Raw genomic sequence first — 57,130 nt, 5'->3', positions numbered from 1 at the left:
CGCCATGAGCATCAGCTTCGATAAAGCGCTCGGTATCCACGAACAAGCCCTGGGCTTCCGCGCCCAGCGTGCCGAAGTCCTGGCCAACAACATTGCCAACGCCGACACCCCGAACTACAAGGCTCGGGACCTGGACTTCTCCGCCGTGCTCGCGGCACAGCAGGACAAGACCAAGAACGGCACCTTCGCCTTGAATATGACCAACAGCCGTCATATCGAAGCGCAAGGCCTGGGCAATGGTGACGAGTCGCTGCTGTATCGCACGCCGATGCAGCCATCGATCGACCAGAACACCGTCGACGCCCAGCTGGAGCAATCGGCCTACGCCGAGAACTCGGTGAACTTCCAGGCCAGCTTCACCCTGCTCAACAGTAAATTCAAAGGGCTGATGTCAGCCCTGCGTGGAGAGTAAGCCATGTCCCTGTCCAGTGTTTTCAATATTGCCGGCAGTGGCATGAGCGCGCAGACCACGCGTTTGAACACCGTCGCCAGTAACATCGCCAACGCCGAGACCGTGTCGTCGAGCATTGACCAGACCTACCGCGCCCGTCACCCGGTGTTCGCCACCATGTTCCAGGGCGGCCAGAGCGGCGGCAGCGATTCGCTGTTCCAGGACCAAGGCGCTGCAGGTTCCGGCGTGCAGGTGCTCGGTGTGGTGGAAGACCAGAGCAACCTGGAGGCCCGCTACGAGCCGAATCACCCGGCGGCGAACGAAAAAGGCTACGTCTACTACCCGAACGTCAATGTGGTCGAGGAAATGGCAGACATGATCTCCGCCAGCCGCTCGTTCCAGACCAACGCGGAAATGATGAACACCGCCAAAACCATGATGCAGAAGGTCCTGACCCTGGGTCAGTGATAAGGGGCGCCACTAATGGCCATCGTTGATACGACAAACAACACGGCAGTCCAGGACCTTTTCAACTCCAAGGTCAAGACCGCCACAGATAACAGCAGCGTCGGTGACGCCTCCAAGGCGGCGACGGGCAACCAGTCGCTGGGCAAGGACGCATTCCTGCAACTGCTGGTGACCCAGCTGAAAAACCAGAACCCGCTGTCGCCCCAGGACAACGGCGCGTTCGTGGCCCAGTTGGCGCAGTTCAGCAGCCTGGAAGGCATCAACACCCTGAACGACTCGGTGAATGCGATCTCGAGCAACTTCAGCTCCTCGCAAGCGCTGCAGGCATCGTCGCTGGTCGGGCGCTCGATCATCACCCAGACCGACAAGGCCCTGGTGGACACAAGCAAGAGCATGACCGGTTCGGTCGCGGTGACCTCTGCGGTGGGTAACGTCTCCATCAAGATCACTGACAAAGATGGCAACGTGGTGCGCACCATCGACATGGGCGCCCAGAGCGCGGGTAACTCCGACTTCATCTGGGACGGCAAGAACGACAAAGGTGAAGTGGCCCCCGCAGGTACCTACACCTTCGCGGCCACCACCAAAAATGACAAGGGCGACTCGGTAGCCCTGGCGACCTCGCTGCCCGCGACGGTGACCAGCGTGACGTTGAGCAAGACCGGCGGCGAAATGCTGTTGAACCTTGCAGGTGGCATGGGCAGCGTCAAGCTGTCGCAAATTCAGACTATCGGTACATAGAGCCGGCTAAATACGGCAGAGGGAGAGAAACATGTCTTTTAATATCGGCCTTAGCGGCCTCTATGCGGCCAACAAACAACTGGACGTGACCGGCAACAACATCGCCAACGTCGCGACCACTGGCTTCAAGTCGTCCCGTGCGGAATTCGCGGACATCTACGCCGCCTCCAAACTGGGCACCGGCCAGAACAGCATCGGCAACGGTGTGAACCTGGCGGCTGTGTCGCAGCAGTTCACCCAGGGTGACGTCAACAACAGCGGCGGTATCCTGGACATGGCGATCCAGGGTGGCGGCTTCTTCGTGCAGAAGGGCAGCGACGGCTCGCTGGAATACACCCGCAGCGGTGCGTTCCGTGCCGACAAAGATGGCTACATCACTAACAACACCGGTACTTCGCGCCTGCAAGGCTACGCGGCGGACGCCGATGGCAAAATCGTCAAGGGTGGCCTGGTCGACCTGCAGCTGAACCTGGCGAACCTGCCGCCGAAGGCGTCCACCAAAGTGGACTCCACCAGTAACCTGAATTCTTCGGACCTGCCGATCAATCAGACGGACCACCCGTTCGATCCGACCAAGACCGACAGCTTCAACACCCAGTACTCCACCACGCTCTACGATACCCAGGGCAACGCCCACTCGATGGTGCAGTACATGGTTAAAACCGATGGCAACGTCTGGCAGTCCTACACGCTGATTGACGGCCGTAACCCGGATGGCACGCCGATCAGCGGTACCGGTGCCGTTGCCCCAGTGCCGTCTACGCTGACCTTTGATACCTCTGGCAAGCTCGAAAAAATTGTCGGCGCCAACGTCAAGGACACTACCATGACCATTGACGACTGGAAGCCGGGCGGCCTGGTCGATGGCGTTTGGAAGGACAACGGTGCTGCTGCCAACACCGGCGGTATTGCCGTCAACATGGGTAACATCACCCAGTACAATTCCGCCAGCTACCGCAACCCGCCGGTCACCGATGGCTACGCCACCGGCCAGATCACCGGCCTGAAAATCGACGGCAGCGGTGTACTGTTCGCCACGTTCAGCAACCAGCAGAGCAAGGCTATCGGCCAGATCTCCCTGGCCAGCTTCAACAACGAACAGGGCCTGCAGCCCTCCGGCGGCACCACCTGGAGAGAGACCTTCGCCTCGGGCCAGCCGGGTTATGACAGCCCGCAAGCCGGGACCTTGGGTTCGATCGTGGCCAACTCGCTGGAGAACTCCAACGTCAACCTGACCAACGAGCTGGTGGACCTGATCAAGGCCCAGAGCAACTACCAGGCGAACGCCAAGACCATCTCCACCCAGAGCACCATCATGCAGACGATCATTCAGATGACCTGATGCAAAAGCGCTCGACAAGAAGCCCCTCGTAAGAGGGGCTTTTTTGTGGGCGTAGGAAAATAACCCATGACACTACAGGTTACGCGTTGAATTTCTGGGGAAGGAACACTCCATTTCTGTCTTGCCACTGATGGTCAAGAGCCTTGTCGGCTCACCAATCAGTGGGAGTGCCGAAGATGGGAAGTTCAGGAGTATCCGCCTCGGGGGCGCGGCGTAGCGCCTCTGTGGCTGGGGTTGCGCGAGGTGATTCGCCGCCCGTTAAACCTGTGGATCACACATCGACCGTCAAGTCGTTCCTCCAACAGTTGTTCGACGCCGAGAAAGACGGCAAAACCCAGTCGGTCCAGGACTTGCGCAACAAATTGAGTGAACTGCGTGAGAATTTGGGTGATGAAAAATTCAAGGAGATCCTCAAGAAGCTCATCGAAGAATCCGATAGCAAGTACCTTGAGCTTCTCAAGCGGCTGCTGAAGGAGTGGTTTCCCGATGCGGATGATGTCCCACCACCGAACACGCCACCGCCGGGAGGTGGCGGAGGGGGGGGTAGGGGCGGCGGTAGAGTGGACCCTGCGGGGTTTGGTCCTGCCGAGCAAATGGGTAATCGGCCTTACACAAAAGGGCAGAATTATTTCAACTACAAGCCTGATAACAGTAACCCCGGGCAAAAGCCGGGAACTGGAAAAGAACAGGGCAATATCTGGACGGGTTTCAAGCAAGGGCCTGACGGCAATTGTGTGACGGTTTCCGCAATTAAGGCCGCCATGATGCGGTATGGCAAGGAGCCTACAGATGTATTCAAGGAGGTAAAAGAGGCGGGCGATGGCTATGACGTGACGATGCGCGATGGATACAAGGTTCATTTTTCCAAGGAAGAATTCAAGCTGGCGGCAAAGGAGGCCCGATTCGAGGGCGATGATCCTTCGATGATAACGTCTGCCAACTTCATATTTGCCGCGAGCGCCAAGCGGGCCCAGATGGAAAACAACGACGGTAAGGGCGCGCGCAGTTTCGAGCAAGCCATCCAGACCCTCAACGATGGAGAGTATTCGCGAGAAGGTTTGGACCGCATAGGACTGAAGGGGCTTTACAGGCCGGCGACCGATGCCGACTTGAGAAACAGCAAAGTCGGGACAGTGGAGTACAACGGTCATTCGATGGCGGTGATTAACGGTCGCATTGAGTTGTGGGGGCAGCGGGGCGGCGTGCCTGCATCGGGTATAGCTACCGTGTTGATCTAGTCTCGTACGGGGTTTTTACCGGGCAAAAGAAAGCCCCCGATACACGTTAAGTGTATCGGGGGCTTTTCAGCGTTGGGGGGTTAGCCCCAGGGCGGGCTCAGCTTATTGGCAAGCTTCGCAATCCGGCTCGTCAATCGCGCAGGCCTTTGGCACTGGCGCCGGGCCGGCCGGGGCGGCGAGCACTGAATCATCACCGTGATTACCGCTGGACACAGCGTTCAGCTTGCCGGTGTTGATGGTCGACTTCTCGGTGCTGGTCGCGGCCAGGGCACGGAGGTAGTAAGTGGTTTTCAGGCCACGGTACCAAGCCATGCGGTAGGTCACGTCGAGCTTCTTGCCCGATGCGCCGGCGATGTACAGGTTCAGCGACTGAGCCTGGTCGATCCACTTCTGGCGACGGCTGGCGGCGTCCACGATCCACTTGGTGTCCACTTCGAAGGCAGTCGCGTAGAGCTCTTTGAGTTCTTGCGGGATGCGCTCGATCTGCTGCACCGAACCGTCGTAGTACTTCAGGTCGTTGATCATGACCGAGTCCCACAGGCCGCGGGCCTTGAGGTCGCGAACCAGGTACGGGTTGATCACGGTGAATTCGCCCGACAGGTTCGATTTCACATACAGGTTCTGGTAGGTCGGTTCGATCGACTGCGATACGCCGGTGATGTTGGCGATGGTGGCGGTCGGTGCGATGGCCATGATGTTGGAGTTACGAATGCCTTTCTGCACACGGGCACGTACCGGCGCCCAGTCCAGGGATTCGTTCAGGTCGACATCGATGTACTTCTGGCCACGGGCTTCGATCAGGATCTGTTGCGAGTCCAGCGGCAGGATGCCTTTGGACCACAGCGAACCCTGGAATGTCTCGTAGGCACCGCGCTCGTCGGCCAGGTCGCAGGAGGCCTGGATCGCGTAGTAGCTGACCGCTTCCATGGATTTGTCGGCGAACTCGACCGCAGCATCCGAACCGTAAGGAATGTGCTGCAGGTACAGCGCATCCTGGAAGCCCATGATGCCCAGGCCAACCGGACGGTGCTTGAAGTTGGAGTTCTGCGCCTGTGGCACCGAGTAGTAGTTGATGTCGATCACGTTATCGAGCATGCGTACAGCGGTGTTGACGGTGCGTTCCAGCTTGGCGGTGTCCAGCTTGCCGTTGACGATGTGGTTCGGCAGGTTGATCGAGCCCAGGTTGCAAACGGCGATCTCGTCCTTGTTGGTGTTCAAGGTGATCTCGGTGCACAGGTTCGAGCTGTGGACCACGCCGACGTGCTGCTGCGGGCTGCGCAGGTTGCACGGGTCTTTGAAGGTCAGCCATGGGTGGCCGGTTTCAAACAGCATGGAGAGCATTTTGCGCCACAGGTCTTTGGCCTGGATGGTCTTGAACAGCTTGACCTTGCCTGGGTACTCGGTGAGGGCTTCGTAGTACTCGTAGCGCTCTTCGAAGGCCTTGCCGGTCAGGTCGTGCAGGTCCGGAACTTCGGAGGGCGAGAACAGGGTCCACTTGCCGTCATCGAAGACGCGCTTCATGAACAGGTCAGGGATCCAGTTGGCGGTGTTCATGTCGTGGGTACGACGACGGTCATCACCGGTGTTCTTGCGCAGCTCGATGAACTCTTCAATGTCCATGTGCCAGGTTTCCAGGTAGGCACACACAGCGCCTTTGCGCTTGCCACCCTGGTTCACGGCGACGGCGGTGTCGTTCACCACTTTCAGGAACGGTACAACGCCCTGGGACTTGCCGTTGGTGCCCTTGATGTACGAACCCAGTGCGCGCACCGGGGTCCAGTCGTTGCCCAGGCCGCCGGCGAATTTGGACAACATGGCGTTGTCGTGGATCGCGTGGTAGATGCCCGACAGGTCATCCGGCACGGTGGTCAGGTAGCAGCTGGACAGCTGTGGACGCAGGGTACCGGCGTTGAACAGGGTCGGGGTCGACGACATGTAGTCGAAGGACGACAGCAGGTTGTAGAACTCGATGGCGCGGTCTTCTTTCTGCTTCTCTTCAATCGCCAGGCCCATGGCCACGCGCATGAAGAACACTTGCGGCAGTTCGAAGCGGATACCGTCCTTGTGGATGAAGTAACGGTCGTACAGGGTTTGCAGGCCCAGGTAGGTGAACTGCTGGTCGCGCTCGTGGTTGATCGCCTTGCCGAGTTTTTCCAGGTCGAAGGTGGCCAGGACCGGGTTCAGCAATTCGAATTCGATACCCTTGGCGATGTAGGCCGGCAGGGCCTTGGCGTACAGGTCGGCCATCTCGTGGTGGGTGGCGCTGTCGGCGACTTTCAGGAAGCCCAGGCCTTCGGCACGCAGGGTGTCCATCAGCAGGCGCGCGGTCACGAACGAGTAGTTCGGCTCGCGTTCAACCAGGGTACGGGCGGTCATCACCAGGGCGGTGTTGACGTCGGTCAGGGCCACGCCGTCGTACAGGTTCTTCAGGGTTTCGCGCTGGATCAGGTCACCGTCGACTTCTTCCAGGCCTTCGCAGGCCTCGGTGATGATGGTGTTCAGGCGGCCCAGGTCGAGTGGGGCAAAGCTGCCGTCGGCCAGGGTGATGCGGATCGACGGGTGCGCTTGCACGGCAGCTTCTTCAGCCGGGGAACGTACGGCACGTTCCTTGGCGCGCGAGTCACGGTAGATCACGTAGTCGCGGGCGACTTTCTGCTCGCCGGCACGCATCAGGGCCAGTTCGACCTGGTCCTGGATTTCTTCGATGTGGATGGTGCCGCCCGATGGCATGCGACGCTTGAAGGTCGCGGTGACTTGTTCGGTCAGGCGGGCAACGGTGTCGTGGATGCGCGACGAAGCGGCAGCGGTGCCGCCTTCAACTGCAAGAAACGCTTTGGTGATGGCGACGGTGATTTTGTCATCGGTATAAGGAACGACAGTGCCGTTACGCTTGATCACACGCAATTGGCCGGGCGCGGTGGCGGACAGATCCAGGTTCGAATCAGCGGCCTGCGGCACGGAGCCTTGCGGGTTCTCGCGAGTTGTGTCGGTTTGCATGGGGGGTTGTCTCCACATTCTATATTTATTTGGGCACCATCTCGGTGCCCACCGTTCCGTCCTGAAGCACTTACAACAGGCCTGTGGCCTGGCATAACAACTTCGGGACAGGAGGAAGGGAGCTATTCGCGCCGCTTCCATGCCGAAGTCTTCGGTTCAAGGCGTAAAAGCCTCTGGCCGTATTCCTGTTGGGTGACAGTCGCCCGGTTCAAGCGCTGCAACACCCGTACCGTTTTGCGCTGTTGAAGCGTGAAACGGTTGCCATCCGCGTGCGCGGTGTGGGCTTTCAAAAAATGCTTTGGTTAGACCAAACAGGAGCAAGAAAGGGCTTGAGTTTCTTGTCTGATTTGTGTTGGGTCTTTTCGCTCAAAACCCTACATGTAGGGTTTTTTTAGCGCCGAGCTACAAGATAATGCGTTTTGGGGGGCTTAGCAACGCACTACCTGTGGATAACGCTGTGGGTAAAATGTGTATGAAACGTGGAACAGCCGTGTAGGCCGCAGTACTGCTGGATTCAGCCGTTTGTCACCGAATATTCCAAGATAAAAACAGCCGATTGGATTTTTGAGGGCGCGAACCCTATCACAAAAAAATGCGATCACCGAATGGATTTCCCGGCTTGTGCTTGAGGGTTGGGGCATGGCTACAATCGGGGTTTGTTATGCCCTCAAAACATTACAAATAAGGTATGCCGGGCGCAGATCAAACAGGTGGATCGGGCAATCTCGCTCCCCCCTTTGACGGCACTGGCTGACTAATCCCTTGATAAAAACGAGGATCACGCATGGAGCAGGAAGCCTGGCAGGTATTGATTGTCGAGGACGACGAGCGATTGGCCGAGTTGACCCGTGATTACCTGGAGAGCAATGGCCTGCGGGTTTCGGTCGAGAGTGACGGCGCCCTGGCGGCGGCACGCATCATCGCCGAACAACCCGACCTGGTGATCCTCGACCTGATGTTGCCTGGGGAAGACGGCCTGAGCATCTGCCGCAAGGTCCGCGAGCACTACGATGGCGTGATCCTGATGCTCACCGCGCGTACCGACGACATGGACCAGGTGCTCGGCCTGGACATGGGCGCCGACGACTATGTGTGCAAACCGGTGCGGCCGCGCCTGTTGCTGGCCCGCATCCAGGCCCTGCTGCGGCGCAGCGAACCGGCGGAACCTGCCGCCGTGGAGAACCAGCGCCGCCTGCAGTTCGGCCCGCTGGTGGTCGACAACGCCCTGCGCGAAGCCTGGTTGCACGCGGGGGAAATCGAACTGACCAGCGCCGAATTCGACCTGCTGTGGCTGTTGGTGGCGAATGCCGGGCGCATCCTGTCCCGCGAAGAAATCTTTATCGCCCTGCGCGGTATCGGCTATGACGGCCAGGACCGCTCCATCGACGTGCGCATCTCGCGGATCCGCCCGAAAATCGGCGACGATCCGATCCACCCGCGCCTGATCAAGACCATTCGCAGCAAAGGCTACCTGTTTGTCCCCGAAGCCGCCGCTGATCTGCCGCTGTGAACTCGATCTTCCTGCGCATCTATGGCGGCATGTGTGCGGCGCTGATCCTGGTGGCGTTGCTCGGCGTGCTGGCCTTGCACCTGCTCAACGAGGTGCGCAGCGGCCAATACCGCGAGCGCCTGGCCCATGGCACCTTCGCGCTGATGGGCGACAACCTGCAGCCGATGAGCGCCATCGAGCGTCAGCGCGCCCTGGCGGTGTGGGAGCGCCTGCTCGGTATCCCGCTGCAATTGCGCACCCTCAGCGACGCCCAGTTGGACCTCAGCCAGCGCAATCGCCTGCAACGCGGTCAGGTCCTGGTAGAACAGACCGGCCCCCATGCGGCACGCGTGCTGCGCCTGGTCAGCGAGCGGGAGCAACTGGTGTTGACCGGTGAAGTGCAGCAGATCAGCGAACAACTGGCCCGTGCGACGATTTACCTGCTGGCCGATGAACTGGTGCGCTTCCCGGTGGCCGAACAGCCGCAACGCCTGGCCGCTATAAAAGAAGCCAAGGGCTTTGGCTTCGAGATGCACCTGATGGCCCTCGACCAGGCCGACATGGACGAAGACCAGCGTCGCCGCGTGTCGGAAGGCGATACGGTGATGGCCCTGGGCAAGGGCGGCGATTCGATCCGCGTCTTCGCCGGCATGGTCGGCACGCCCTGGGTGCTGGAAATCGGCCCACTGTTTCAAATGAACCCTTACCCGGCGCAATGGCTGATCCTGATCGCCTTGATCGGCCTGAGCCTGATTGGCCTGATCGTCTATCTATTGGTGCGTCAGCTGGAGCGGCGCCTCAAAGGCCTGGAAGCGGCCGCGACGCGTATCGCCAAGGGCAACCTGGAGGTGCGCGTGCCAGCCCGGGGTGCTGACTCGGTAGGGCGCCTGGCCGCGGCGTTCAATGGCATGGCCGAGCACTTGCAGCAATTGCTCGCCATCCAGCGCGAACTGGTGCGCGCGGTGTCCCACGAGCTGCGCACCCCGGTAGCGCGCCTGCGCTTTGGCCTGGAGATGCTCGGCGACGCGACCACCGCTGACGCCCGGCGCAAATACCTGGAAGGCATGGACAGCGATATCCAGGACCTCGATGGCCTGGTGGATGAGATGCTCACGTATGCGCGCCTGGAGCAGGGCGCGCCGGAGCTGAATTTCCAACGGGTGGATCTCGATGCGCTGCTCGATCAGGTCATCGGCGAATTATCGCCACTGCGCCCTCAAGTCGTGGTGAGTCGGGGCATTTGCCTGTCTTCGGCGCATTGGGATGACGCCTGGGTCGACGCCGAACCGCGCTATCTGCACCGCGCCCTGCAAAACCTGGTGAGCAATGCCATGCGCCACGCCCAGGGCCAGGTCTTGATCAGTTACCAGGTGGGGCAGGTGCGCTGCCGTATCGATGTGGAAGATGATGGCCCCGGTGTGCCGGAGAGTGCCTGGGAGCGCATTTTCACGCCGTTCCTGCGCCTGGATGACAGCCGCACCCGCGCCTCTGGCGGGCATGGGTTGGGGTTGTCGATTGTGCGGCGGATCATTTATTGGCACGGCGGGCGGGCGTTGATCAGCAAGAGCAACAACTTGGGTGGGGCTTGCTTTAGCCTGAGTTGGCCGCGAGACCAGGATAAGCCTTGATAGTGCTATCGCCCAATCAGGCGCCTACCGCCACCAGGCTCAACAGCTGTCCGTCATCCAGCGCAAACTGCCCCGTCAATTCCTTGCCATGGCACCACTCTTCGGACAAATCCGTCAGCAGTCGCAGCCGCAGGTGACCGGCCTCTGACCACTCCACCACCTCGGCATGCTCGAAATAGAAGCGCTTCTGCACGATCGGATAAAGCGCCTTGAACAGGCTCTCCTTGGCCGAAAACGTCAGCGTCACCAGCAAGGCGACCTGTTCGCGAGGGAGGGCGGCCATGCGCTGCAGTTCATCGGCGGTCAGGATTTCCCCGGCCAGGCGTTCCGCGCGCTCCAGGCTCAGGATGTTCTCCAGGTCCATGCCCAGCCCGCGCCATTGCGCCTTGTGCCCGACAATCGCGGCGGCATGCCCGGTGCTGTGGGTGATCGAGCCACTGATATGCGCCGGCCACACCGGTGCGCGGTCGTCGCCAATCGCCGGCACACAATCCAGGTGATCCAGCCGTTGCAGGGCGGCGCGGGCACACAGTCGACCGGCAAGAAACTCGGCCTGGCGCTTAGCCACCGAGCGCTGGATGCTCGGCGGTGGCGGCACGGCGCTGCGCTGGAAATCCCCGTCAGCCAGCAAGGCCGGGTCAAACCGGGTGCTGAGAAATACCGTGCCCGGCAAGGGGGCGGGCAGCGGCCAGTGGGCATCGAGTGGGGTGCAGCAAGCGGGTAGGGGATTCATGGGCGGTATTTTGCCGAGTTGCTGCGCCGCCGGATAGCCCGCAACGGTTCAGGCGAGGTTCAGAGCCTGTTCAGGGGGAGTTCAGGGGCGTTTGCGTAGGCTGGTCTCAACACACCACAGCCCTGCGCGTATGAGGTAACACCATGACTGCGATCAAAAAGCTGATGTTGGCGTTGACCATGCTGAGTGCCACTACCGGGGTCCAGGCCTCCGATGGCGCCTTTGCAGGATTCGGTCGTGAGAAAACCAAGAAAACCAGCACGCTGATCCAGCGTGTGAGTTTCGACGATGCGGGCAGCCAGCCCACGCCCTGGGGCCAGTCCCTGGGCCTTGCGGCCCCGCAGCAGGGCTATCGCGCCGGTTATCAACACCTGACCGGCCAGTACAATGGCATTAAAATGCGCCAGCAAGACTTGCAGGGCCGCTATGATATCCCCCTGTCGGACAGTTGATTTGCTTTGGAGAGCCTTATGAAATTGCTGGTGGTGGAAGATGAGGCGCTGCTGCGTCATCACCTGTTTACCCGCCTGACCGACAGTGGGCATGTGGTCGAGGCCGTGGCCAACGCCGAAGAGGCCCTGTACCAGACCGGCCAATTCAATCATGACCTGGCGATCATCGACCTCGGCCTGCCCGGCATGGGCGGCCTGGACCTGATCCGCCAATTGCGCGCCCAGGCCAAGACCTTCCCGATCCTGATCCTCACCGCGCGCGGCAACTGGCAGGACAAGGTCGAAGGCCTGGCGGCGGGCGCCGACGACTACGTGGTCAAGCCGTTCCAGTTCGAAGAGCTGGAGGCGCGGATGAATGCCTTGTTGCGCCGCTCCAGCGGCTTTACCCAATCGACCATCGTCGCCGGGCCGTTGCTGCTGGACCTCAATCGCAAGCAGGCGTCCCTTGACGAACAGCCGCTGGCACTGACCGCCTACGAATACCGGATCCTCGAATACCTGATGCGCCATCACCAGCAAGTGGTGGCCAAGGACCGTTTGATGGAGCAGCTCTACCCCGATGACGACGAGCGCGATCCAAACGTGATCGAAGTGCTGGTCGGCCGCCTGCGCCGCAAACTCGAAGGCCCGGCGGGGTTCAAGCCGATCGACACCGTGCGCGGCCTGGGCTACCTGTTCAATGAGCGCTGCCGTTGATTCGCTCGCTACGCGTGCGCTTGATGCTGGCGGCCGCCACCCTGGCCGTGCTGTTCATGCTGGGGTTGTTGCCGGCCATGCAGGGGGCGTTCAGCCTGGCGTTGCAGGATTCCATCGAGCAGCGCCTGGCGTCGGATGTCACCACCCTGATTTCGGCGGCACGCGTCGAAAACAACCGGCTGCTGATGCCGGCGCAGTTGCCTGACGAACGTTTCAACCTGACTGACAGCCGCCTGTTGGGCTACATCTATGACCGTGAGGGCCACCTGGTGTGGCGCTCGCGGGCGACCAAAGAAGAAAACATCAACTACAAGCCGCGCTATGACGGACGCGGCAATGAATTTGCGCGGATTCGCGAAGCCAACGGCCAGGAATTCTTCGTCTATGACGTCGAGGTCAAGCTGCTCGGCGGCAAGAGCGCGGCGTTCAGTATCGTCGCCCTGCAGCCGGTGCGCGAATACCAGCTGACCCTCGAAGGCCTGCGCGAAAACCTGTACCTGGGCTTCGGCGCAGCCTTGCTGGTGCTGCTGACGTTGCTATGGCTGGGCCTGACCTGGGGCCTGCAAGCCTTGCGGCGCCTGAGCCAGGAACTCGATCAGATCGAAGGTGGCACCCGCGAAAGCCTCAGCGAAGAACATCCCCGTGAACTGCTGCGCCTGACCGGCTCGCTCAACCGTTTGCTGCACAGCGAGCGCGAGCAACGGGCACGCTATCGCGACTCCCTCGACGACCTGGCCCACAGCCTGAAAACCCCGCTGGCAGTATTGCAGGGCGTAAGCGAGGACATGGCCCAGCGTCCGGAAGACCGCGACCAGGCCTGGGTCCTGCAATCGCAGATCGAGCGCATGAGCCAGCAGATCAGCTACCAGTTGCAGCGCGCGAGCCTGCGCAAAAGCGGTCTGGTACGCCACCAGGTGCGCCTGGAACCGGTGCTGCAAAGCCTGTGCGACACGCTGGACAAGGTCTACCGCGACAAACGCGTGACCGTGTCTTTTGATCTGCCGGAAGAGTGCGACGTACCGATCGAGAAAGGCGCCTTGCTCGAATTGCTCGGTAACCTGCTGGAAAACGCCTACCGGCTGTGCCTGAGCGAAGTGCGCATCAGCCTGGTGGAAAGCCTGGAAGGCACCGAGCTGTGCATTGAAGACGACGGGCCCGGGGTGCCACCGGATCAGCGTGCACGGATCCTGCAACGGGGCGAGCGGCTGGACCGCCAGCATCCGGGGCAGGGCATTGGCCTGGCGGTGGTCAAGGACATCATTGAAAGCTACAGCGCGCGGCTGACCCTGGGTGATTCACCGTTGGGTGGGGCGGCGTTCAAGATTCACTTTCCGGCGGTGTGAGCTTTATCGGCGGTGATGGCTTCATCGCCGGCAACACACCTCTAACTTTCCTGCGCCCGGTACGCCCCCGGCGTCAGCCCCGTCCACTTCTTGAACGCCCGATGAAACGCCGACGGTTCGGAAAATCCCAACTGCTCGGCGATCTCCTGCAATGACAGATCCGCCCGCCCCAGGTGATAGATGGCGATGTCCCGCCGCAGCTCATCCTTGAGAGCCTGGAAGCTGGTGCCTTCCTCTCGCAGATGCCGGCGCAGGGTTTGCGGGCTGATGTGCAGGTGCTGGGCGACGGCTTCCAGGTCCGGCCAGGGCGTGCGGTCGCGGCTCAGCAGGCGCCGCAGTTGGCTACTCAGGCTGTCGCCCTCATCGGGGCGCGACAGCAAATCCGCCGGCGAGCGTTCCAGGAAGTGCTTGAGCGTACGCTCGTCCTGCAGCAGCGGCAGGCTCAGGTAGCGGCTGGGAAATACCAGGCTGCTGCTCGAGGCGCCGAACACCAGGGTGCACGGAAACAGCAGGTCGTATTCAGTGGCATGGGCCGGCATCGGGTAGCTGAACGTGGCCTGGTGCAGCCGAATCCGTTGGCCGATCAGCCAACTGCCCAGGCGATGCCAGATCACCAGCAGGCATTCGCTGAGGAAATGGTCCGGGTCCCACAGTTGCGAGTCGTCGAGGCTCAAGCGGGCCATGTCGCCTTCGCGGGTCAGCTGCCAGCGCGGACCTTGTGGGAATAGGCTATAAAATAATAAGCCGCGTTCCAGCGCTTTCTCCAGGGTGCGGCAGTGGATCAGCGCGTGGCACATCATGGCGAAAGTGCCGCGTTTGCTTGGGCCGTCGGCAAAGCCCAGGTATTCGTCGTCCAGCGCCAGCCAGAGCATTTGCAGCAGTCGGGTAAATTGCTCCGGTGCAATACGGGCGCGAGGTTCGCTCAGTAATTGCGGGGTAATACCGACCTGCAACAACAGGCCCGAATAATCGTAGCCGGCTCGGCGTGCACCGCCGAGGGCCGCCCGGGCGTAATGACTGGCGATGGTACGTTCACGCATGCGAAGGCCTCGTCCATGGAGTGGCCGATGGTAGCCACCCCCTGGGAGAGGGACAAGGCGGATATCCGCCAAATTGTAGGACGGGATTGGGCGAGTGGGCGGAAATCCGCCACCTGTTTGCCTGCGTTAGAAGGGGCCGGAAATCCCCCAGCCCTGATGTCTAAAGGCCTGTAGGATTTTTACCAAAGCTGGCACGCCGTTTGCGATACATACAACAGCGCAGGCCTGGTCCTACAAGCCTCGCAAACAACAAATCCCTCCAGTGCAGGAGGGTTCGCAATTCAAGTGTCGTGGGCAATGGCGGATATTTGCCACACGGGACGATTGAGGAACTTTGCAATGACGACTCGTCAGCCAATCTACAAATCCCTGTATTTCCAGGTGATCGTTGCAATCGTTATCGGTATTTTGCTCGGTCACTTCTACCCACAGACCGGCGTGGCCCTCAAGCCACTGGGTGACGGCTTTATCAAGCTGATCAAAATGGTCATCGCCCCGATCATCTTCTGCACCGTTGTCAGCGGCATCGCTGGCATGCAAAGCATGAAATCGGTCGGCAAAACCGGCGGCTACGCGCTGCTGTACTTCGAAATCGTTTCCACCATCGCCCTGCTGATCGGCCTGATCGTCGTCAACGTTGTGCAACCGGGCGCCGGCATGCACATCGACGTGGCGACCCTGGACGCCTCCAAAGTCGCGGCCTACGTGACTGCCGGTGCAGACCAGAGCGTGGTTGGCTTTATCCTCAATGTGATCCCGAACACTATCGTCGGTGCGTTCGCCAACGGTGACATCCTGCAAGTGCTGATGTTCTCGGTGATCTTCGGTTTCGCCCTGCATCGCCTGGGTGCCTACGGCAAGCCGGTCCTGGACTTCATCGATCGCTTCGCGCACGTGATGTTCAACATCATCAACATGATCATGAAGCTCGCCCCAATCGGTGCCCTCGGCGCCATGGCGTTCACCATCGGTGCCTACGGTGTCGGTTCGCTGGTGCAACTGGGCCAGCTGATGATCTGCTTCTACATCACCTGCATCCTGTTCGTGGTCGTGGTGCTGGGCGCCATCTGCCGCGCGCACGGTTTCAGCGTGCTGAAGCTGGTTCGCTATATCCGTGAAGAACTGCTGATCGTGCTGGGTACTTCCTCCTCCGAATCCGCACTGCCACGCATGCTGATCAAGATGGAGCGCCTGGGCGCGAAGAAGTCCGTAGTAGGCCTGGTGATCCCGACTGGCTACTCGTTCAACCTCGACGGTACTTCGATCTACCTGACCATGGCTGCCGTGTTCATCGCCCAGGCGACTGACACCCACATGGACATCACCCACCAGATCACCCTGCTGCTGGTGCTGCTGCTGTCCTCCAAAGGTGCTGCAGGCGTGACCGGTAGCGGCTTCATCGTACTGGCTGCAACCCTGTCGGCCGTCGGCCACCTGCCGGTTGCCGGCCTGGCGCTGATCCTGGGTATCGACCGCTTCATGTCCGAAGCCCGCGCGCTGACCAACCTGGTCGGTAACGCCGTTGCCACCATCGTCGTGGCCAAGTGGGTCAAGGAACTGGACACCGACAAGCTGCACAGCGAGTTGGCTTCCGGCGGTACTGGCATCTCCGACACCCGTGTGGAAGATGACCTGGGCGTCGCCGAAGGTCCTGCTCCTGCTTCGGTGAAGTAAGCGTTTACCGGTGTGAATTGACACCGACGCTTCGTACAAACGCCCCGACTTGTTCGGGGCGTTTGCGTTTCGGGCGGATCACTTTTTCGATTTTTTGATTTACATTAAGTAAACACTTCATCAGATTGCATTGAAGCCCGTCTTTATCGGACTGCCGTTCACCCGGGTCGGTCTACGCTGATGAAACTCGCGCAGGGTTGCCCGTTCTAAAATCCATTGGCCAGCCGCTTGGCTGCGCTGCACGCTTGCAGGAGTGTTGATGGACAGTGTGGATCTGAATGTCTTGCGCAGCGTGCTCGAATGGCGTCGCGCCGGTCAGCCGGTGGTGTTGTACAGCGTGGTCCAGACCTGGGGCAGTGCACCACGGCCGCCGGGCGCCATGTTGGCGCTGCGTGGCGATGGCGTGGTGATCGGCTCGGTGTCCGGCGGTTGCATCGAGGATGACCTGATTGCGCGCTTGCAGGACGGCCGCCTGGCCGGTGACGGGCCGCCGGTGCAGTTGGTCACCTACGGCGTCACCCGCGATGAAGCGGCGCGTTTCGGCCTGCCTTGTGGCGGCACGCTGCGCCTGACCGAGGAGCGTGTGCAGGATTGGGACTGGGTCGCGCAATTGCTGGCGCGCTGCGAAGCGCATGAAATTGTCGCCCGCGAGTTGGACCTGGCCACTGGCGCCGTGACCCTGAGCAACGCGAGCAAGACCGACATCGTCAGCTTTGATGGCGAGCGCTTGCGGGCCATCTACGGCCCGCGCTGGCGCCTGCTGTTGATCGGTGCCGGGCAGCTGTCACGCTACGTGGCGGAAATGGCGCGCTTGCTGGATTTCGAAGTCCTCATCTGCGACCCGCGCGACGAATTTGTCTACGGCTGGGAAGAGCAGCATGGCCGCTTTGTGCCGGGCATGCCGGATGAGGCTGTGTTGAATATCCAGACCGATGAGCGCACCGCTATCGTCTGCCTGACCCACGACCCGCGGCTGGACGACATGGCCTTGCTGACGGCGTTGAATTCCAGCGCGTTCTACATCGGCGCGCTGGGGTCACGGGTCAACAGCCAGAAGCGCCGGGAAAACCTCGCGGCGCTGGGCTTGTCTGCCGAGGCAATCGCGCGTTTGCACGGGCCGATTGGTTTGCATATCGGCAGCCATACGCCGTCGGAGATCGCGTTGTCGCTGATGGCGGAAATTGTCGCGATCAAGAATGGCGTAGCGCCAATGCAGAAAAAGCCGCTGCCGGTGGTGGCGGAGTGACGATTACCGCGATTGTTTTGGCGGCCGGCCAGGGCCGTCGTTTTCGTGCCGAGGCCGGCGCCGATCAAGACAAGTTGCTCGCCGATTGCGTCGGCCTGGATGGCGTGACGCGGCCGGTGATCGAACAGGTGCTTTTGGCGCTGCCGCCGCGGGTGGTAAAACGCTGGGTGGTGACTTCGCCGGAGCGCCTTGAGGTGATTCGCTTGGCGCAAGCCTACGGCTGCGAAGTGTTGCTGCTGGATTCAGCGGGGATGGGCGACAGCATTGCGGCGTCCGTCGCGGCCAGTGGCACCGCTGAAGGTTGGCTGGTGGTGCTGGGGGATATGCCGTTTGTGCAGTCGTCGAGCATCGAGCGGGTGATCGCTGCGCTGGAGGAGGGCGGTATCAGCGTGCCGCTGCAGGATGGGCAGTATGGGCATCCCGTGGCGTTTGACCGGGCGCTGGCACCGGGCCTGATGGCGCTGACCGGTGACCGAGGGGCCAGGCCGCTGTTTGCACAGGCGACCGTCAGCGAAGTGCCTGTAGATGATCCGGGTGTACTCTGGGACGTCGACCTGCCGCAGAGTTTGAATTTCTCCCCCATCCAACGGTAGGAGCCGGCCAGCCAGCGCCTGCAGGCGAATGTATTCCAGGGATAAAGCTTGGTTTCTTGCGCTCAATAAAAAGCCCCGCCTGATCACTCAGGCGGGGCTTTTTAGTGGCGGTTGGAATTAGACGAGAGGTTTAGGCTCGTGCTCTTCTTCCAGGGCCTTTGGGTGGTGCTCTGCCACTTCTTCGACGGCGCGCGGGGCTTCGTCGACGATCGGGGCAGTGTGTTCAACCACGGCTTCAGCGGCCGGGGCCGGTGCTTCGGCGGCAGCAGCTGCTGCAGCGGCGGCTGCCTCGGCTTCTTTGCGACGACGACGCACTTCACGTGGATCGTTCGGCGCACGACCATTTTCGGTCAGGGCGCTGGCAGGTGCTGCTTCAACCACCGGAGCGGCGACTTCGGCAACCACTGGCGCTTCAACCACTGGCTGAGGCTCGACCACTGGCGCAGGTTCGGCAACCACGGCTTCGACCACCGGCGCTGGCGCTTGCTCTGCCACAGGGGCAGGTGCTGGCGCTTCAACCGGGGCGGCTGGCTCAGGGGCCGTCCACTGGAAGGCGGTCTGTTCTTCGCGAACTTCACGCACTGCCGGGGCAGCTTCTTCGACAACCGGGGCTTCAGCTGGTGCTTCAACGGCGGCTTCAACCACTGGCTGAGACTCAACCACCGGTGCTGGCTCGACAGCCGCCAATTCGGCTTCCGGCTGCGCTTCGCGAACTTCGCGAACCACCGGAGCCACTTCCACTTCCGGCACCACTGGGGCTTCGATCGGGGTGGTGGCTTCTACGACCGGTGCTTCAACAGCTGGCGCTTCTTCCACTGGGGTGTGCGCGACAGGTGCTTCAACCACAACGGTTTCTTCGACAGCGGCGGTAGCACGTTCAGCTTGCTCGTGCGCCTGGGCTTCAGCGGGGGCGCTGATCACCGAGCTGGCCACGGCAGCGGTAACGGCCAGACCTGCAGCCAGTTCGGCGCCGGTCGGTTCGCTGGTCGCGGCTTCTGCGTTTTCGCCGGCTTCTTCCGAGCCTTCGATCACATTGCCGTTGGCATCACGCTGACGCTCACGACGGTTGCTGCGACGACGCTGGCCACGGGAGCGGCGGCGTGGACGATCGCCTTCGGCGTTGTCCTGACCGTCGTCCTGCAGTTGCTCTTCGCCGGTCAGCACTTCTTCTTCGCTGGCAGCAGCGGCTTGCTCGGCACGTGGCTGGCGCTCTTCACGCGGTGGGCGCGGCTGGCGCTCTTCGCGAGGGGCGCGCTCTTCGCGTGGCTGGCGAGCTGGACGCTCTTCAGCAGCGACAGCGCCGGCAGCAGCGGCAACGGCAGGTGCAGCATCCAGCGGCTCGCGCAGTTCACGCACGCGTTCTTCACGCTCGCCACGTGGCTTGCGATCTTCACGCGGTGCACGTGGAGTGCGCGGTGCGCGCTCTTCACGCGGTGCACGTTCTTCACGGGCTACGGCTGGCGTGTCTTCACGGGCTTCGCGTGGCGCGCGCTCTTCGCGGGGTGCGCGTTCTTCACGTGGAGCACGTTCTTCGCGAGGCTTGCGTTCTTCGTCACGGCGACCGTTGCGGTTACGGCTTTGCTGGCGACCGTTGCGACGCTCTTCGTTACGGGCTGGACGCTCAGCGGCAGGTTTTTCAACCACCACCGGCGCGGCCGGCTCTTCCTTGGTGGCGAACAGGCTGACCAGCGACTTCACCAGGCCCTTGAACAGGCTTGGCTCAGGCAGGGCGGCCGGCGCGGCAACCGGGGCGGCAACTTCAGTCGGTACCGGTGCGTTGGCACGCGCCGGCGCCGTCTTCACGGCCGCTTCCTGGCGAACCAGGGTGCGGGTCGCAGCGGCTGGCTGGACTTCTTCTACTTCGGCAGCGGCAGCGGCGATTTCGTAGCTGGACTGGCCGCTGTGGGCTTCCGGGCTGTCGTCGCGCAGGCGCTGGACTTCGAAGTGCGGGGTCTCAAGGTGATCGTTCGGCAGGATCACGATGCGGGCACGGGTGCGCAGTTCGATCTTGGTGATCGAGTTGCGTTTTTCGTTGAGCAGGAAGGCTGCAACCGGGATCGGCACTTGCGCGCGGACTTCGGCGGTGCGGTCTTTCAGGGCTTCTTCTTCGATCAGGCGCAGGATCGCCAGCGACAGCGATTCAACGTCACGGATGATGCCGGTGCCGTTGCAGCGTGGGCAGACGATGCCGCTGCTCTCGCCCAGGGATGGGCGCAGGCGCTGACGGGACATTTCCAGCAGGCCGAAGCGCGAAATGCGGCCAACTTGCACGCGGGCACGGTCGGCTTCCAGGCATTCGCGGACTTTCTCTTCCACGGCGCGTTGGTTCTTGGCGGGGGTCATGTCGATGAAGTCGATCACGATCAGGCCGCCGATGTCACGCAGGCGCAGCTGGCGGGCGATTTCTTCAGCCGCTTCCAGGTTGGTCTGCAGGGCGGTTTCTTCGATGTCGCTACCTTTCGTGGCGCGCGCCGAGTTGATGTCGATGGACACCAGGGCTTCGGTCGGGTCGATCACGATGGAGCCGCCGGAAGGCAGTTCGACGACGCGCTGGAAAGCGGTCTCGATCTGGCTTTCGATCTGGAAACGGTTGAACAGCGGCACGCTGTCTTCGTAGAGCTTGATCTTGCTGGCGTACTGCGGCATCACCTGGCGAATGAAGGTCAGGGCTTCGTCCTGGGCTTCAACGCTGTCGATCAGCACTTCGCCGATGTCCTGGCGCAGGTAATCGCGGATAGCACGGATGATCACGTTGCTTTCCTGGTAGATCAGGAACGGCGCGGAACGATCCAGGGACGCTTCCTTGATGGCGGTCCACAGTTGCAGCAGGTAGTCGAGGTCCCACTGCATTTCTTCGCTGCTGCGGCCCAGGCCGGCAGTGCGAACGATCAGGCCCATGTCGGCCGGTGCGATCAAACCGTTCAGCGCTTCACGCAGTTCGTTGCGCTCTTCGCCTTCGATGCGACGGGAAATACCGCCGGCACGCGGGTTGTTCGGCATCAGTACCAGGTAACGACCGGCCAGGCTGATGAAGGTGGTCAGGGCGGCGCCCTTGTTGCCACGTTCTTCTTTTTCGACCTGGACGATGACTTCCTGGCCTTCGCTCAGGACGTCCTTGATGTTCACGCGGCCTTCAGGGGCTTTCTTGAAGTATTCGCGGGAGATTTCTTTGAGGGGCAGGAAGCCGTGGCGCTCGGAGCCGAAATCGACAAAGGCAGCCTCAAGGCTTGGTTCGATGCGAGTAATACGGCCTTTATAGATGTTGGCCTTCTTTTGCTCGCGTGCACCGGATTCGATGTCCAGGTCGTAGAGGCGTTGGCCATCTACCAGTGCAACACGCAACTCTTCGGGTTGAGTTGCGTTAATCAGCATTCTTTTCATGTTGTACCGTCGGTTTCCGGGCTGCCGGAAACGGCGTTCGGCACACACGACTTCTCACGGTCGGTGTCAGGTGCGTCAAGAGTGGTTGGCCACTCCAGTGTCCAGCAAAACCTGCCAATTGGGCCGGTATCGCGACGGACGCGTCCTGCTTGTTAGCGGTGGTGACAAAGGCACCACTTCAACAAAAGCTAAGGTCAGGAGGAGGAATCAACCGGCGACTGTGGACGAGATGAAGCGTCTAAATATAAGCCTAGTGCTACACGGTCCGACGGTTGTGCATCTCCACCCTACACGTATCCCTGATAATTCGGGTGCTGCCGCGCGCAGAATCCGCAGCGGGTTGGCATTTACCGTGTTCTCCAATGGGGAGTCCACGCTCATGGCTAAACAAGACTAGGTGTGGGCGACTGCGCTCTCACTCAGCTCTTAACAGGCGTTGTTTCCGAAACATTCGCCATGGTCTGGCCCAAGACTGACTGCACTTTGTGAACTGGCCGTAAATATCGGCGCAGAATGCGAGTATTCACTCTGCTTTCTGCACTCGCTTCAGGCCTCATGTCACCTGCGCTTGTTACAATCTCGAGCCTTCCAGGGTGGCGAAAGCCCCGTAGGACGGCCTCGCGTCCTGATGAATTGCGATGGTCAGGGCCGGCAGTTTGCCGCAAGTCCTCTGTCCAGGCCGCTTTTGGCGGCGTTCGCGACTATAGCAGCAATGATTAAGTGCTTCAATTCCATAAAAAATTGTTATCATCGCCGCCATGACGACTACCGCCCCCCAGACCCCCAGCGTCCAGCTGCTCGAGGTCTCGCCGGAATATGCCGGCCAACGCATCGACAATTTTCTCCTGGCCAGGCTCAAAGGCGTGCCCAAGACCTTGATTTACCGCATCTTGCGTAAAGGTGAAGTGCGCGTGAACAAGGGCCGCATCAAGCCCGAGTACAAGTTGCAGGCGGGCGATATCGTCCGTGTGCCACCGGTGCGCGTGCCAGAACGCGACGAGCCTGTGCCGTTGGCCCAGGGCCTGTTGCAGCGCCTTGAAGCCTCGATTGTCTTCGAAGATAACAAGCTGATCGTGATCAACAAGCCCTGCGGCATTGCGGTTCACGGCGGCAGCGGCCTGAATTTCGGCGTGATCGAAGCCTTTCGTCAGTTGCGCCCGGATGCCAAGGAGCTGGAGCTGGTCCATCGTCTGGACCGTGACACCTCCGGCCTGCTGATGATTGCCAAAAAGCGCAGCATGTTGCGCCACCTGCACACCGCCCTGCGTGGCGATGGCGTGGACAAGCGCTACATGGCGCTGGTGCGCGGCAACTGGGCCAGTTCGATCAAGAGCGTTCGTGCGCCGTTGCAGAAGAGCAACCTGCGTTCCGGCGAGCGCATGGTCGAAGTGGACGAGGAGGGCAAAGAAGCCCTGACCCTGTTCAAAGTGCTGCGCCGTTTCGGCAATTTCGCCACCCTGGTCGAGGCCAAGCCGGTCACCGGGCGTACCCATCAGATTCGCGTCCACACGCTGCACGCAGGCCACTGCATTGCCGGTGACACCAAGTACGGCGATGAGGATTTCTCCAAGGAGATCCGCGACCTGGGCGGCAAGCGCCTGTTCCTGCACGCCTACATGCTCACTGTGCCGCTGCCCGACGGCGGCGAGCTTAAGCTGCAGGCGCCGGTCGATGAGATGTGGGCCAAGACCGTGGAGCGTTTGAGTGTCGCACCTTGATTACAAACTGCTGATTTTCGATTGGGACGGCACCCTGTGTAATTCCATTGGCCGGATTGTCGAGTCGATGCACGCCGCTTCGACCCGTTCCGGCTATGCACTGTGCAGCGACCTGGCGGTCAAGGGCATCATCGGCCTGGGCTTGCCCGAGGCGATTCGCACCCTTTACCCGCAGATCAGCGACGCTGAGCTGGTGGCGTTCCGCGACCATTACGCCGATCACTACATTGCGCTGGAGGCCACGCCTTCGCCGTTGTTCGAGGGCGTGATGCAGTCGTTGGAAGCGTTTCGCGCCGAGGGGTATCACCTCGCTGTTGCCACCGGCAAGGCCCGTCGCGGGCTGGATCGGGTGCTCAAGGCGCATGGTTTTGAAGACTTCTTCGATATCACCCGTGCCGCGGATGAAACTGCTAGCAAGCCTCACCCTCTGATGCTTGAGCAGATCCTGGCGCATTGCGGTGTAGCGCCGCGCCAGGCACTGATGGTGGGCGATGCTTCTTTCGACCTGATGATGGCGCGCAATGCCTGCATGGACAGCGTGGCGGTCAGCTACGGTGCCCAGGCAGCCGAAGCCTTGCAGCAATACGAGCCCAGGCTGACGATTGATCATTTTTCTGAACTGCAGGCCTGGCTCAGCCAGGCCCGATAAGTCTTTGCTGGGGTTAATGGCATGAGTGACGAGTGGAAAGCGCCCGAAAAGGCCGATAGCAGTGATGACAAGAGCTGGAAGCTGCTGGAGAAAACCCTCCTGGCCAGTGTCCAGGAGCAGCGCCGGGCACGGCGTTGGGGGATTTTCTTCAAGTTGCTGACCTTTGTCTGGCTTATTGCCATGCTCGCGTTGTTCAGTCCGTTGATGGACATGGAAAAAAGCGCAACCCGCGGCGCCAACTACACTGCCCTGATTGAAGTGCGCGGGGTGATTGCCGACAAGGAGTCGGCCAGCGCCGACAATATTGTCAGCAGCCTGCGTGCCGCGTTCGAAGATCCCAAGGTCAAGGGTGTGATCCTGCGCATCAACAGTCCTGGCGGCAGCCCGGTGCAATCGGGTTATGTGTATGACGAGATTCGTCGTCTGCGCGGCCTGCACCCGGATATCAAGCTGTACGCGGTGATTTCCGACCTGGGGGCCTCGGGCGCCTATTACATCGCCAGCGCTGCTGACCAGATCTATGCCGACAAGGCCAGCCTGGTCGGTTCCATCGGTGTAACGGCGGCCGGTTACGGCTTTGTCGGCACCATGGAGAAGCTCGGCGTGGAGCGTCGCACCTATACCTCGGGCGAGCACAAGGCCTTCCTCGATCCGTTCCAGCCGCAAAAGGCCGATGAAACCCAGTTCTGGCAGGGCGTGCTCGACACCACCCATCGCCAATTCATCGCCAGCGTGAAGCAGGGGCGCGGTGATCGCCTCAAGGACAAAGACCATCCGGAGCTGTTCTCCGGGTTGGTATGGTCGGGCGAGCAGGCGTTGCCGCTGGGCTTGATCGATGGCCTGGGCAGTGCCAGTTCGGTGGCGCGCGATGTGATTGGCGAGAAAGAACTGGTGGATTTCACGGTTGAGGAATCGCCGTTTGATCGCTTCTCCAAGCGGCTGGGTGCCAGCGTGGCCGAGAAGCTGGCGTTCTACATGGGCTTCCAAGGCCCGAGCCTGCGCTGATCCAGCAGGCGCATCGATTCACATGTGGGAGCGGGCTTGCCCGCGATAGCGGTTGGCCAGTCGACATCTGGAGTGGCAGGACCACCGCTATCGCAGGCAAGCCAGCTCCCACAGTAGTTTGGTGGGCTTAGGGGATTTGCACGCCTTCGGCCAGCAGCATGTCGACCAGTCGTATCAGTGGTAGGCCCACTAAGCTGGTCGAGTCCGGCCCTTCGGTGCTCTGGAACAGGCTCACACCCAAGCCTTCAGCCTTGAAGCTCCCTGCGCAGTCATACGGCTGCTCGATCCGCAGATAGCGCTCAACACGCTCAACGTCCAGCTCACGCATGTGCACGGTAAACGGCACACAGTCGACCTGGCAGTGCCCTGTCTCGCTGTTCAGCAGCGCCAGGCCCGTCAGAAAGCTCACACGCTTGCCGCTCGCCGCCAGCAATTGTTCGCGGGCGTTCTCGAAGGTGTGGGGCTTACCGATGATCCGGCCGTCGAGCGCGGCCACTTGGTCGGAGCCGATGATCAAATGGCCTGGATGACTCGCGGCGAGGGCGCGGGCTTTTTCTTCGGCCAGGCGCTTGACCAGGTCGACGGCGGATTCATTTGCACGGTGGCTTTCGTCGATATCCGGCGAGCTGCAGATGAACGGCACGTGCAGGCGGCTGAGCAATTCCCGGCGATAAACCGAGCTGGATGCGAGTAATAAAGGCAGCATGGGCGTCTCCTCAAGGCAGCCGGGGATTCTAGCGGGGCGACCGGCTGACGCACAGGGCTGAATTTCCTTTGACATGGCCGGGTGCATCCCTATAATGCTGCGCCTATGTTGAATGACCCGATTCCACCTCACGTTGACCCGCGCAAATTGGCTGATCGTGGCACCTCCCTTCAAGGTGAGTTGCTGCTGGCCGATTTGGAGAGACTCTGCGACCCGCTTTCCGACACTGTCGGTACGGTGCAGGCCAAATTCGTTTTTGAACGAGATGAACGTAAATCTGTGGTAATTCACAGCTTTATCGACACCGAAGTCAAAATGGTTTGCCAGCGTTGTCTTGAGCTGGTCACCCTGCCGATCCACAGCGAGTGCAGTTATGCTGTGGTGAAGGAGGGTGCGAATACCCAGTCGTTGCCGAAAGGTTATGACGTGCTGGAACTGGGCGAAGATCCTTTGGATCTGCATGCACTGATCGAGGAGGAGCTTTTGCTCGCCTTGCCCATTGTGCCTGCTCATCATCCGGAAGAATGCCAGCAGCCGGCGGGCCTCGATGACGAGCCCGAACCGAGCGAGGACGAGGTAACGCGGTCCAACCCGTTCAGTGTATTGGCGCAGTTAAAGCGTGACCCAAACGTTTAGGAGTTAATCAATTATGGCTGTTCAGCAGAACAAAAAATCCCGCTCCGCCCGTGACATGCGCCGTTCGCACGACGCTCTCGAGGCTAGCACCCTGTCCGTAGAAAAGACCACCGGTGAAGTTCACCTGCGTCACCACGTATCGCCAGAAGGCGTATACCGTGGCCGTAAAGTGATCGACAAGGGCGCTGACGAGTAATCACTTGTCTGCCCTAGTCATCGCGATTGACGCAATGGGCGGGGACTTCGGTCCCCGCAGCATTGTTCAGGCCTGCATTGCCAGCCTGTCTGCCACACCCTCGCTGCACCTGACCCTTGTCGGTCAACCCTCCCTTCTTGAAGAACTGATTGCCAGCCATCCGGCGGTGGATCGCGCGCGCCTGACGATTACGCCAGCCAGCGAAACCATCAGCATGGATGACAAGCCGGCGGCAGCCCTGCGCGGCAAGCCCGACTCTTCGATGCGGGTGGCCCTTGAGTTGCTGCGTGATGGCAAGGTGCAAGCCTGTGTCAGTGCCGGCAATACCGGGGCGTTGATGGCGCTGTCCCGACACGTGCTCAAGACGCTGCCGGGGATTGATCGGCCGGCGATGGTGGCCGCGATTCCGACGCAGAAAGGCTATTGCCAACTGCTGGACCTGGGGGCAAATGTCGATTGCAGTGCCGAGCACCTGTTCCAGTTCGCAGTGATGGGCTCGGTGGCTGCCGAAGCATTGGGCGTGGCGCGCCCGCGCGTGGCCTTGCTGAATATCGGTACCGAAGACATCAAGGGCAACCAGCAGGTCAAGCTGGCCGCCACCTTGCTGCAGGGTGCGCGGGGTTTGAACTACGTAGGCTTCGTCGAAGGTGATGGCCTGTACCGTGGCGAAGCGGATGTGGTGGTGTGCGACGGGTTTGTCGGCAATATCCTGCTCAAATCCAGCGAAGGCCTGGCGACCATGATTGCTGCGCGTATCGAGGCCTTGTTCAAGCAGAATCTGGCGTCGCGCCTGGTGGGTGCCCTGGCACTGCCATTGATGCGGCGCCTGCAGGCTGACCTGGCGCCGGCGCGGCATAACGGTGCGAGTTTTCTCGGCCTGCAGGGCATTGTGGTGAAGAGCCACGGTTCTGCCGGTGTGGAAGGCTTTCAGAGCGCGATTGCACGGGCCTTGATCGAGATCCAGGAAAACCTGCCGCAACGCTTGCACGGCCGTCTCGAGGACCTGTTGCCTTAGGCGAATCGGCCCGGGAATGCTTAAATGTGACCGGCCAGTTCAATTGACCATCCAATCTGTCAGTTTCGTGCGCTCCCACCGTAGGGGCGTCGATTTCCGACGACCAGATCATTAGGGGCTTGTTACATGTCTACATCCCTCGCATTCGTCTTTCCAGGGCAGGGTTCGCAGTCCCTCGGCATGCTGGCCGAGCTGGGCGCGCAATATCCGCAGGTCCTGGATACCTTCAAGGAAGCTTCCGATGCCCTGGGTTACGACCTGTGGGCACTGACCCAGCAGGGGCCGGAAGAGCAACTCAATCAAACCGACAAGACCCAGCCGGCCATCCTGACCGCTTCGATCGCCCTGTGGCGCTTGTGGCTGGCACAAGGCGGCGCGCGTCCGGCATTCGTTGCCGGTCACAGCCTGGGTGAGTACAGCGCCCTGGTGGCGGCGGGCAGCCTGACCCTGGGTGAGGCGGTCAAGCTGGTTGAACGTCGTGGCCAGTTGATGCAAGAAGCCGTTCCGGCCGGGCAGGGCGGCATGGCCGCTATCCTGGGTCTGGACGATGCCGTGGTGATCGAGGCCTGCGCCGAAGCGGCCCAGGGCGAAGTGGTCAGCGCGGTGAACTTCAACTCCCCTGGCCAGGTGGTGATCGCCGGTGCCAAGGCGGCTGTCGAACGCGCCATTGAAGGCTGCAAGGCACGCGGTGCCAAACGCGCCCTGCCGTTGCCGGTCAGCGTGCCGTCGCACTGTGAGCTGATGCGCCCGGCGGCCGAGCGTTTTGCCGAGTCCATCGCTGCCATCAACTGGCAGGCACCGCAGATTCCGCTGGTGCAGAACGTCAGCGCAGCCGTGGCTGCAGACCTCGACACCCTTAAGCGCGACCTGCTGGAGCAGCTCTACAAACCCGTGCGTTGGGTAGAATCGGTGCAGACCCTGGCTGCCAATGGCGCCACTGAACTGGTCGAGTGCGGCCCGGGCAAAGTCCTGGCCGGCCTGAACAAGCGCTGCGCCGACGGCGTGTCGACTGCCAACCTCAATACCCCGGATGCCTTCGCTGCCGCGCTTGCGGCACAGGCCTGAAACCTGATCCCCGAACTTAGGAGAAGCCTGCATGAGTCTGCAAGGTAAAGTTGCACTGGTTACCGGCGCAAGCCGTGGCATTGGCCAGGCGATCGCCCTGGAACTGGGCCGTCAGGGCGCCGTTGTGATCGGCACCGCCACTTCCGCCTCGGGTGCCGAGCGTATCGCCGCGACCTTGAAGGAAAACGGCGTACAGGGCACCGGCCTTGAGCTGAACGTGACCAGCGATGAATCCGTGGCTGCCGTACTGGCCGAGATCACCGCACAGTTCGGCGCGCCGGCGATTCTGGTGAACAATGCCGGTATTACCCGCGATAACCTGATGATGCGCATGAAAGACGACGAGTGGTACGACGTGGTCGATACCAACTTGAACAGTCTGTTTCGCCTGTCCAAGGGTGTTTTGCGCGGCATGACCAAGGCGCGTTGGGGCCGAATTATCAATATTGGCTCCGTAGTGGGTGCCATGGGCAACGCAGGCCAAGTAAACTACGCGTCCGCCAAGGCCGGTCTGGAAGGTTTCAGCCGTGCATTGGCACGTGAAGTCGGTTCGCGGTCGATTACGGTCAACTCGGTGGCCCCAGGGTTCATCGACACCGATATGACCCGCGAGCTGCCGGAAGCACAGCGTGAAGGCTTGCTGACGCAGATTCCGCTGGGCCGTCTGGGCCAGGCTCAAGAGATCGCGAATGTGGTCGCTTTCCTGGCATCCGACGGTGCGGCATACGTGACTGGGGCTACAATCCCGGTGAACGGCGGGATGTACATGAGTTAAATTGTGACGGATCGCTTCAAAAAAATGTCATACGAGCTGTCTAAAATCCGTTATAAAGCTGCAACTTAATTTATAGGCAGGTGGCCGACCGGGTACAGGGTGAAGCTTTCAGTTGAAAAGCTGAAAAGGCTTTCTATACACTTACCCACTGGCCAGCTGCCTGAATTTGTCCATTAGGAGTTAAACAAGGTATGAGCACCATCGAAGAGCGCGTCAAGAAAATCGTCGCCGAGCAACTGGGCGTTAAAGAAGAAGAAGTGGTCAACACTGCTTCCTTCGTAGAAGACCTGGGTGCCGATTCCCTTGACACCGTTGAGCTGGTGATGGCTCTGGAAGAGGAATTCGAGACCGAAATCCCGGACGAAGAAGCTGAAAAAATCACTACTGTTCAAGCTGCTATCGACTACGTTACTAGCCACCAGGCGTAATAGTTTGTAGTCGTCGCTTGCTGTTAGGGAAAAACCGCACTGCTGTAACGGCGTGCGGTTTTTTCTTTAGCCCTGATGAAAAGTGAGCGCCGAAGCAAAGTGTCGTCATCAAGAAAAAGGAGAGTGCTGTGTCGCGTAGACGCGTCGTAGTCACCGGTATGGGTATGTTGTCGCCACTGGGCACGGATGTGCCGAGCAGTTGGCAGGGCATTCTGGCTGGCCACAGTGGTATTGGTCTGATCGAACACACGGACCTTTCTGCCTATTCCACCCGTTTTGGCGGCTCGGTAAAGGGCTTCAATGTCGAGGACTATCTCTCGGTCAAGGAGTCCCGCAAACTCGACCTGTTCATTCAATACGGCCTGGCAGCCGGTTTTCAGGCAGTGCGTAACGCCGGCCTGGAAGTCACCGACGCCAACCGTGACCGCATCGGCGTGGCCATGGGCTCGGGTATTGGCGGTTTGACCAATATCGAAGAAACCAGCCGCACGCTGCATGATTCCGGCCCCCGTCGAATTTCACCGTTCTTCGTCCCGGGCTCGATCATCAATATGATTTCCGGTTTCCTGTCCATCCACCTGGGCGCACAGGGACCTAACTACGCGATCGCCACGGCGTGCACCACCGGTACGCATTGCATCGGCATGGCCGCGCGCAACATCGCCTACGACGAAGCTGACGTGATGATCGCCGGCGGCGCCGAAATGGCCGCCTGTGGCCTTGGTATGGGCGGCTTCGGTGCTTCCCGTGCGCTGTCGACCCGCAACGACGAGCCGACCCGCGCCAGCCGTCCCTGGGACAAGGGCCGTGACGGTTTCGTCCTGTCCGACGGTGCCGGTGCGCTTGTACTCGAAGAGTTGGAGCACGCCAAGGCGCGTGGTGCGACCATCTACGCCGAGCTGATCGGGTTTGGCATGAGTGGCGACGCCTACCACATGACCTCGCCACCGTCCGACGGTGCCGGCGCTGCGCGTTGCATCACCAATGCCCTGCGCGATGCCAAGGTCAATCCGCAGCAGGTGCAGTACATCAACGCCCACGGCACCTCGACCCCGACGGGCGATTTGGCGGAAGCCGAAGCCATCAAGTCGGTGTTCGGCGACCACGCCTACCAGTTGGCAGTCAGCTCCACCAAGTCCATGACCGGCCACTTGCTGGGCGCGGCGGGCGCGGTCGAGGCGATCTTCAGCGTGATGGCGATCAAGGATCAGGTCGCTCCGCCGACCATCAACCTGGATGAGCCGGACGAAGGCTGCGACCTGAACTTCGTGCCGCACGAAGCGCAGCCGATGCCGATCGACGTGGTGATCTCCAACTCGTTCGGCTTTGGCGGCACCAACGGTTCCCTGGTGTTCCGCCGGTTCGCCGAGTGATGCACAGCTGGGTCGACGGTCAGCCAGCGGACAGCGTGCCCCTGAAAGATCGCGGCCTGGCGTATGGCGATGGTCTGTTCGAGACCCTCGCCGTCAGGGCCGGGCAACCGGTGTTGCTCGACCGCCACTTGCAGCGCCTCGAAGAGGGCTGCAAGCGCCTCGCTTTAGCGGCGGATCACGCGTTGATCCGCAGCGAAGTGCTGGCTTATGCCGCCGCCCTCGGCGACGGTGTCCTCAAGTTGATCCTCACCCGCGGCGACAGCCTGCGCGGTTATGGTCTCAACCCTGGTGCACCGGTGCGCCGTCTCCTGCAGGGCAATGCGCCTGCTCATTATCCCCAAGCCCATGGAACCGACGGTATCCGCCTGTTTCCGTGTGCCACCCGCTTGTCCGAGCAGCCATTGTTGGCCGGTCTCAAGCACCTCAACCGCCTGGAGCAAGTGATTGCCCGTGCCGAGTGGCAAGATGCCGAACATGCCGAAGGCTTGATGCTGGATATGTCCGGGCGGGTCATCGAAGGCGTTTTCAGCAACTTGTTCCTGGTGCGTAATGGCTTGTTACTAACCGCCGATCTGAATCGTTGCGGGGTTGCCGGGGTCATGCGCGCCGAGATCATGGCCCAGGCACAAGCCCTGGGCGTCCCGGTAGCCGTGGCTGACGTGAGTCTCGAGCAGTTGCAACAGGCTGACGAAGTCTTTGTGTGCAACAGCGTGTATGGCATTTGGCCGGTGCGTGGCTGCGCTGCGATGAGCTGGCCGGTTGGGCCGCTCACCCGTAAACTGCAGGGCATTGTTCGCGCGCTATTGGATGCTTGAGTTGATACGAAAACTGGTTGTACTGCTGCTGATCGGTCTGTTCTCGGCGGCGTTGCTGTTGGGGTTTTCCGCCTGGAAACTCGATTCCACCCTGAAGCAGCCCTTGAACCTGACCCAGGAGCAATTGCTTGATGTGCCGGCCGGGGCGACGCCCACCGGTACGTTCAATCGCCTGGAAGCCGACGGCGTGCTCGACGGCGCCTTCTGGTTGCGCCTGTACTGGCGCTTTAACCTTGATAGTCAGCCCTTGCACAGTGGCGAATACCGCATGACCCCGGGCATGACCGCACAGGGCCTGATCGGCCTGTGGCAGCGTGGCGAAGTCGTGCAGTACAGCCTGACCCTGGTCGAAGGCTGGAATTTCCGTCAGGTACGCCTCGCCCTGGCCAAGCATGAAAAGATCGTGCAGACCCTCGCGGGCCTGACTGACAGTGAGGTGATGGAGAAGCTCGGTCACCCTGGCGTGTTCCCTGAGGGGCGGTTCTTCCCGGACACCTACCGCTTCGTGCGCGGCATGACCGATGTCGAATTCCTGAAAAAAGCCTACAACCGCCTCGACGACGTACTCGCCCAGGAGTGGAGCAAACGCGCCGCCGATGCGCCGTACACTGACCCTTATCAAGCGCTGATCATGGCCTCCCTGGTGGAGAAAGAGACCGGCGTGCCCGAGGAGCGCGGCCAGATTGCCGGCGTGTTCGTGCGGCGCATGAAGATCGGCATGCTGCTGCAGACCGACCCCACTGTGATCTACGGCCTGGGCGAGCGCTACAATGGCAAGTTGACCCGTGCGCACCTCAAGGAAGCCAACCCCTACAACACCTACATGGTGGCTGGCCTGCCGCCGACACCGATCGCCATGGTCGGCCGCGAAGCGATCCATGCGGCGCTGAACCCGGTGCCGGGCAGCAGCCTGTATTTCGTCGCCCGGGGTGATGGCAGTCATGTTTTCTCCGACAACCTGGATGCGCATAATGCCGCCGTGCGCGAGTTCCAGCTCAAGCGCCGGGCCGATTACCGCTCCAGCCCGGCGCCGGTCGTGAACCCTGCGCAAGACGCAGCACCATCGGCCGAAGCCCCGGCTGAAAAGCCGGCGGAGCCTGCGCCGGACACCGCCGCGCCGCAAAGCCCGCAATGACTCTGACTAAGGACTGCCCGTGACTGGCTTGTTTATTACCCTGGAAGGCCCCGAAGGCGCCGGCAAAAGCACCAACCGTGATTACCTGGCCGAGCGTTTGCGCGCCGAGGGCATCGAGGTAGTGTTGACCCGCGAGCCCGGTGGCACACCGCTGGCAGAGCGCATCCGTGAAGTGTTGCTGGCCCCGGGCGAGGAACAGATGAATGCGGATACCGAGTTGCTGCTGGTGTTTGCCGCGCGCGCACAGCACCTGTCCGAAGTGATCCGCCCGGCCCTGGCGCGCGGTGCCGTGGTGATTTGCGACCGCTTCACCGACTCCACTTATGCCTACCAGGGCGGTGGTCGCGGCTTGTCCCTGGAGCGCATCGCCACCCTGGAAACCTTCGTTCAAGGCGACTTGCGCCCTGACCTGACGCTGGTCTTCGACCTGCCGGTGGAAGTCGGCCTGGCCCGCGCCAGTGCGCGCGGTCGCCTGGACCGTTTTGAGCTCGAAGGCCATGCCTTCTTCGACGCCGTACGCACGGCGTTCCTCAAGCGCGCCAGGGCTGAGCCTGCGCGTTACTACCTGCTGGATGCTGCGCAGCCGCTGGCCCAGGTGCAGCAAGCCATCGATGCCCTGTTGCCGAACCTGCTGGAGCGCGCCCGTGGCTGAAGCCTATCCGTGGCAGGACAGCCTCTGGCAACAACTGGCCGGGCGTGCCCAGCACGCCCACGCCTACCTGCTGCACGGGCCGGCGGGGATCGGTAAGCGTGATTTGGCCGAGCGACTCATGGCCAGCCTGCTGTGCCAGCGTCCGGTCAACCTGCAGGCTTGCGGCGAGTGCAAGTCCTGCCTGTTGCTCAAGGCCGGCAGCCACCCGGATAACTACCTGCTCGAACCCGAGGAAGCCGACAAGGCGATCAAGGTCGACCAGGTGCGTGACCTCGTCAGCTTCGTGGTGCAAACCGCGCAGATGGGCGGGCGCAAGGTGGTGCTGATCGAGCCGGTGGAGGCGATGAACATCAACGCCGCCAACGCCTTGCTCAAGAGCCTCGAAGAACCGTCCGGCGATACTGTGTTGCTGCTGGTGAGTCACCAGTCCAGCCGCTTGTTGCCGACCATCCGCAGCCGTTGCGTGCAGCAGGCGTGCCCGTTGCCGAGCGAGGCCATGAGCCTGCAGTGGCTGGCTAAGGCGCTGCCGGAGTGCTCCGAGGAGGAGCGGGTCGAATTGCTCACCCTGGCGGCCGGCTCACCGCTGGCGGCTGTGAAGCTGCAGGCCCAGGGCGTGCGTGAGCAACGCGCGCTGGTGGTCGACGGTGTGAAGAAGCTGCTCAAGCAAGAGCTGTCTGCCACGCAGTTGGCCGAAAGCGCCTGGAAGGACATCCCCCTGCTTTTGCTGTTCGACTGGTTCTGCGATTGGTCGAGCCTGATCCTGCGCTACCAGCTGACCCAGGATGAAAGCGGCCTGGGCCTGCCGGACATGCGCAAGGTGGTGCAGTACCTCGCGCAGAAAAGTGCGCAGGACAAGGTGCTGAACATCCAGGATTGGATCCTCGCCCAGCGCCAGAAAGTGCTCGGCAAGGCCAACCTCAACCGTGTCCTGCTGCTCGAAGCGCTGCTGGTGCAGTGGGTCGGCTTGCTCGGCCGGCGTTAATTTCGGTGGCCGACGGGTGTATCGTTGGCCAGACACTTTCGCGACTCAAGTTGTAGATTCCTATGCTCGTAGACTCCCATTGCCACCTCGATCGCCTCGACCTTGCCCAGCACGGTGGCTCCCTTGATGCTGCCCTTGAAGCGGCTCGCCAGCGTGGGGTAGGGCACTTCCTGTGCATCGGCGTCAGCGCCGAAAATGCCGCAGACGTCAAAGCCCTGGCCGAGCGCTATGCCGATGTGGACTGCTCGGTGGGTATCCACCCGCTGGACCTCAAGCCTGGCGAAGCCCCGGCCCTCGACTGGCTGCTGGGCGAACTCAACCACCCGCGTGTGGTAGCGATTGGCGAAACCGGCCTGGACTACCACTACGAGCCCGAAGCCGCCGACCTGCAGCAGGCCTCCTTTCGCCTGCACCTGCAAGCTGCCCAGCAGACCGGCAAACCGGTAATCGTCCACACGCGTGGCGCGCGTGCCGACACCCTGGCGTTGCTGCGCGAGGCCGCGTTGCCCCAGGCCGGCGTGCTGCATTGCTTTACCGAAGATTGGGACATGGCCAAGGCGGCCCTGGACCTGGGCTTCTACATTTCCCTATCGGGCATCGTCACTTTCCGCAATGCCGACGCCCTGCGCGACGTGGCACGCCAGGTGCCGGCCGACCGCCTGCTGGTGGAAACCGATTCGCCTTACCTGGCGCCCATTCCTCATCGCGGCAAACCGAACCTGCCGGAATACGTACGGGATGTGGCGGATTACCTGGCCATGCTGCGGGGTGAGTCTTACGAGCGCTTTGCGCAGCAGACCACCGACAACTTCAAGCGCCTGTTCCCGTTGGCCCACGTCGCCGGCTGACAGGCTCAAATCGCAGGCAAAAAAAACCCGGGTTCTGGGGGGTGAATCCGGGTTAAGACCATTAGGAGTAAAACAAGGGCACACAGTCCGTCGGTACCCAGGTCGGCGCGTCACTTGGGGGAGATGTCACGCCGACAGTTCAAGTATTGATCAGTATCCCATTCAGTCCAGTCGCATCTGATCGTTTTTTAAACAGATTTGGAATACGCGCGCTTCGCTTGAGTTCTCATTGGCTGGGTGCACGTGGATAGTTGTTGCGTATTATTTCTGACTGAAATCAAAGGAAACGTTGGCGCGCCGAAACTAAAGTGTGCGGCGGGTTCACATAGACGTTGCCCAACGACCGTTCAGTCGGGATAATCCCTCGCACTGGGTAAATCGTATCGCCGCGTATCCGTGGCCCTGCGCAACCCTCCCTATTCCGACCTCTGCAGACCTCTTCCTCATGCACAAAGAACCCCGTAAGGTCCGAGAGTTTCGCCGCCGTGAGCAGGAAATTCTCGACACCGCACTCAAGTTGTTCCTCGAACAGGGTGAAGACAGCGTCACCGTCGAGATGATCGCGGATGCCGTCGGTATCGGCAAAGGCACGATCTACAAGCACTTCAAGTCCAAGGCCGAGATCTACCTGCGCCTGATGCTCGACTACGAGCGTGATTTGAACGAGCTGCTGCATTCGGCCGATGTCGACAAGGACAAGGAGGCGCTGTCCCGCGCCTACTTCGAGTTCCGCATGCGTGACCCGCAGCGCTACCGCCTGTTTGATCGCCTGGAAGAGAAAGTGGTCAAGGGCCATCAGGTGCCGGAGATGGTCGAGGAACTGCACAAGATCCGCGCCTCGAACTTCGAACGCCTGACCCTGCTGATCAAGGGCCGCATCAGCGAAGGCAAGCTGGAAGACGTACCGCCGTATTTCCACTACTGCGCGGCCTGGGCCCTGGTGCACGGCGCCGTGGCGCTGTATCACTCGCCGTTCTGGAGTAATGTACTGGAAGATCAGGAAGGCTTCTTCCAGTTCCTGATGGACATTGGCGTGCGCATGGGCAACAAACGCAAGCACAGCGCCGAGCTGCCACAGGCGCCTGCCGAAACGCCTGCCACCTGATAGTTGCTGTCGGGCGCAGTACCCCAGGAATATACTCAGGCAAGGACCTTGCTAAAAGCTGATTTATAGGTCAGCTTTTAGCGCGCCCGATTCATCCTCTGCCGGAGTGATCCATGATCGTTGATCGTCAAGGCAGGCGTTTTCGCAATTTGCGGATCAGCCTGACCTCAGCCTGCAATTACGCGTGTACTTACTGCGTGCCAAACGGCAAGCGGCTGGTGGCTGCCCAGGACGAACTCTCGGCCGAGGCCATGGCCCGTGGCGTGGCCTATCTGATCGAGGCGGCAGGGATCGAACGCCTTCGCATCACCGGCGGCGAGCCGTTGGTCAGCCCCAAGCTGGAAGCCTTCATGGGCGCTGTCGGCGGGATGGGGCTCAGTGATATCAGCCTGACCACCAATGGCCAGTTGCTCGCGCGCAAACTGCCGCTGCTGGTGGACGCCGGCATTCGGCGCATCAACGTCTCCCTCGATACCCTGGATGCCGACGCTTTTCGCAGCATCGCGCGTGGCGGTGACCTGGCCGCTGTGCTTGATGGCATGGACCAGGCCCGCGCCGCCGGGATCAAGATCAAGGTCAATATGGTGCCCCTGCGCGGCCAGAACCTCGATCAGGTGATGCCGTTGCTCGACTACTGCCTGGAGCGAAGCTACGAGCTGCGCTTTATCGAGTTGATGCGCATGGGCCACCTGGCCAAGGACTCGAATGCATTCCTGCAACAATTCGTCAGCCTGCAGCAATTGCTCAGCCTGATCGGCGAGCAGTATGAATACTTGCAGGCCAACGCGCCGGTCGATGCCACGGCGGTGCGCTACGAAGTGCCGGGCAAAGGCTTCTTTGGCGTCATCGCGAATGAAAGCGTGCCGTTCTGCCGCACGTGTTCGCGGCTGCGGCTGTCGTCCACCGGCTGGCTGCACGGTTGCCTGTCGTCGAGTAACCGTCACTACGTCGGCGACCTGTTGGATCAACCCCGCCACCAGGCGCTGCCGGCCTTGCAGGGCCTGTTGATGAAGGCGTTGGGTGATAAACAGGAAGTCGCGTTCTCGGGCGGTGCCACCATCATGAAGATCATCGGCGGCTAGCCCAGGCTGGCGTAGAACCCTGTGGGCGCGGGCTTGCTCGCGCATTCGGTGGGCCGGTCCAAGGAAATATCGACTGATCCGCCACAGTTGCGAGCAAGCCGCTCCCCCATTTGCTTTGCGCCGCTTGCGAGTGGCCTGGATTCTGCATCTCGTGCCCATTCGCCGGTTTTCCGTCACCGGCTTCTGGAGGATTAGGATGCGTAACCTGGTTTTGTTGCTGGCGTCGTTGACGCTGAGTGGTTGCATGACCGTCAGCGATATGGCCGAAGGCACCCGCTATCAGATGAGCGACGCCGGGTTGCTCGACCACAGCGACACCCGCCGGACCGCCTCGGTTCGCATACAGCCGGATTCCTTTGTGTTTATCGCCCAGGGTGCCTTCGTGCCACCGGGCAGCGCGTACCCGCGACCTAACGTGGTCGCCGAGGAAGCCTTCAACGGCTTCGTCGAATACTTCCCCATGGTGCGTCGTGCACGTCAGCCCGAAGGCCTCGAACAAGCCATGGCCGAAGCCCGTGCGGCCGGCGCGCACTACCTGTTGTACTGCCGATTTGCCGCGGCGGATGACCGTATCGGCAATGCCGATGAATGGACCGACCAGCAGGCCCTCGACCGCGTAGGCTTGGACAGCGGCGTAATCCAGATCATGTTGATCGAGACCAGCACCCAGTATTTGATTGATACTGCACGCATTCGCAGTCGTGGCGGTTTACTGACGTTCCACGACAACAAGCCAGAAGACCTGATTGCCCGCCCCCTGGCGCAGTACGCCCGCGGCCTGCTGGGAATGAGCGATCAGTAAGACACAGGAGACCCCCATGACCGATTCCGCCAAGGCCAATGATCTGTTGGCCCAACTGCCCAAGGGCAAGAGACCGGCGCCGGTGCATCTGTGGAACCCGGATTTCTGCGGCGATATCGATATGCGCATCGCCCGCGATGGCACCTGGTTCTACCAGGGCACGCCTATCGGGCGTAAGCCGATGGTCAAGTTGTTCTCCAACATCATCCGCCGCGATGGCGATGATTATTTCCTGGTCACCCCGGTGGAAAAGGTCGGCATCCGTGTCGATGACGCGCCGTTTGTGGCGGTGACCCTGGACGTGCAGGGGCAGGGCGACAGCCAGGTGCTGCGCTTTACCACCAATGTCGATGAGTCGATCGACGCCGGCCTTGAGCACCCTCTGCGGGTGGTCATCGACCCCGTCACCCAGGAACCTGCGCCGTATGTGCGGGTGCGCACCAACCTCGAAGCCCTGGTGCATCGCAACGTGTTCTACCAACTGGTGGAGCTGGCGGTGAGCCGTCCGATCAACGGTCAGAACTGGCTGGGCGTGTGGAGCGACGGGGTGTTTTTCCCGATTGGCCTGGAACCCTGAGGGCGTTTTTTCCTTCCCCCTGAAATAATTCGCTTGCTGTAATCGGGCGGTTTCGGTTATCAATTTGTACATGATTAGACATGTTCGATTTGATAAGAAAAAACGCGTCGTCGACGAACTCATCCGCCGTATCGAGGGTGGGGTGATGGCCGACGGTTTCCTGCTGCCGGGCGAGCATCAATTGGCCGAGGAGTTTGCGGTCAGCCGAGGCACCCTGCGCGAAGCCCTGGCCGAACTCAAGCGGCGCAATTACATCGCCACCCAGAGCGGCGTCGGCTCCATCGTCACCTTTGACGGCATGGTGCTCGACCAGCGCAGCGGTTGGGCCCAGGCGTTGGCTGACACCGGCGCGCTGGTGACCACCGACATCCTGCGCCTGGAAGCGGTCACCCGCCCGGACCTGCTCAGCCGTTTCGGCACTGACCAATTCATCGCCCTCGACCGCCGTCGGCGTACCACCGATGGCACAGCCGTGTCGCTGGAGCGCTCGCTGATGCCTGCTGCCGGTGGCCTCGACAGCTTGCCGCGTGTGGGGCTGATCGACAACTCCCTGACCATCACCCTGGCCGCCTACGGCTATGTGGGCGCCGAAGGTGACCAGTGGATCGGCGCCGAGCCCTTGAGCGATGAAGACGCCGAGTTGCTCGGCCGTCCAGCCGGCAGCGTGTTTCTCAAGGCCTCGCGTACCACTTATGACCGTCGCGAACGCTTCATGGAGTACGTCGAAAGTTTGCTCGACCCTCTGCACTTTCGCCTGCACCTGCAGTTCGGAGCGTCGAAATGACTCGGCAAAATCGCGCCCTCGGCGCTTTCTACGGCCTGGCGTTGGGTGATGCCCTGGGCATGCCCACCCAATCCTTGAGCCGCGAGCAGGTCCGTGCGCGCTTTGGTGCCATTACCGGCCTGGAAGACGCCGACGCCGATCAGCCCATCGCCCCCAACATGCCGGCCGGCTCCATCACCGATGACACCGAGCAGGCGATCCTGGTCGGCGAGTTGCTGGTCGAAGGGCAGGGCAGCATCGAGCCGACCGTGCTCGCCCAACGCCTGATCGACTGGGAAGCGGTGATGCGTGCCAAGGGTTCGCAGGATCTGCTCGGGCCGTCCACCAAGCGCGCCATCGACATGATCCTCGCCGGCCACACCCCGGAAGAATCCGGGCGCTATGGCACCACCAACGGCGCAGCGATGCGCATCACGCCGGTGGGCATTGCCGCCGACGTCAGTGATCCGCTGCAGTTCATCCAGGCGGTGATCCAGGCTTGCCAGGTGACCCATAACACCACGCTGGGCATCTCCAGCGCGGCGGCAGTCGCGGCGGTAGTTTCGGCAGGCATCAATGGCGTGGACCTTGGTGAAGCGCTGAACATCGGCACGCAGATCGCCCAGCAGGCGGAAAGCCATGGTCACTGGGTGGCCGGCGGACGGATTTCCACGCGCATCAGTTGGGCGCGAACCCTGAGCGTCGGCAGCGGCGACAAGGCCCTGTTTGCCGAGCTGCTGTATGAATTGATCGGCACCTCCGTGGCTTCCCAGGAGTCCGTGGTGGTGTCGTTTGCCCTCGCCCAGCAAGTGGCGGTGGGTGAGTTGGAGGCCTTCGAGGCGCTGTGCCTGGCCGCCAGCCTTGGCGGAGACACCGACACCATCGCCGCAATCCTCGGCGCCATGCTCGGCGCCTGCCTGGGCCTGCAGTGCTGGCCTGAAGCGATGATCGAACAGGTCAAGCAGGTCAATGGCCTGGATTTGCAGCCGTTGGTCGCGGGGCTGCTTACATTGCGCTGAACCTTGTAGGCGTGCCCCCCGGCTCCTACACAGGTCGCGTCGAGTCAGGATGACCGGTTAAAGCTTTGATTCTCTGCCACAACCACAACAATACAGGCACCAGGAGCACCCCTCATGAGCAGCACTTCTTCCGGCCAAAGTGCCGGGCAATTGGAAACACGTGGTATCGAACCGGTCCCTGAAGGCGAGTGCAACGGCCATCCGCTGCAACTGTTCTGGGTGTGGTTTGCGGCCAATATCAGCATCCTCGGCTTGCCGCTGGGCGCGACCCTGGTAGCGTTTCGCGGCCTGGCGATCTGGCAGGCGATCATCGTCGCGATCCTCGGCGCCGCCGGCTCGTTTGCGGTGGTGGGCATCATCTCGATTGCCGGCCGACGTGGCCGTGCGCCGAGCCTGACGCTGTCCCGCGCAATCTTCGGGGTGCGCGGAAACATCGGGCCGACGCTGGTCTCACTGATGTCGCGCCTGGGCTGGGAAACCGTCAACACCACCACCGCCGCCTTCGTGTTGCTGTCGTTGTGTTCGATCCTGTTCGGCTCGCCGGTCGAGGCCAAGAGCGCGCCGCTGCTGACGCTGATCTTCATCGCCATTTTCGTGCTGCTGACCCTGTCCGTTTCCGGCCTCGGCCACGCGACCTTGCTGGTGATCCAGAAGTGGTCGACCTACGTGTTCGGCGCATTGAACGTTCTGGTCGGCGGTTTCCTCTGCGCCACCATCGACTGGAGCGCGGTGTTCAACGCCACCCCGGCGCCGTTGAGCGCGATGATCATCGGTATCGGCACCATGGCGGCGGGTACCGGTATCGGCTGGGCCAACGCCGGTGCCGACATGTCGCGCTACCAGCACCGCAGCGTCAAGGCCGTGCGCCTGGTGGCGTCCGCCGCGTTCGGTGCGGGCATTCCGCTGGTGCTGCTGATTACCCTCGGCGGCCTGCTGTCGGTGGGCAACAACGACCTGGCGTCGGCGACTGACCCGATCATCGCGATCCGCGACATGCTGCCGACCTGGATGGCCGTGCCGTACCTGATCACCGCCTTCGGTGGGCTGCTGCTGTCGAACAATCTGTCGGTGTACTCGGCCGGCCTCACCACCTTGACCCTCGGCTTGAAGGTCAAGCGTGTGCACGCGGTGATCGTCGACATCTTGGCAATCTTCGCCGGCTCCATCTACTTCATGTTGATCGCCGACAGTTTCTACGGCCCGTTCATCACCTTCATCTCGTTGCTCGCGGTACCGATCACCGCGTGGGTCGGGATCTTCGTGGTCGACCTGATCCACCGTCACTACTACAGCCCCAAGGACCTGCTCGACGTCAGCCCCAGCAGCGCCTATTGGTACCGTGGCGGGGTTGAGTGGCGCGCGTTCGGCGCCTGGGCCGTGGCGATCGTGCTGGGCTTCAGCTTCACCACCATCGGCACCACTGCCGAAAACATCTGGTTCGCCGGGCCGTTGTCCGACTCCTGGCTGGGCCACAACGGCCTGGGCTGGATCGTCACCTTCCTGGTGGCCGGCGGGATTTATGCGCTGCTGGGCGGCGCGGCTGACCGTCGTCCGGCTTTAGTCGAGAGTCACAATGTCTAGATTGCTGCACACCGGCCAGGTCATCGTTGACCTGGTCATGGCCCTCGACACCCTGCCCGCGACCGGCGGCGACGTGCTGGCGCAGTCGGCCAGCTTCGAAGCCGGCGGCGGTTTCAACGTGATGGCCGCCGCGCGCCGCAATGGGTTGCCGGTGGTGTACCTCGGGCGCCATGGCCGCGGGCGCTTTGGTGACCTGGCCCGTGCGGCCATGCAGGCCGAAGGCGTGGAAATCGCCCAGGCGGCCAGTGACGACAAGGACACCGGCCTGTGTGTGTCGCTGACCGAAGCCACCACCGAGCGCACCTTCATTTCCCACATCGGCGCAGAAGGCGACTTGACGGCCGAGGACTTGGCGCGCGTCGTACCACGGGCAGACGACTATGTGTACGTCAGCGGCTACAGCCTGTTGCTCGAGGGCAAGGCGCAGGCGTTGCTCGATTGGCTGCTGGCCCTGCCGCGCGCTATACCCGTGGTGTTCGACCCGGGCCCCTTGGTCAAGGCGCCGGACTCGGCGTTGATGGTTGCCTTGCTGCCGCGTATCGATATCTGGACCAGCAACGGCCCGGAGGCGCTCGCATTTACCGGTGCCACGACGCTCGCCGATGCGCTGCTTGCACTCACTCGACATTTGCCTGCCGAGGCCTTGTTGGTGGTGCGCAACGGTCCGCAGGGTTGCTGGGTCAGTCGTCGGGGCGAGGCTGAGCATGTGCCGGGTTTCAAGGTCCAGGCGGTCGACAGCAACGGTGCGGGCGATGCCCATGCCGGGGTGTTCCTGGCCGGTTTGGCCAGCGGCCTGCAACCGGCCCAGGCAGCCCGTCGCGCCAACGCCGCCGCGGCTCTGGCGGTCACGCGCTGGGGTCCGGCGACTTCGCCAGGGGCTGCCGAAGTGGACGCGTTGTTGGCAGAATAGGGGCACTCAGTACGGAGCCGTCCCATGACCCAGAACATCTACGACACGCCGGCCTTCTTCGAGGGCTACAGCAAAATGAGCCGCTCGGTGGAGGGCCTCGCCGGCGCGCCGGAGTGGCCCGCCTTGCAGGCCTTGCTGCCGCCGATGTCCGGTTTGAACGTGGTCGATCTGGGCTGCGGTTATGGCTGGTTCAGTCGCTGGGCCCAGGAGCAGGGCGCCGCACAGGTGCTTGGCCTGGATGTGTCGCACAAGATGCTGGCGCGGGCCCGGGCGATGACCTCGGCGCCGACCGTCACCTACGCCATCGCCGACCTGGAACAACTCGACCAGCCGGCGGGCACAATCGATTTGGCCTACAGCTCCTTGGCGTTCCATTACATCGTCGATCTAAAGCGATTGTTCCAGACCCTCCATCAAGCGCTGGTGCCGGGTGGGCGGCTGGTGTTTTCCATCGAGCACCCGATCTTCATGGCGCCGCGCAACCCAGGCTGGCAGGTCGATGCTCAAGGTCGTAAAAGCTGGCCGGTGGACAGTTATCAGCTGGAGGGGCCACGGGTGACGAATTGGTTGGCCGAGGGCGTGATCAAGCAGCACCGTACCTTGGGCACGTTGCTCAATCTACTGATCCAGACCGGGTTCACGCTGAGCCATGTGCAAGAGTGGGGGCCGAGCGAAGCCGACCTCAAGGCCCTGCCAGCGTTGGCAGAAGAGCAAGAGCGTCCGATGATGCTGCTGGTCTCGGCGCACCGCTGATTGGCGACACCGCGAAAAAAAATATGTGGGCGAGTGGTGGCGAGGGAGCTTGCTACGGTTCGACAGCGCAGCCGGAGCAAGCTCCCTCATCACAGCCCGGAATGGGTTTTGAAATGTGGGGAAGACTGGCGTCAGCCAGCCTTTCGCAGCGCTTCAATCAGTTGATCCTTGCGCATGCTCGAGCGGCCCGGAATGGCCCTGGCCCGCGCTTCCTGCAGCAAGCTCTGCTTGGTTTGCGTCGCCAATGAGGCCCGGCTGTTGCGCGCATGGCCGTCACGGCTGGCCACGGCGCGCTTTGCCGAATCGCTGCGGGCCTGGGACTTTTCCTGCGGGGCTTTACGCTGACCCGAGCCACCGGCCTTTTCGCCACCGCCAGACTGCTTGTTGACGGTAGCCCAGGCGCGCGCCTCAGCTTCATCCTTGGGAACGCCTTGGTGCTCGTAACTCTGTTCGATACGGGCAGCCTTGCGCTTCTGTGCGGCGGTGTATTTGGCTTTGCTTCCTAGAGGCATTGCGATACTCCCACTGGCCCTGTCGCCAGGGCCAGACCAGACAAAATGGATTACTGAGGTCCTTCACTTTCAAGCTTGCGGGCCTCGTCGACACCGGATGCGGTCAGCTTGATCGGCAGGTTCAACGAGTATTCACCGGCGTCGTCGGTGGTCACATGCCCATCCTTGATCAGCCCGCGGTCCTGGAGGAACGCCAAGACACTGGCCACCACCTTTTCGCCGCGGTAGTTATCCAGCACCTCCTTGCCCAGGCCGTTCGGGTGGGCGTGCAACAGGCGGGTGAGGACTTCTTTTTCAAGGTTTCTATCGACGTTCATGCGTACCTCTTCACTGGGAAATGATCGGGTGTTGGTGTTGCTATCGATCCATCAAGGCGCAGGCTGTTTCGGCGCGCCAGGCACGTTCGAGTCGTCGCCTTTGTTGATGTTGGGTTGATTGATCGCGGGGCCCATCTTGCCATTGCCGACGGCAGCCGGTGCCTGGCGTTGGGTGTCGTTGCCCTGGGTGCGCGGGTCTGCGCCTGGCTGGATGATCGCGCCGCCATTGGTGTCCATGCCGGTGCCCATCGAGTCCTGGGACTCCTGGGTGGCAGGGTTTGGCGAGCTGCCGGCCGGGTCAGTCTTGCCGGTGGACGAAGTGGCAGCGAAAGCGCCCAGCGATGTGGCAGACAACAGGCCGGTGAGGGCGAGGGCGGCAAACTTGGAATTCTTCATGAGGGTGTCTCCATATGATTAATGTCCTTACCCTCTATTGGTCCGCCCGGCTTCGGCGTTCGTGCCTTGATGGCGACGAACGGTATTAGCCCACCTGTAAGATTTTGTGTGTCGAGAGCCTGCGCGCGATCAGGCGGGCCACGGTGATCATCCAGTTCAGTGCGGCGATGGCCAGCACGCAGAGCATCAGGGTCGACAGGCCGTACTCGACGATGATCTTGCCCGCCAGCAGCGGAAAGCCAAACACGCCGACAAAGTACCCGAGGCTGAACAACAGCAGGGCCTGGGACGTGGTGCCGGGTGGTGCTTCATTGGCCACCAGCCCGTTAATCACCGAGTACGTCAGGCCGTAACCCACGCCCAACGTGGCAGCCGCGAGCAGGTAGCTGAGGTTGCCGCTCACCCCAAAAGCAAACAGGGCGATCGACCCGAGCATCAACCCGGACAACACGCAGGCGGCACGGTAGGCGTCGCGCTTGACCACGAAGCCGGCGATCAACAGCCGGCTGGTAATGGCGGCACTCAGGAACCCGCCGAAGAACAGCGAATAGTCCAGGCCATGCGCGGCTGCGTAGCTGGTCTGGAACGATGAAAGCCCACCAAATACGCACCCTCCCAAGCCGACCATCAGGATGGCGAACGCCGCCCTGGAAGACAGCACTCTGCGGCTGGCAGCCCAGGAAATACGGGCGGCAGGCACGTTCGCGTGATGCTTGAGCCGAGCGCCCATACGCCAGAACATCACCACACCGGCGAGGCTGGCCAGCCCGGCAATATAGAACGCGCTGGTCAGGGGCAGGTCCAGCGCGCTGGCGGCCCGCCCGAGCAGGGGGCCGGAGCCGATCCCACTCAGCATGCTGCCCGACAGCAGCGCAAAGTACTTGGCTCGCTGACGTGGTTCTACCAGCAAGGTCACGATGATCGGCCCCAGTGTGTAGAACACGCCCCAACCCAATCCCAGGGCCAGCCCGCACACCATCAAGCCTTGGCCAAACCCGGGCACCAGGGCAAAACCCAGGCACGCCACCACCAGCAACACGCCCATCCCGGCAATCGCCCGGGCCGCGCCCAGCGCATCGGCCAAATGCCCGGAGAGCACCACGGCCACGAAGGTGCTGAGCATCGCCATGGAAATCACGCTGCCGGCATCATGGTCGTTGCCGCCGCGCGCGTGAATCAGCAGCGACAGCAAAAACGTCGAACCGTAGGACAGGGACAGCAGGAAGCTGGCAAGGCAGAACAGCGCGAAAGTCTTCGCGCCCACCGGCGGAGTGGCGTGCATGGGCAAGTCTCGAATCGTTGGCGTTATGCCGACTGTTTACCATGGGCGGCCACGGCGATTGTTCTGTGGTTGGTGGTGCTCGGATCACTGCGCGACGGAGTAAAGCACCCGCACCCTCTCGAAATTGCACTGCAACTCGTCATGAAAGCGCCTTAGTATGTGTGCTTTGAAATTGCCCAAGGCTCGCCCATGACCATCGAGATTCGCCCCGCCGTGCCCAGCGATGCTGCGCAGATCCTGGCTTTCATCACCGAGCTTGCCGAGTACGAGAAGGCCCGGCATGAAGTGATCGCCAGTGTCGCGGACATCGAGCGCAGCCTGTTCAGCGAGGGCGCGACCGCCCATGGCCTGATCTGCTTGCGGGACGGCTTGCCGATCGGTTTTGCCGTGTTCTTTTTCAGTTACTCCACGTGGCTGGGCAGCAACTGCCTGTACCTCGAAGACCTGTACATCAACCCCGAGCAACGCGGCGGTGGCGCCGGCAAGAAGCTCTTGCGGCATTTGGCCAAGATCGCTTGCGACAACGGCTGCGGCCGTTTCGAGTGGAGCGTGCTGGACTGGAACGAGCCGGCGATTGCCTTCTACAAATCCATCGGCGCCCAGCCGCAGGAAGAGTGGGTTCGCTACCGCATGGAAGGCGATGCGCTGCGCGACTTTGCCCTCGGCTAGTCACCCAGCCTGTAGACACTGAAGATCAACAGGTGGGAGCGGGCTTGCTTGCGAATGCGCTGGATCAGTCAACTCATATGTGACTGACCACGGCATTCGCAAGCAAGCCTGCTCCCACTTTTTTTGATTTTTGCTCACTATATGGGATGCAAATTTATATATTGAGATATTTCAAAAGATGGGTTTATAGTCGCCTGCATCAGCACTCACTACCAAAAATAAAACAGGTGAAGCGATGCAGCCCCAACCGTTGTCGTTACCCGCTGTGCCCGAGCCCACCTATGGTGAACGGCTGAAGAACAAAGTGGTGATCATCACGGGCGCCGCCCAGGGCATTGGCGAGGCGATCGTCGCCTGTTTCCAGGCCCAGCAGGCGCGCCTGGTGATTGCCGATATCCAGGGCGACAAGGTCGAGAAAGTCGCCGCCCATTGGCGCGAACGTGGCGCCGAGATCGTCGCGCAACCCGTCGATATCACCTCCAAGATGCAGTGGCAGGCGTTGGTCAATGTCGCCATCGAACGCTTCGGTCGCGTCGATGTGCTGGTCAACTGCGCCGGGGTCAACGTGTTCCGCGACCCGCTGGAGATGACCGACGAGGACTGGCGCCGCTGCTTCGCCATCGACCTCGACGGCGCCTGGTACGGCTGCCGTACGGTGCTGCCGCACATGATCGAGCAGGGCATCGGCAACATCATCAACATCGCCTCCACCCATTCCAGCCACATCATTCCCGGTTGCTTCCCATACCCGGTGGCCAAGCATGGCCTGCTCGGCCTCACCCGCGCGCTCGGCATCGAATACGCGTCCAAGGGCATCCGCGTGAATGCCATCGCGCCGGGCTACATCGAAACCCAGCTCAACGTCGACTACTGGAACGGTTTCCCCGACCCCCACGCCGAACGCCAGCGTGCGTTCGACCTGCACCCGCCCAAGCGCATCGGCCAGCCGATCGAAGTGGCGATGACTGCATTGTTCCTGGCGACTGACGAGGCGCCCTTCATCAATGCGACCTGCCTGATGATCGATGGCGGGCGGTCCGTGATGTACCACGACTAGAACTTGTAACGCTCAATAACAACAAGAGGTGGCTCATGTTCAAGAAGACACTAGGCACTCTGGCGCTCGCGATGGCGTTCAGCAGCGTGGCACTCGCCGAAGAAGTGAAGATCGGCTTCCTGGTCAAGCAGGCCGAAGAACCCTGGTTCCAGACCGAATGGGCCTTCGCCGAAAAGGCCGGCAAGGACCAGGGTTTCACCGTGATCAAGATCGCGGTGCCCGACGGTGAGAAGACCCTGTCGGCCATCGACACCCTCGCGGCCAACGGCGCCAAGGGCTTTGTGATCTGCCCGCCGGACGTGTCCCTTGGCCCGGCGATCATGGCCAAGGCCAAGCTCAATAACCTCAAGGTGCTGGCGGTCGACGACCGTTTCGTCGACGCCAAGGGCAAGCCTATGGAAGACGTGCCCTACGTCGGCCTGGACGCTTACAAGATCGGCCAGAAGCAAGGCGAAGCCATGGCCACCGAAGCGAAAAAGCGTGGCTGGGACTGGAAAGAAACCTACGCCGTGATCAACACCTTCGACGAGCTGGAAACCGGCAAGAAACGCACCGATGGCTCGGTGGAAGGCCTCAAGGCGGCGGGCCTGCCGGCTGACCATATCCTCTTCAGCGCGCAGAAAACCCTCGACGTTCCCGGCAGCATGGACGCCACCAACTCGGCGCTGGTGAAGCTGCCCAGTGGTGCGAAAAACCTGCTGATCGGCGGCATGAACGACAGCACCGTGCTGGGCGGCGTGCGCGCCACTGAAAGCGCCGGCTTCAAGGCGGCCAACGTGATCGGTGTCGGCATCAACGGTACCGATGCAATCGAGGAATTGAAGAAATCCAATACCGGTTTCTACGGCTCGATGCTGCTGAGCCCGGATGCCTCGGGCTACAAAACCGCCAGCGCGATGTTCGAGTGGGTCACCAAAGGCACCGAGCCTGCCAAGTTCACCGCCCTGGACAATGTCACCCTGATCACCCGCGACAATTTCAAGCAAGAGTTGAGCAAAATCGGGCTGTGGAAATGAGCGGCGCGGCCCTGCGTTTCAATGGCATCGGCAAGGAGTTTCCCGGTGTGAAAGCCCTGGCGCAGATCAGCTTTGAAGCGCGGCCGCATTCGGTACATGCGCTGATGGGCGAGAACGGCGCCGGCAAGTCGACCCTGCTGAAGATTCTGGGCGGCGCCTACCTGCCGAGCAGCGGCACGCTGCAGATCGGCGAGCAGACCATGGACTTCAAATCCGCCGCCGACAGCATCGCCAACGGCGTCGCGGTGATCCACCAGGAACTGCATCTGGTGCCGGAAATGACGGTGGCCGAGAACCTGTTCCTCGGGCATTTGCCGACGCGTTTTGGCGTGGTCAATCGCGGGCTGTTGCGCCAGCAGGCGCTGGCTTGCCTCAAGGGCCTGGCCGATGAGATCGACCCCGACGAAAAGCTCGGGCGGCTGTCCCTCGGGCAGCGCCAACTGGTGGAAATCGCCAAGGCGCTGTCGCGGGGTGCGCATGTGATTGCTTTCGACGAGCCGACCAGCAGCCTGTCCGCCCGCGAGATCGACCGCTTGATGGCGATCATCACGCGGCTGCGCGACGAGGGCAAAGTGGTGCTCTACGTGTCCCATCGCATGGAAGAAGTGTTCCGCATCTGCAACGCCGTCACGGTGTTCAAGGATGGCCGCTACGTGCGTACCTTCGAGGACATGAGCACGCTGACCCACGACCAACTGGTGACCTGCATGGTCGGCCGCGACATCCAGGACATCTATGACTATCGCCCGCGCGAGCAGGGCGAGGTGGCGCTGAAGGTCGAGGGGCTGCTTGGCCCGGGCCTGCGTGAGGCGGTCAGCCTGCAAGTGCACAAGGGCGAGATCCTCGGGCTGTTTGGCCTGGTCGGTGCCGGGCGGACCGAGCTGTTCCGGTTGCTCAGCGGGTTGGAGCGCGCGACCGCCGGCCACCTGGAATTGAACGGGCAGGCGCTGCCCTTGCGCTCGCCCCGCGATGCCATCGCCGCTGGCGTGTTGCTGTGCCCGGAGGACCGCAAGAAGGAGGGCATCATTCCGCTGTCCAGCGTCGCCGAGAACATCAACATCAGCGCGCGTGGTGCGCATGCCACGTTTGGCTGGCTGCTGCGCGACGGCTGGGAGAAGGGCAACGCCGACAAGCAGATCAAGGCGATGAAGGTCAAGACGCCGAACGCCGAGCAGAAAATCATGTACCTGTCGGGGGGCAACCAGCAGAAGGCCATTCTCGGCCGCTGGCTGTCGATGCCGATGAAAGTACTGCTGCTGGACGAGCCGACGCGTGGCATCGATATCGGCGCCAAGTCGGAGATCTACCAGATCATCCACAACCTCGCCGCCAGCGGCATCGCGGTGATCGTGGTGTCCAGCGACCTGATGGAAGTGATGGGCATCTCCGACCGCATCCTGGTGATGAGCGAAGGCGCCCTGACCGGCGAACTGACCCGCGATCAAGCGGATGAAGCACGGCTGCTGCAACTGGCGCTCCCGCGTTCGCGGGCTTGAAGAATAAGAGGGTTTGGCTATGTCTCAGGTAAAAACTGCAAAGGGCTTCTGGCCGGGTTTCAACCAGCGCAAGTTTCTCGATGACTGGGTGATGCTGCTGGCGGCACTCAGCATCTTTGTGCTCAGCGCGTTGTTTATCGACAACTTCCTCTCGCCGCTGAACATGCGCGGCCTGGGCCTGGCGATTTCCACCGTGGGCATCGCGGCGTGCACCATGTTGTTCTGCCTGGCGTCGGGGCACTTCGACTTGTCGGTGGGCTCGGTGATCGCCTGCGCCGGCGTGGTGGCGGGGATCGTGATCCGCGACACCGACAGCGTGGTGCTCGGTGTGTCCGCCGCCTTGGCCATGGGCCTGGTGGTGGGGCTGATCAACGGTATCGTCATCGCCAAGCTGCGCATCAACGCGTTGATCGCGACCCTGGCGACCATGCAGATTGTGCGCGGCCTGGCCTACATCTTCTCCAACGGCAAGGCCGTCGGGGTGATGGACGAAGGCTTCTTCGTGTTCGGCAACGGCCAACTGATGGGCGTGCCGGTGCCGATCATCATCACCGTGCTGTGCTTTGTGTTCTTCGGCTGGTTGCTCAACTACACCACCTACGGGCGCAACACCATGGCGATTGGCGGTAACCAGGAAGCGGCGCTGCTGGCCGGGGTGAACGTCGACCGCACCAAGATCATCATCTTCGCCGTGCACGGTTTGATCGGCGCGCTGGCCGGTGTGATCCTGGCCTCGCGCATGACCTCGGGCCAACCGATGATCGGCCAGGGTTTCGAGCTGACGGTGATCTCTGCCTGCGTCCTGGGCGGGGTCTCGTTGAGCGGTGGTATCGGCATGATCCGTCATGTGATTGCCGGGGTGCTGATCCTGGCGATCATCGAGAACGCGATGAACCTGAAGAACATCGACACCTTCTACCAGTACGTGATCCGTGGTTCGATCCTGTTGCTGGCGGTGATTATCGACCGCATGAAGCAACGCTAAAGTCGTGCCCTGTGAAGATCAAAATGTGGGAGCTGGCTTGCCTGCGATAGCGGTGTGTCAGCCTGCACATTTACTGGCTGACACGCCCTCATCGCAGGCAAGCCAGCTCCCACAGTGGATCTCCTCTGTTCAGGAGGGCTGCATTTGCCATAATGGCGCCGTTTTCGTACCACCACATAGGCCCGATATGCAGGAAAACGCCCACACTCCCGTCAAAGACGCTGCGCCTACCGGCACCCAGACCCTGCTGCGTGGCCTGGGCGTGGTGCAAGCGGTGGCGGCCGGTGCGCGGGATCTGAAAGAGATCGCCAAGCGAATCGGCACCACCCGCAGTACCACGCATCGCCTGGCCAGTTGCCTGGTGGAAGAGCGCTACCTGCGCGTGGTGCCGCAGGTCGGTTACCTGCTGGGGCCGAAGTTGATCGAGCTGGGGTTCCAGGCTCGCGAAGAGTTGCCGCTGGTGACCCTGGCCATCCCGTATCTGGATGAGCTGTCGGCGCTGACCGGCGACACCATCCACCTGGCCATCCGCGAATACGATGACGTGCTTTACCTGCACAAGAATCCAGGCCGCAATGGCCCGGAAATGCGCTCGCGGGTAGGCCATCGCATGCCATTGGCGCGTACCGGTGTGGGCAAGGCGATGCTGCTGGATGACACCGCGCAGGAATGGCAGCGGCTGTACGAAGCCAGCCTGCCGGCGGGAGGCAAGAGCCTGCAATGGCCGCAGCACCCGGAACAAACCTGGGCGCAGTTCGAGCAGCGCATGCATGAATACGTGGTGGGGGGCTACGCGTTCGATCTGGAAGACAACGAACCGTCGATCCGTTGCGTGGCGGCACCGGTGCGCGATGCCAGCCGGCGAATCGTCGCCGGCATCAGCATCGCCAGTACCGTGCCCTACATGCCGCTGGAGAAAATGGCCGAGCTGATCCCGGTGATCAAACAGGTCGCGGCCCGGCTTTCCGCGGAGTTGGGCGCAAAGGCCTGATCAGGCCTTCAGGGTCGCCATGTCGATGACAAAGCGGTACTTCACATCACCGGCGATCATGCGGGCGTAAGCCTCGTTGATCTGGCGGATGTCGAGCATTTCGATGTCGCAGGTGATGCCATGCTCGGCACAGAAATCCAGGACTTCCTGGGTTTCGGCAATGCCACCAATCAACGAGCCGGCCAGCACTTTGCGGCCCAGCACCAGCTTGGCCGCATTCACCGGCGGGTCTACCGGCTCGATCAGGCCGACCAGGATGTGCACGCCGTCAAAGCGCAGTACATCGAGGTAGGGGTTGAGGTCGTGTTGTACCGGGATGGTGTCCAGCAGGAAGTCGAAGCTGCCGGCGGCGGCCTTCATCTGCTCGGCATCGGTGGACACGATCACGTGATCGGCGCCCTGGCGACGGCCTTCTTCAGCCTTGCTCGCCGAACGGGTGAACAAGGTCACTTCCGCGCCCATGGCCTTGGCAAACTTGATGCCCATGTGGCCCAGGCCACCCATGCCCAGCACGCCGACTTTATCGCCGGCCTTGACGCCGTAGTGCTTGAGCGGCGAGTAGGTGGTGATGCCGGCGCAGAGGATCGGCGCGGCGCTGGCGAGGTCGAGCTTGGCTGGAATCTTGACCACGAAGTGCTCGCTGACCACGATGCTGTCGGAGTAGCCGCCCATGGTGTTGCTGCCGTCGACGCGGTCGGGGGTGGCGTAGGTCATGGTCGGGCCTTCGAGGCAATATTGCTCCAGGTCCGACTTGCACGCGTCGCAGTGGCGGCAGGAGTCGACCATGCAGCCCACGCCGACCAGGTCGCCGACTTTGTGCGCGGTGACGCTGGCGCCGACGGCGGTGACTTTGCCGACAATCTCGTGGCCCGGCATCAGTGGGTATACGGCGATGCCCCACTCGTTGCGTGCCTGGTGGATGTCGGAGTGGCAGACGCCGCAGTAGAGAATCTCGATGGCCACGTCATCGGCACGTGGGCTGCGACGTTCAAACGACATGGGGGCGAGGGGAGTGGTGGCCGACTGGGCGGCATAACCGATAGCGGTGTACATGGATAAACCTCGCAAAAGCTTGGACTGGGGAGGTGGCGCATTCTGCGCGCCGACCCCGGGTGCGACCATGGCAAATGCTCCGAGTCTCATGCCTAAAGCTCCGGAGGAGCAGCTAAAAGCGGCAAGCTGCAAGCGGCACGCTATAAACTGCGAGCTTTCTTGCAGCCTGTGGCTTGAAGCCAGCTGGCCTGCACCAAGACGTATCTTTGCGAGAGCTGCTTTTATGTTGTTGACCCGCCATCTCGATGCCAACGCCACGCTGGTTTCCTTGATTGAGGGGCTCACGCCCTGCGACGGTTTCTCCCCGACCCACTTGCCCGGCGTGCAGGTCTTGCGCGCCAGTTGCGACGTGGCGCGCGGGCCGCAGATCTATGAGCCGAGCCTGATGTTCGTGGCGCAGGGCAGCAAGGTCGCCTACCTGGGCCCGCGCACGCTGGAGTACGGCGCCGGTCACTACCTGATCCAGGCGATGCCGGTACCGTTCGAATGCGAGACCTTTGCCATGGCGCCCGACGCCCCGTTGTACGGGGTGACAGTGGGCATCGATCGGGTGGTATTGGGTGAGTTGGTCATGGCCATGGGCATGCAGGCCGGGCCGCCGCCGACGGCGCAGACCCTGGAATCGATGAGCTCGGTGGTGCTCGACGATGCGATGCGCGGCTGCGTCGAGCGGCTGTTGCAGTGCCTGCACGATCCGCTGGAAAGCCGGATCATGGGCCCGGCGCGGGTGCGCGAATTGTTGTTCACCGCCTTGCGCGGGCCCCAGGCCGATGTACTGCGCGCACTGGTGGAACAGCAGGGGCAGTTTTCGCGGATCGCTACCTCGTTGAATCACCTGCATGCCCATTACGCCGAGCCGCTGAATATCGAGACATTGGCGGGGTATGCGCACATGAGTGCGTCGACGTTCCATGAGCATTTCAAGCGCTGCACCTTGTTGTCGCCGGTGCAATATCTGAAACGGCTGCGCCTGCTCAAGGCCCAGCAGTTGCTGCTGGTCGAAGGCATGGGCGTGGCGCAGGCGGCGCATAACGTGGGATACCAGAGCACGTCGCAGTTCAGTCGCGAGTACAAGCGCTACTTTTTGCGCAACCCCGGTGAAGAGCGGGCTGCATAATTCCATCAGGCACAACTGCGTAAATGTGGGAGCGGGCTTGCTCGCGAATACGCTGGGTCAGTTAACACATTCCTCAACAGACAGACCGCCTTCGCGAGCAAGCCCGCTCCCACATTTGACCGAGGTGACTGGTTTTGTTTCGGGCCACAAAAAAAGGCTCCCGATTGGGAGCCTTTTTGTTCAAGCCACGGACTTACATGTTCGGGTAAGTCGGCCCGCCTGCGCCTTCCGGCGTGACCCAGGTGATGTTCTGCGAAGGGTCCTTGATGTCACAGGTCTTGCAGTGCACGCAGTTCTGGGCGTTGATCTGGAAGCGTTTTTCGCCGTCTTCCTTGGTCACTACTTCATACACGCCGGCCGGGCAGTAACGCTGTGCCGGTTCATCGTAGAGCGGCAGGTTGGTGCCGATCGGGATGCTCGCGTCTTTGAGCTTCAAGTGGCACGGCTGTTCTTCTTCGTGGTTGGTCCCGGAGATGAACACCGAGCTCAACTTGTCGAAGCTCAGCTTGCCGTCGGGTTTCGGGTAGTCGATCTTCTTGCTGTCCTTCGCGAGCTTGAGGCAGGCGTAGTCCGGCTTGGTGTCGTGCAGGGTGAACGGCATCTTGCCGCCGAGGATGTTCTGGTCGAACCAGTTGAAGCCGGCGCCGATGATCGGACCGAACTTGTGCATCGCCGGGCCGAAATTGCGGCTGGCGAACAGCTCTTCGTAGAGCCAGCTGGACTTGAAGCTGTCGACGTAGGCGGTCAGTTCATCACCGCCTTCGGACTCTGCAAACAGGCGGTCGGCCACGGCGTCGGCGGCAAGCATGCCGGACTTCATCGCCGTGTGGCTGCCTTTGATCTTGGCGAAGTTCAGGGTGCCGAGGTCGCAGCCGATCAGCGCGCCACCTTTGAAGACCATCTTCGGCAGCGAGTTCAGGCCGCCTTTGCAGATGGCGCGGGCGCCGTAGCTGATGCGCTTGCCGCCTTCCAGGTACTGCGCCAGCACCGGGTGATGCTTGAGGCGCTGGAACTCGTCGAACGGCGACAGGAAGGTGTTGCTGTAGGACAGGTCGACGATCAGGCCGACGACCACCTGGTTGTTTTCCAGGTGATAAAGGAACGAGCCACCGGTGTTCTCGGCGCTCATGATGTCCAGCGGCCAACCGGCGGTGTGCACCACCAGGCCTGGCTGATGCTTGGCCGGGTCGATTTCCCAGATTTCCTTCAGGCCGATGCCGTAGTGCTGGGCGTCGGCGTCGCTGTCCAGGTTGAAACGCTGGATCAGTTGCTTGCCGATGTGGCCACGGCAACCTTCGGCGAACAGCGTGTACTTGCCACGCAGTTCCATGCCGGGGGTGTACAGGCCTTCTTTCGGATTGCCTTCGCGGTCGACGCCGAGGTCACCGGTGATGATCCCGCGGACCACGCCGTTTTCGTCGAACAGTGCTTCCTGGGCGGCGAAGCCTGGGTAGATTTCCACGCCCAGGTTCTCGGCCTGCTGGGCCAGCCAGCGGCACAGGTTGCCCAGGGAGATGATGTAGTTGCCTTCGTTGTGCATGGTCTTGGGCACAAAGAAGTCAGGCACCTTGGTGGAGGCGTCGGGGCTGCGCAGTACATAGATGTCATCGCGCACCACCGGGGTGTTGAGCGGGGCGCCGAGGGCTTTCCAGTCCGGGAACAGTTCGTTCAGGGCGCGGGGTTCAAACACGGCACCGGAGAGGATGTGGGCGCCGACTTCGGAGCCTTTCTCGACCACGCAGACGCTGATTTCCTTACCGGCTTCGGCGGCCTTCTGCTTCAGTCGGCAGGCGGCAGACAGTCCCGCCGGGCCAGCGCCGACGATGACCACGTCGAATTCCATGTATTCGCGTTCCACAGGCTATCTCCTACTCAAGGCTCAACAGGCTTTTTTTCTAATGGGTGGAGGTTCGGTGTCGTATCCATCATCACTGTGCCAAATGGCAGGGGATGACCCACCTTTCTCTCTAGGTGGCGCATTATATCTACACCACTGTCAGCGTCCAATACAAACGTTTGTTTGAATTGCCCGCAGGCTAGGTAAATCAAAGAGGCGCGGCTTATGACTGGCTATTTTGCCGTATTGACCAGAATAGGTGTTCCGGTCAATATACGGTCGGTTTTGCGCTTACCGTAGGCAGACTGCAGGTTTCAAGAGCACGTCCAAAAGCAAGACAGGTGACGCGCGTCCAAGCAA

The 57,130-nt window shown here is 61.7% G+C and carries 55 protein-coding genes; 44 read left to right on the top strand and 11 right to left on the bottom strand.

Annotation, left to right across the window (positions count from 1 at the left end):
- Positions 1-4 precede the first annotated feature (4 nt).
- The 5 genes from flgB (at position 5) to AC07SI_RS26205 (ending at position 4,180) form a co-directional block, all read left to right on the top strand.
- On the top strand, positions 5-412 hold the full coding sequence (gene flgB, locus AC07SI_RS26225; RefSeq protein WP_003214246.1) for a flagellar basal body rod protein FlgB: 408 nt from the start codon (positions 5-7) through the stop codon (positions 410-412).
- Positions 413-415: 3 nt separating this feature from the next.
- Positions 416-859 (top strand): flagellar basal body rod protein FlgC, encoded by a 444-nt coding sequence (gene flgC / locus AC07SI_RS26220; protein ID WP_015885456.1) that lies wholly within the window; start codon positions 416-418, stop codon positions 857-859.
- Between the two features lie 15 nt (positions 860-874).
- Positions 875-1,600 carry a flagellar hook assembly protein FlgD gene (flgD, locus tag AC07SI_RS26215; RefSeq protein WP_065909244.1) on the top strand — a complete coding sequence of 242 codons (726 nt, stop codon included), beginning with the start codon at positions 875-877 and terminating at the stop codon, positions 1,598-1,600.
- A 31-nt stretch (positions 1,601-1,631) separates the two neighbouring features.
- Positions 1,632-2,942 carry a flagellar hook protein FlgE gene (gene flgE, locus AC07SI_RS26210; protein ID WP_065909246.1) on the top strand — a complete coding sequence of 437 codons (1,311 nt, stop codon included), beginning with the start codon at positions 1,632-1,634 and terminating at the stop codon, positions 2,940-2,942.
- A gap of 266 nt (positions 2,943-3,208) precedes the next feature.
- On the top strand, positions 3,209-4,180 hold the full coding sequence (locus tag AC07SI_RS26205) for a hypothetical protein (RefSeq protein ID WP_495006792.1): 972 nt from the start codon (positions 3,209-3,211) through the stop codon (positions 4,178-4,180).
- 102 nt (positions 4,181-4,282) lie between these two features.
- Here AC07SI_RS26205 and AC07SI_RS26200 read toward each other — a convergent pair whose 3' ends face one another.
- Positions 4,283-7,177 (bottom strand): ribonucleoside-diphosphate reductase subunit alpha, encoded by a 2,895-nt coding sequence (locus AC07SI_RS26200; protein ID WP_065909250.1) that lies wholly within the window; start codon positions 7,175-7,177, stop codon positions 4,283-4,285.
- 784 nt (positions 7,178-7,961) lie between these two features.
- Here AC07SI_RS26200 and AC07SI_RS26195 point away from each other — a divergent pair.
- Complete coding sequence (locus AC07SI_RS26195) at positions 7,962-8,687, top strand: response regulator (RefSeq protein WP_495006791.1); 726 nt, start codon at positions 7,962-7,964, stop codon at positions 8,685-8,687.
- Complete coding sequence (locus AC07SI_RS26190; protein WP_120449559.1) at positions 8,684-10,294, top strand: ATP-binding protein; 1,611 nt, start codon at positions 8,684-8,686, stop codon at positions 10,292-10,294. The genes AC07SI_RS26195 and AC07SI_RS26190 overlap by 4 nt, the downstream gene beginning before the upstream one ends.
- Positions 10,295-10,310: 16 nt before the next feature.
- Here AC07SI_RS26190 and AC07SI_RS26185 read toward each other — a convergent pair whose 3' ends face one another.
- On the bottom strand, positions 10,311-11,027 hold the full coding sequence (locus AC07SI_RS26185; protein ID WP_106802854.1) for a 4'-phosphopantetheinyl transferase family protein: 717 nt from the start codon (positions 11,025-11,027) through the stop codon (positions 10,311-10,313).
- A gap of 143 nt (positions 11,028-11,170) precedes the next feature.
- Here AC07SI_RS26185 and AC07SI_RS26180 point away from each other — a divergent pair, with 143 nt between their 5' ends.
- From AC07SI_RS26180 to AC07SI_RS26170, 3 genes are read left to right on the top strand one after another with little or no spacing between them, the layout of a single operon-like run.
- The gene (locus AC07SI_RS26180) at positions 11,171-11,479 is read left to right on the top strand and encodes a hypothetical protein (protein WP_495006790.1); all 309 of its coding nucleotides are present in this window, start codon (positions 11,171-11,173) and stop codon (positions 11,477-11,479) included.
- 18 nt (positions 11,480-11,497) lie between these two features.
- The gene (locus tag AC07SI_RS26175) at positions 11,498-12,175 is read left to right on the top strand and encodes a response regulator (RefSeq protein ID WP_065909260.1); all 678 of its coding nucleotides are present in this window, start codon (positions 11,498-11,500) and stop codon (positions 12,173-12,175) included.
- On the top strand, positions 12,172-13,518 hold the full coding sequence (locus tag AC07SI_RS26170) for an ATP-binding protein (RefSeq protein WP_065909262.1): 1,347 nt from the start codon (positions 12,172-12,174) through the stop codon (positions 13,516-13,518). Before AC07SI_RS26175 ends, AC07SI_RS26170 begins: the two co-directional genes overlap by 4 nt.
- Positions 13,519-13,559: 41 nt before the next feature.
- On the opposite strand, the gene AC07SI_RS26165 is transcribed toward AC07SI_RS26170, so the two are convergent.
- Positions 13,560-14,558, bottom strand: a complete 999-nt coding sequence (locus AC07SI_RS26165; protein ID WP_065909264.1) for an AraC family transcriptional regulator — start codon at positions 14,556-14,558, stop codon at positions 13,560-13,562.
- 339 nt (positions 14,559-14,897) lie between these two features.
- Between AC07SI_RS26165 and AC07SI_RS26160 the strand changes: the two genes are divergently transcribed.
- From AC07SI_RS26160 to AC07SI_RS26150, 3 genes are all read left to right on the top strand, one after another.
- A complete protein-coding gene (locus AC07SI_RS26160) occupies positions 14,898-16,232 on the top strand; it encodes a dicarboxylate/amino acid:cation symporter (protein WP_065909268.1) in 1,335 nt (444 codons plus the stop codon).
- Positions 16,233-16,491: 259 nt separating this feature from the next.
- Positions 16,492-17,478 (top strand): XdhC family protein, encoded by a 987-nt coding sequence (locus AC07SI_RS26155; protein WP_213554255.1) that lies wholly within the window; start codon positions 16,492-16,494, stop codon positions 17,476-17,478.
- A complete protein-coding gene (locus AC07SI_RS26150; RefSeq protein ID WP_495006789.1) occupies positions 17,475-18,071 on the top strand; it encodes a nucleotidyltransferase family protein in 597 nt (198 codons plus the stop codon). Before AC07SI_RS26155 ends, AC07SI_RS26150 begins: the two co-directional genes overlap by 4 nt.
- Positions 18,072-18,188: 117 nt before the next feature.
- Here the strand turns inward: AC07SI_RS26150 and rne are convergent, their stop codons facing one another.
- Positions 18,189-21,452, bottom strand: coding sequence for a ribonuclease E (gene rne / locus AC07SI_RS26145; protein WP_495006788.1), 3,264 nt, complete (start codon positions 21,450-21,452; stop codon positions 18,189-18,191).
- A 758-nt stretch (positions 21,453-22,210) separates the two neighbouring features.
- Between rne and rluC the strand changes: the two genes are divergently transcribed.
- From rluC to AC07SI_RS26130, 3 genes are read left to right on the top strand one after another with little or no spacing between them, the layout of a single operon-like run.
- Positions 22,211-23,170: a 23S rRNA pseudouridine(955/2504/2580) synthase RluC gene (rluC, locus tag AC07SI_RS26140; protein WP_495006787.1), complete on the top strand. Its 960-nt coding sequence runs from the start codon at positions 22,211-22,213 to the stop codon at positions 23,168-23,170.
- On the top strand, positions 23,157-23,819 hold the full coding sequence (locus AC07SI_RS26135) for an HAD-IA family hydrolase (RefSeq protein ID WP_495006786.1): 663 nt from the start codon (positions 23,157-23,159) through the stop codon (positions 23,817-23,819). Before rluC ends, AC07SI_RS26135 begins: the two co-directional genes overlap by 14 nt.
- Before the next feature lie 21 nt (positions 23,820-23,840).
- A complete protein-coding gene (locus AC07SI_RS26130; protein ID WP_065909277.1) occupies positions 23,841-24,824 on the top strand; it encodes a S49 family peptidase in 984 nt (327 codons plus the stop codon).
- A 127-nt stretch (positions 24,825-24,951) separates the two neighbouring features.
- Here the strand turns inward: AC07SI_RS26130 and AC07SI_RS26125 are convergent, their stop codons facing one another.
- Entirely contained in the window at positions 24,952-25,530 is a 579-nt protein-coding gene (locus tag AC07SI_RS26125) for a Maf family protein (protein WP_213554251.1), read from the bottom strand.
- Positions 25,531-25,635: 105 nt separating this feature from the next.
- On the opposite strand from AC07SI_RS26125, the gene AC07SI_RS26120 reads away from it, so the two are divergent.
- From AC07SI_RS26120 to AC07SI_RS26020, 21 genes are all read left to right on the top strand, one after another.
- Positions 25,636-26,166, top strand: coding sequence for a YceD family protein (locus AC07SI_RS26120; protein WP_010566563.1), 531 nt, complete (start codon positions 25,636-25,638; stop codon positions 26,164-26,166).
- Positions 26,167-26,179: 13 nt separating this feature from the next.
- Complete coding sequence (gene rpmF / locus AC07SI_RS26115; RefSeq protein WP_003179396.1) at positions 26,180-26,362, top strand: 50S ribosomal protein L32; 183 nt, start codon at positions 26,180-26,182, stop codon at positions 26,360-26,362.
- Between the two features lie 4 nt (positions 26,363-26,366).
- Positions 26,367-27,377: a phosphate acyltransferase PlsX gene (plsX, locus tag AC07SI_RS26110; protein ID WP_083221498.1), complete on the top strand. Its 1,011-nt coding sequence runs from the start codon at positions 26,367-26,369 to the stop codon at positions 27,375-27,377.
- A gap of 126 nt (positions 27,378-27,503) precedes the next feature.
- The gene (gene fabD, locus AC07SI_RS26105; RefSeq protein WP_106802861.1) at positions 27,504-28,442 is read left to right on the top strand and encodes an ACP S-malonyltransferase; all 939 of its coding nucleotides are present in this window, start codon (positions 27,504-27,506) and stop codon (positions 28,440-28,442) included.
- 31 nt (positions 28,443-28,473) lie between these two features.
- The gene (gene fabG / locus AC07SI_RS26100) at positions 28,474-29,217 is read left to right on the top strand and encodes a 3-oxoacyl-ACP reductase FabG (RefSeq protein WP_065909285.1); all 744 of its coding nucleotides are present in this window, start codon (positions 28,474-28,476) and stop codon (positions 29,215-29,217) included.
- Between the two features lie 191 nt (positions 29,218-29,408).
- On the top strand, positions 29,409-29,645 hold the full coding sequence (gene acpP / locus AC07SI_RS26095; RefSeq protein WP_003175607.1) for an acyl carrier protein: 237 nt from the start codon (positions 29,409-29,411) through the stop codon (positions 29,643-29,645).
- A gap of 128 nt (positions 29,646-29,773) precedes the next feature.
- Entirely contained in the window at positions 29,774-31,018 is a 1,245-nt protein-coding gene (fabF, locus tag AC07SI_RS26090; protein WP_495006785.1) for a beta-ketoacyl-ACP synthase II, read from the top strand.
- The gene (gene pabC, locus AC07SI_RS26085; RefSeq protein ID WP_495006784.1) at positions 31,018-31,833 is read left to right on the top strand and encodes an aminodeoxychorismate lyase; all 816 of its coding nucleotides are present in this window, start codon (positions 31,018-31,020) and stop codon (positions 31,831-31,833) included. Before fabF ends, pabC begins: the two co-directional genes overlap by 1 nt.
- A 1-nt stretch (position 31,834) precedes the next feature.
- Entirely contained in the window at positions 31,835-32,968 is a 1,134-nt protein-coding gene (gene mltG / locus AC07SI_RS26080) for an endolytic transglycosylase MltG (RefSeq protein ID WP_495006783.1), read from the top strand.
- Positions 32,969-32,987: 19 nt separating this feature from the next.
- Positions 32,988-33,620 (top strand): dTMP kinase, encoded by a 633-nt coding sequence (tmk, locus tag AC07SI_RS26075; protein ID WP_495006782.1) that lies wholly within the window; start codon positions 32,988-32,990, stop codon positions 33,618-33,620.
- The gene (locus tag AC07SI_RS26070) at positions 33,613-34,602 is read left to right on the top strand and encodes a DNA polymerase III subunit delta' (RefSeq protein WP_065909296.1); all 990 of its coding nucleotides are present in this window, start codon (positions 33,613-33,615) and stop codon (positions 34,600-34,602) included. The genes tmk and AC07SI_RS26070 overlap by 8 nt, the downstream gene beginning before the upstream one ends.
- Before the next feature lie 62 nt (positions 34,603-34,664).
- Positions 34,665-35,450 (top strand): TatD family hydrolase, encoded by a 786-nt coding sequence (locus AC07SI_RS26065; protein WP_065909298.1) that lies wholly within the window; start codon positions 34,665-34,667, stop codon positions 35,448-35,450.
- A 445-nt stretch (positions 35,451-35,895) separates the two neighbouring features.
- Complete coding sequence (locus AC07SI_RS26060) at positions 35,896-36,555, top strand: TetR/AcrR family transcriptional regulator (protein ID WP_065909300.1); 660 nt, start codon at positions 35,896-35,898, stop codon at positions 36,553-36,555.
- A gap of 113 nt (positions 36,556-36,668) precedes the next feature.
- Complete coding sequence (locus tag AC07SI_RS26055) at positions 36,669-37,637, top strand: GTP 3',8-cyclase MoaA (protein WP_495006781.1); 969 nt, start codon at positions 36,669-36,671, stop codon at positions 37,635-37,637.
- 196 nt (positions 37,638-37,833) lie between these two features.
- Positions 37,834-38,439, top strand: coding sequence for a DUF4823 domain-containing protein (locus AC07SI_RS26050; RefSeq protein ID WP_065909302.1), 606 nt, complete (start codon positions 37,834-37,836; stop codon positions 38,437-38,439).
- A gap of 16 nt (positions 38,440-38,455) precedes the next feature.
- Positions 38,456-39,016: a DUF1285 domain-containing protein gene (locus tag AC07SI_RS26045; RefSeq protein ID WP_495006780.1), complete on the top strand. Its 561-nt coding sequence runs from the start codon at positions 38,456-38,458 to the stop codon at positions 39,014-39,016.
- A 70-nt stretch (positions 39,017-39,086) separates the two neighbouring features.
- Positions 39,087-39,800: a GntR family transcriptional regulator gene (locus AC07SI_RS26040; protein ID WP_106802865.1), complete on the top strand. Its 714-nt coding sequence runs from the start codon at positions 39,087-39,089 to the stop codon at positions 39,798-39,800.
- Positions 39,797-40,798: an ADP-ribosylglycohydrolase family protein gene (locus AC07SI_RS26035; RefSeq protein WP_495006779.1), complete on the top strand. Its 1,002-nt coding sequence runs from the start codon at positions 39,797-39,799 to the stop codon at positions 40,796-40,798. Before AC07SI_RS26040 ends, AC07SI_RS26035 begins: the two co-directional genes overlap by 4 nt.
- 114 nt (positions 40,799-40,912) lie before the next feature.
- Positions 40,913-42,379, top strand: coding sequence for a purine-cytosine permease family protein (locus tag AC07SI_RS26030; RefSeq protein WP_495006778.1), 1,467 nt, complete (start codon positions 40,913-40,915; stop codon positions 42,377-42,379).
- Positions 42,372-43,289, top strand: coding sequence for a PfkB family carbohydrate kinase (locus AC07SI_RS26025; RefSeq protein WP_495006777.1), 918 nt, complete (start codon positions 42,372-42,374; stop codon positions 43,287-43,289). Before AC07SI_RS26030 ends, AC07SI_RS26025 begins: the two co-directional genes overlap by 8 nt.
- Positions 43,290-43,313: 24 nt before the next feature.
- Positions 43,314-44,042: a class I SAM-dependent methyltransferase gene (locus AC07SI_RS26020; protein WP_495006776.1), complete on the top strand. Its 729-nt coding sequence runs from the start codon at positions 43,314-43,316 to the stop codon at positions 44,040-44,042.
- 131 nt (positions 44,043-44,173) lie between these two features.
- Here the strand turns inward: AC07SI_RS26020 and AC07SI_RS26015 are convergent, their stop codons facing one another.
- The 4 genes from AC07SI_RS26015 to AC07SI_RS26000 all read right to left on the bottom strand — a co-directional run bounded on the left by AC07SI_RS26015 (position 44,174) and on the right by AC07SI_RS26000 (position 46,549).
- Positions 44,174-44,554 (bottom strand): termination factor Rho, encoded by a 381-nt coding sequence (locus AC07SI_RS26015; protein WP_315416412.1) that lies wholly within the window; start codon positions 44,552-44,554, stop codon positions 44,174-44,176.
- 50 nt (positions 44,555-44,604) lie between these two features.
- Positions 44,605-44,871, bottom strand: a complete 267-nt coding sequence (locus tag AC07SI_RS26010; RefSeq protein ID WP_106802870.1) for a hypothetical protein — start codon at positions 44,869-44,871, stop codon at positions 44,605-44,607.
- Between the two features lie 51 nt (positions 44,872-44,922).
- Entirely contained in the window at positions 44,923-45,267 is a 345-nt protein-coding gene (locus AC07SI_RS26005) for a hypothetical protein (protein ID WP_065909324.1), read from the bottom strand.
- 85 nt (positions 45,268-45,352) lie between these two features.
- The gene (locus AC07SI_RS26000) at positions 45,353-46,549 is read right to left on the bottom strand and encodes an MFS transporter (protein WP_495006775.1); all 1,197 of its coding nucleotides are present in this window, start codon (positions 46,547-46,549) and stop codon (positions 45,353-45,355) included.
- 189 nt (positions 46,550-46,738) lie between these two features.
- On the opposite strand from AC07SI_RS26000, the gene AC07SI_RS25995 reads away from it, so the two are divergent.
- The 6 genes from AC07SI_RS25995 (at position 46,739) to AC07SI_RS25970 (ending at position 52,763) form a co-directional block, all read left to right on the top strand.
- Positions 46,739-47,218 (top strand): GNAT family N-acetyltransferase, encoded by a 480-nt coding sequence (locus tag AC07SI_RS25995; RefSeq protein ID WP_106802872.1) that lies wholly within the window; start codon positions 46,739-46,741, stop codon positions 47,216-47,218.
- Between the two features lie 235 nt (positions 47,219-47,453).
- Positions 47,454-48,275, top strand: a complete 822-nt coding sequence (locus AC07SI_RS25990) for an SDR family oxidoreductase (RefSeq protein ID WP_495006774.1) — start codon at positions 47,454-47,456, stop codon at positions 48,273-48,275.
- A 35-nt stretch (positions 48,276-48,310) separates the two neighbouring features.
- Positions 48,311-49,291 carry a substrate-binding domain-containing protein gene (locus AC07SI_RS25985; protein WP_065909335.1) on the top strand — a complete coding sequence of 327 codons (981 nt, stop codon included), beginning with the start codon at positions 48,311-48,313 and terminating at the stop codon, positions 49,289-49,291.
- Entirely contained in the window at positions 49,288-50,787 is a 1,500-nt protein-coding gene (gene araG, locus AC07SI_RS25980) for an L-arabinose ABC transporter ATP-binding protein AraG (protein WP_106802875.1), read from the top strand. Before AC07SI_RS25985 ends, araG begins: the two co-directional genes overlap by 4 nt.
- Before the next feature lie 19 nt (positions 50,788-50,806).
- Complete coding sequence (gene araH / locus AC07SI_RS25975; protein ID WP_025854166.1) at positions 50,807-51,772, top strand: L-arabinose ABC transporter permease AraH; 966 nt, start codon at positions 50,807-50,809, stop codon at positions 51,770-51,772.
- A gap of 187 nt (positions 51,773-51,959) precedes the next feature.
- Positions 51,960-52,763 carry an IclR family transcriptional regulator gene (locus AC07SI_RS25970; protein WP_065909342.1) on the top strand — a complete coding sequence of 268 codons (804 nt, stop codon included), beginning with the start codon at positions 51,960-51,962 and terminating at the stop codon, positions 52,761-52,763.
- On the opposite strand, the gene AC07SI_RS25965 is transcribed toward AC07SI_RS25970, so the two are convergent.
- A complete protein-coding gene (locus AC07SI_RS25965) occupies positions 52,764-53,816 on the bottom strand; it encodes an NAD(P)-dependent alcohol dehydrogenase (RefSeq protein ID WP_106802876.1) in 1,053 nt (350 codons plus the stop codon).
- Positions 53,817-54,039: 223 nt separating this feature from the next.
- On the opposite strand from AC07SI_RS25965, the gene AC07SI_RS25960 reads away from it, so the two are divergent.
- Positions 54,040-54,933 carry an AraC family transcriptional regulator gene (locus tag AC07SI_RS25960; protein WP_065909348.1) on the top strand — a complete coding sequence of 298 codons (894 nt, stop codon included), beginning with the start codon at positions 54,040-54,042 and terminating at the stop codon, positions 54,931-54,933.
- Positions 54,934-55,126: 193 nt separating this feature from the next.
- Here AC07SI_RS25960 and AC07SI_RS25955 read toward each other — a convergent pair whose 3' ends face one another.
- Positions 55,127-56,791: an electron transfer flavoprotein-ubiquinone oxidoreductase gene (locus AC07SI_RS25955; RefSeq protein WP_065909350.1), complete on the bottom strand. Its 1,665-nt coding sequence runs from the start codon at positions 56,789-56,791 to the stop codon at positions 55,127-55,129.
- Positions 56,792-57,130 lie beyond the last annotated feature (339 nt).

The organism is Pseudomonas sp. GW821-FHT05D12, assembly GCF_059419825.1.
Note: the sequence above shows the minus strand (reverse complement) of the source record. Positions and strands in the feature narration are given on the sequence as shown.

Coding starts and splice junctions, on each gene's coding strand:
- pabC (WP_495006784.1), top strand. CDS start 31,018: ATGCACAGCTGGGTCGACGGTCAGCCAGCGGACAGCGTGCCCCTGAAA.
- rpmF (WP_003179396.1), top strand. CDS start 26,180: ATGGCTGTTCAGCAGAACAAAAAATCCCGCTCCGCCCGTGACATGCGC.
- AC07SI_RS26025 (WP_495006777.1), top strand. CDS start 42,372: ATGTCTAGATTGCTGCACACCGGCCAGGTCATCGTTGACCTGGTCATG.
- AC07SI_RS25995 (WP_106802872.1), top strand. CDS start 46,739: ATGACCATCGAGATTCGCCCCGCCGTGCCCAGCGATGCTGCGCAGATC.
- AC07SI_RS26005 (WP_065909324.1), bottom strand. CDS start 45,267: ATGAAGAATTCCAAGTTTGCCGCCCTCGCCCTCACCGGCCTGTTGTCT.
- AC07SI_RS26060 (WP_065909300.1), top strand. CDS start 35,896: ATGCACAAAGAACCCCGTAAGGTCCGAGAGTTTCGCCGCCGTGAGCAG.
- AC07SI_RS26010 (WP_106802870.1), bottom strand. CDS start 44,871: ATGAACGTCGATAGAAACCTTGAAAAAGAAGTCCTCACCCGCCTGTTG.
- AC07SI_RS26000 (WP_495006775.1), bottom strand. CDS start 46,549: ATGCACGCCACTCCGCCGGTGGGCGCGAAGACTTTCGCGCTGTTCTGC.
- AC07SI_RS25960 (WP_065909348.1), top strand. CDS start 54,040: ATGTTGTTGACCCGCCATCTCGATGCCAACGCCACGCTGGTTTCCTTG.
- AC07SI_RS25970 (WP_065909342.1), top strand. CDS start 51,960: ATGCAGGAAAACGCCCACACTCCCGTCAAAGACGCTGCGCCTACCGGC.
- AC07SI_RS26185 (WP_106802854.1), bottom strand. CDS start 11,027: ATGAATCCCCTACCCGCTTGCTGCACCCCACTCGATGCCCACTGGCCG.
- AC07SI_RS26130 (WP_065909277.1), top strand. CDS start 23,841: ATGAGTGACGAGTGGAAAGCGCCCGAAAAGGCCGATAGCAGTGATGAC.
- flgB (WP_003214246.1), top strand. CDS start 5: ATGAGCATCAGCTTCGATAAAGCGCTCGGTATCCACGAACAAGCCCTG.
- flgC (WP_015885456.1), top strand. CDS start 416: ATGTCCCTGTCCAGTGTTTTCAATATTGCCGGCAGTGGCATGAGCGCG.
- AC07SI_RS26175 (WP_065909260.1), top strand. CDS start 11,498: ATGAAATTGCTGGTGGTGGAAGATGAGGCGCTGCTGCGTCATCACCTG.
- AC07SI_RS26015 (WP_315416412.1), bottom strand. CDS start 44,554: ATGCCTCTAGGAAGCAAAGCCAAATACACCGCCGCACAGAAGCGCAAG.
- AC07SI_RS26125 (WP_213554251.1), bottom strand. CDS start 25,530: ATGCTGCCTTTATTACTCGCATCCAGCTCGGTTTATCGCCGGGAATTG.
- AC07SI_RS25965 (WP_106802876.1), bottom strand. CDS start 53,816: ATGTACACCGCTATCGGTTATGCCGCCCAGTCGGCCACCACTCCCCTC.
- AC07SI_RS26040 (WP_106802865.1), top strand. CDS start 39,087: ATGATTAGACATGTTCGATTTGATAAGAAAAAACGCGTCGTCGACGAA.
- AC07SI_RS26020 (WP_495006776.1), top strand. CDS start 43,314: ATGACCCAGAACATCTACGACACGCCGGCCTTCTTCGAGGGCTACAGC.
- fabD (WP_106802861.1), top strand. CDS start 27,504: ATGTCTACATCCCTCGCATTCGTCTTTCCAGGGCAGGGTTCGCAGTCC.
- AC07SI_RS26200 (WP_065909250.1), bottom strand. CDS start 7,177: ATGCAAACCGACACAACTCGCGAGAACCCGCAAGGCTCCGTGCCGCAG.
- AC07SI_RS26195 (WP_495006791.1), top strand. CDS start 7,962: ATGGAGCAGGAAGCCTGGCAGGTATTGATTGTCGAGGACGACGAGCGA.
- AC07SI_RS26050 (WP_065909302.1), top strand. CDS start 37,834: ATGCGTAACCTGGTTTTGTTGCTGGCGTCGTTGACGCTGAGTGGTTGC.
- AC07SI_RS26045 (WP_495006780.1), top strand. CDS start 38,456: ATGACCGATTCCGCCAAGGCCAATGATCTGTTGGCCCAACTGCCCAAG.
- AC07SI_RS26035 (WP_495006779.1), top strand. CDS start 39,797: ATGACTCGGCAAAATCGCGCCCTCGGCGCTTTCTACGGCCTGGCGTTG.
- AC07SI_RS26155 (WP_213554255.1), top strand. CDS start 16,492: ATGGACAGTGTGGATCTGAATGTCTTGCGCAGCGTGCTCGAATGGCGT.
- rne (WP_495006788.1), bottom strand. CDS start 21,452: ATGAAAAGAATGCTGATTAACGCAACTCAACCCGAAGAGTTGCGTGTT.
- AC07SI_RS26160 (WP_065909268.1), top strand. CDS start 14,898: ATGACGACTCGTCAGCCAATCTACAAATCCCTGTATTTCCAGGTGATC.
- rluC (WP_495006787.1), top strand. CDS start 22,211: ATGACGACTACCGCCCCCCAGACCCCCAGCGTCCAGCTGCTCGAGGTC.
- flgD (WP_065909244.1), top strand. CDS start 875: ATGGCCATCGTTGATACGACAAACAACACGGCAGTCCAGGACCTTTTC.
- acpP (WP_003175607.1), top strand. CDS start 29,409: ATGAGCACCATCGAAGAGCGCGTCAAGAAAATCGTCGCCGAGCAACTG.
- AC07SI_RS26065 (WP_065909298.1), top strand. CDS start 34,665: ATGCTCGTAGACTCCCATTGCCACCTCGATCGCCTCGACCTTGCCCAG.
- flgE (WP_065909246.1), top strand. CDS start 1,632: ATGTCTTTTAATATCGGCCTTAGCGGCCTCTATGCGGCCAACAAACAA.
- AC07SI_RS25985 (WP_065909335.1), top strand. CDS start 48,311: ATGTTCAAGAAGACACTAGGCACTCTGGCGCTCGCGATGGCGTTCAGC.
- fabG (WP_065909285.1), top strand. CDS start 28,474: ATGAGTCTGCAAGGTAAAGTTGCACTGGTTACCGGCGCAAGCCGTGGC.
- araG (WP_106802875.1), top strand. CDS start 49,288: ATGAGCGGCGCGGCCCTGCGTTTCAATGGCATCGGCAAGGAGTTTCCC.
- AC07SI_RS26030 (WP_495006778.1), top strand. CDS start 40,913: ATGAGCAGCACTTCTTCCGGCCAAAGTGCCGGGCAATTGGAAACACGT.
- araH (WP_025854166.1), top strand. CDS start 50,807: ATGTCTCAGGTAAAAACTGCAAAGGGCTTCTGGCCGGGTTTCAACCAG.
- AC07SI_RS26180 (WP_495006790.1), top strand. CDS start 11,171: ATGACTGCGATCAAAAAGCTGATGTTGGCGTTGACCATGCTGAGTGCC.
- AC07SI_RS25990 (WP_495006774.1), top strand. CDS start 47,454: ATGCAGCCCCAACCGTTGTCGTTACCCGCTGTGCCCGAGCCCACCTAT.
- AC07SI_RS26055 (WP_495006781.1), top strand. CDS start 36,669: ATGATCGTTGATCGTCAAGGCAGGCGTTTTCGCAATTTGCGGATCAGC.
- AC07SI_RS26120 (WP_010566563.1), top strand. CDS start 25,636: ATGTTGAATGACCCGATTCCACCTCACGTTGACCCGCGCAAATTGGCT.
- AC07SI_RS26165 (WP_065909264.1), bottom strand. CDS start 14,558: ATGCGTGAACGTACCATCGCCAGTCATTACGCCCGGGCGGCCCTCGGC.